This is a genomic window from Cupriavidus sp. 86D6 (assembly GCF_057815095.1).
The window spans coordinates 1-56,771 of the sequence record NZ_JBYPSB010000022.1; the positions used below are offsets into that span (position 1 = coordinate 1).

49 protein-coding genes and 1 tRNA gene (1 of these 50 running past the window's edge) are annotated in these 56,771 nt (G+C 66.5%); 21 read left to right on the plus strand and 29 right to left on the minus strand.

Translation table 11 applies throughout. The annotated features are described in order from the left end of the window. The 5 genes from AC3G88_RS27525 to AC3G88_RS27545 form a co-directional block, all read left to right on the plus strand. Positions 1–1,996: beta strand repeat-containing protein (locus tag AC3G88_RS27525; protein ID WP_488894342.1), on the plus strand; the 1,996-nt coding region annotated here is incomplete at its 5' end. A gap of 426 nt (positions 1,997–2,422) precedes the next feature. Further along, complete coding sequence (locus tag AC3G88_RS27530; protein WP_488894343.1) at positions 2,423–4,102, plus strand: ShlB/FhaC/HecB family hemolysin secretion/activation protein; 1,680 nt, start codon at positions 2,423–2,425, stop codon at positions 4,100–4,102. Between the two features lie 59 nt (positions 4,103–4,161). Next, the gene (locus AC3G88_RS27535) at positions 4,162–6,033 is read left to right on the plus strand and encodes a peptide transporter (protein WP_488894344.1); all 1,872 of its coding nucleotides are present in this window, start codon (positions 4,162–4,164) and stop codon (positions 6,031–6,033) included. Next, entirely contained in the window at positions 6,030–7,826 is a 1,797-nt protein-coding gene (locus AC3G88_RS27540) for a methyltransferase domain-containing protein (RefSeq protein WP_488774190.1), read from the plus strand. Before AC3G88_RS27535 ends, AC3G88_RS27540 begins: the two co-directional genes overlap by 4 nt. 3 nt (positions 7,827–7,829) lie before the next feature. Further along, positions 7,830–8,138: a hypothetical protein gene (locus tag AC3G88_RS27545; protein ID WP_153946832.1), complete on the plus strand. Its 309-nt coding sequence runs from the start codon at positions 7,830–7,832 to the stop codon at positions 8,136–8,138. Positions 8,139–8,266: 128 nt separating this feature from the next. On the opposite strand, the gene AC3G88_RS27550 is transcribed toward AC3G88_RS27545, so the two are convergent. From AC3G88_RS27550 to AC3G88_RS27570, 5 genes are all read right to left on the minus strand, one after another. After that, positions 8,267–8,749 (minus strand): SgcJ/EcaC family oxidoreductase, encoded by a 483-nt coding sequence (locus AC3G88_RS27550; RefSeq protein ID WP_153946833.1) that lies wholly within the window; start codon positions 8,747–8,749, stop codon positions 8,267–8,269. 186 nt (positions 8,750–8,935) lie between these two features. Beyond that, positions 8,936–9,616: a response regulator transcription factor gene (locus AC3G88_RS27555; RefSeq protein WP_488774191.1), complete on the minus strand. Its 681-nt coding sequence runs from the start codon at positions 9,614–9,616 to the stop codon at positions 8,936–8,938. Further along, complete coding sequence (locus tag AC3G88_RS27560) at positions 9,597–11,249, minus strand: sensor histidine kinase (protein WP_488774192.1); 1,653 nt, start codon at positions 11,247–11,249, stop codon at positions 9,597–9,599. The genes AC3G88_RS27555 and AC3G88_RS27560 overlap by 20 nt, the downstream gene beginning before the upstream one ends. Positions 11,250–11,360: 111 nt before the next feature. Continuing rightward, entirely contained in the window at positions 11,361–12,764 is a 1,404-nt protein-coding gene (fumC, locus tag AC3G88_RS27565; protein ID WP_488774193.1) for a class II fumarate hydratase, read from the minus strand. Between the two features lie 195 nt (positions 12,765–12,959). Beyond that, positions 12,960–13,310: a four-helix bundle copper-binding protein gene (locus AC3G88_RS27570; protein ID WP_092597258.1), complete on the minus strand. Its 351-nt coding sequence runs from the start codon at positions 13,308–13,310 to the stop codon at positions 12,960–12,962. A 242-nt stretch (positions 13,311–13,552) separates the two neighbouring features. On the opposite strand from AC3G88_RS27570, the gene AC3G88_RS27575 reads away from it, so the two are divergent. Then, on the plus strand, positions 13,553–13,924 hold the full coding sequence (locus AC3G88_RS27575; protein ID WP_092597255.1) for a hypothetical protein: 372 nt from the start codon (positions 13,553–13,555) through the stop codon (positions 13,922–13,924). A 78-nt stretch (positions 13,925–14,002) separates the two neighbouring features. On the opposite strand, the gene AC3G88_RS27580 is transcribed toward AC3G88_RS27575, so the two are convergent. Then, positions 14,003–15,991: a sensor domain-containing diguanylate cyclase gene (locus tag AC3G88_RS27580; RefSeq protein ID WP_488774194.1), complete on the minus strand. Its 1,989-nt coding sequence runs from the start codon at positions 15,989–15,991 to the stop codon at positions 14,003–14,005. Positions 15,992–16,329: 338 nt separating this feature from the next. Here AC3G88_RS27580 and AC3G88_RS27585 point away from each other — a divergent pair, with 338 nt between their 5' ends. Then, complete coding sequence (locus AC3G88_RS27585; RefSeq protein WP_488774195.1) at positions 16,330–19,173, plus strand: bifunctional diguanylate cyclase/phosphodiesterase; 2,844 nt, start codon at positions 16,330–16,332, stop codon at positions 19,171–19,173. Between the two features lie 108 nt (positions 19,174–19,281). Here AC3G88_RS27585 and AC3G88_RS27590 read toward each other — a convergent pair whose 3' ends face one another. Then, positions 19,282–19,611 (minus strand): PadR family transcriptional regulator, encoded by a 330-nt coding sequence (locus tag AC3G88_RS27590; RefSeq protein ID WP_049816016.1) that lies wholly within the window; start codon positions 19,609–19,611, stop codon positions 19,282–19,284. Positions 19,612–20,149: 538 nt separating this feature from the next. Here AC3G88_RS27590 and AC3G88_RS27595 point away from each other — a divergent pair. Then, positions 20,150–21,061: a DMT family transporter gene (locus AC3G88_RS27595; protein ID WP_488774196.1), complete on the plus strand. Its 912-nt coding sequence runs from the start codon at positions 20,150–20,152 to the stop codon at positions 21,059–21,061. Positions 21,062–21,086: 25 nt separating this feature from the next. Here AC3G88_RS27595 and AC3G88_RS27600 read toward each other — a convergent pair whose 3' ends face one another. From AC3G88_RS27600 to AC3G88_RS27610, 3 genes are all read right to left on the minus strand, one after another. After that, positions 21,087–21,470: a hypothetical protein gene (locus tag AC3G88_RS27600; RefSeq protein WP_488774197.1), complete on the minus strand. Its 384-nt coding sequence runs from the start codon at positions 21,468–21,470 to the stop codon at positions 21,087–21,089. 108 nt (positions 21,471–21,578) lie between these two features. Further along, positions 21,579–22,046, minus strand: a complete 468-nt coding sequence (fur, locus tag AC3G88_RS27605; protein ID WP_488774198.1) for a ferric iron uptake transcriptional regulator — start codon at positions 22,044–22,046, stop codon at positions 21,579–21,581. A 489-nt stretch (positions 22,047–22,535) separates the two neighbouring features. Beyond that, positions 22,536–23,237, minus strand: a complete 702-nt coding sequence (locus AC3G88_RS27610; RefSeq protein WP_488774199.1) for a type II secretion system protein N — start codon at positions 23,235–23,237, stop codon at positions 22,536–22,538. Between the two features lie 155 nt (positions 23,238–23,392). Here AC3G88_RS27610 and AC3G88_RS27615 point away from each other — a divergent pair, with 155 nt between their 5' ends. Continuing rightward, on the plus strand, positions 23,393–24,121 hold the full coding sequence (locus tag AC3G88_RS27615) for a 2OG-Fe(II) oxygenase (protein WP_488774200.1): 729 nt from the start codon (positions 23,393–23,395) through the stop codon (positions 24,119–24,121). A gap of 15 nt (positions 24,122–24,136) precedes the next feature. On the opposite strand, the gene AC3G88_RS27620 is transcribed toward AC3G88_RS27615, so the two are convergent. The 10 genes from AC3G88_RS27620 to fdnG all read right to left on the minus strand — a co-directional run bounded on the left by AC3G88_RS27620 (position 24,137) and on the right by fdnG (position 36,595). After that, positions 24,137–24,847 (minus strand): glycosyltransferase family 2 protein, encoded by a 711-nt coding sequence (locus AC3G88_RS27620; protein ID WP_488774201.1) that lies wholly within the window; start codon positions 24,845–24,847, stop codon positions 24,137–24,139. A 260-nt stretch (positions 24,848–25,107) separates the two neighbouring features. After that, a complete protein-coding gene (gene selD, locus AC3G88_RS27625) occupies positions 25,108–26,175 on the minus strand; it encodes a selenide, water dikinase SelD (protein ID WP_488894345.1) in 1,068 nt (355 codons plus the stop codon). Then, positions 26,175–27,311 (minus strand): transglutaminase-like domain-containing protein, encoded by a 1,137-nt coding sequence (locus AC3G88_RS27630; RefSeq protein WP_488894346.1) that lies wholly within the window; start codon positions 27,309–27,311, stop codon positions 26,175–26,177. Before AC3G88_RS27630 ends, selD begins: the two co-directional genes overlap by 1 nt. Positions 27,312–27,422: 111 nt before the next feature. Then, positions 27,423–27,518 (minus strand) — tRNA-Sec (locus tag AC3G88_RS27635). 9 nt (positions 27,519–27,527) lie between these two features. After that, positions 27,528–29,453, minus strand: coding sequence for a selenocysteine-specific translation elongation factor (gene selB / locus AC3G88_RS27640; protein WP_488894347.1), 1,926 nt, complete (start codon positions 29,451–29,453; stop codon positions 27,528–27,530). Further along, a complete protein-coding gene (gene selA, locus AC3G88_RS27645; RefSeq protein ID WP_488774205.1) occupies positions 29,450–30,889 on the minus strand; it encodes an L-seryl-tRNA(Sec) selenium transferase in 1,440 nt (479 codons plus the stop codon). Before selA ends, selB begins: the two co-directional genes overlap by 4 nt. After that, positions 30,886–31,851, minus strand: a complete 966-nt coding sequence (fdhE, locus tag AC3G88_RS27650) for a formate dehydrogenase accessory protein FdhE (RefSeq protein ID WP_488774206.1) — start codon at positions 31,849–31,851, stop codon at positions 30,886–30,888. The genes selA and fdhE overlap by 4 nt, the downstream gene beginning before the upstream one ends. A 60-nt stretch (positions 31,852–31,911) precedes the next feature. Continuing rightward, entirely contained in the window at positions 31,912–32,556 is a 645-nt protein-coding gene (locus AC3G88_RS27655; RefSeq protein WP_400393667.1) for a formate dehydrogenase subunit gamma, read from the minus strand. Further along, complete coding sequence (fdxH, locus tag AC3G88_RS27660) at positions 32,543–33,517, minus strand: formate dehydrogenase subunit beta (RefSeq protein ID WP_488774207.1); 975 nt, start codon at positions 33,515–33,517, stop codon at positions 32,543–32,545. Before fdxH ends, AC3G88_RS27655 begins: the two co-directional genes overlap by 14 nt. Before the next feature lie 9 nt (positions 33,518–33,526). Continuing rightward, positions 33,527–36,595: a formate dehydrogenase-N subunit alpha gene (gene fdnG / locus AC3G88_RS27665; RefSeq protein ID WP_488774208.1), complete on the minus strand. Its 3,069-nt coding sequence runs from the start codon at positions 36,593–36,595 to the stop codon at positions 33,527–33,529. Between the two features lie 443 nt (positions 36,596–37,038). Here fdnG and AC3G88_RS27670 point away from each other — a divergent pair, with 443 nt between their 5' ends. Beyond that, positions 37,039–38,703 (plus strand): hypothetical protein, encoded by a 1,665-nt coding sequence (locus AC3G88_RS27670; protein WP_488894348.1) that lies wholly within the window; start codon positions 37,039–37,041, stop codon positions 38,701–38,703. A gap of 98 nt (positions 38,704–38,801) precedes the next feature. Here AC3G88_RS27670 and AC3G88_RS27675 read toward each other — a convergent pair whose 3' ends face one another. Continuing rightward, positions 38,802–39,722, minus strand: coding sequence for a metal-dependent hydrolase (locus tag AC3G88_RS27675; protein WP_488774210.1), 921 nt, complete (start codon positions 39,720–39,722; stop codon positions 38,802–38,804). A 336-nt stretch (positions 39,723–40,058) separates the two neighbouring features. On the opposite strand from AC3G88_RS27675, the gene AC3G88_RS27680 reads away from it, so the two are divergent. Next, complete coding sequence (locus tag AC3G88_RS27680) at positions 40,059–40,409, plus strand: mechanosensitive ion channel protein MscS (protein ID WP_400397142.1); 351 nt, start codon at positions 40,059–40,061, stop codon at positions 40,407–40,409. Positions 40,410–40,510: 101 nt separating this feature from the next. Here the strand turns inward: AC3G88_RS27680 and AC3G88_RS27685 are convergent, their stop codons facing one another. Then, positions 40,511–40,738 (minus strand): DUF3079 domain-containing protein, encoded by a 228-nt coding sequence (locus tag AC3G88_RS27685; protein WP_488774211.1) that lies wholly within the window; start codon positions 40,736–40,738, stop codon positions 40,511–40,513. A gap of 367 nt (positions 40,739–41,105) precedes the next feature. Here AC3G88_RS27685 and AC3G88_RS27690 point away from each other — a divergent pair, with 367 nt between their 5' ends. Further along, a complete protein-coding gene (locus AC3G88_RS27690; RefSeq protein WP_488774212.1) occupies positions 41,106–41,345 on the plus strand; it encodes a hypothetical protein in 240 nt (79 codons plus the stop codon). A gap of 98 nt (positions 41,346–41,443) precedes the next feature. On the opposite strand, the gene AC3G88_RS27695 is transcribed toward AC3G88_RS27690, so the two are convergent. Further along, a complete protein-coding gene (locus tag AC3G88_RS27695) occupies positions 41,444–42,337 on the minus strand; it encodes a DMT family transporter (RefSeq protein WP_488774213.1) in 894 nt (297 codons plus the stop codon). Between the two features lie 235 nt (positions 42,338–42,572). Here AC3G88_RS27695 and AC3G88_RS27700 point away from each other — a divergent pair, with 235 nt between their 5' ends. Together AC3G88_RS27700 and AC3G88_RS27705 are read left to right on the plus strand one after the other, a co-directional pair. Then, the gene (locus AC3G88_RS27700; protein WP_488774214.1) at positions 42,573–43,793 is read left to right on the plus strand and encodes a helix-turn-helix domain-containing protein; all 1,221 of its coding nucleotides are present in this window, start codon (positions 42,573–42,575) and stop codon (positions 43,791–43,793) included. A gap of 69 nt (positions 43,794–43,862) precedes the next feature. Next, entirely contained in the window at positions 43,863–44,495 is a 633-nt protein-coding gene (locus AC3G88_RS27705; protein WP_488774215.1) for a Vgb family protein, read from the plus strand. A gap of 69 nt (positions 44,496–44,564) precedes the next feature. On the opposite strand, the gene AC3G88_RS27710 is transcribed toward AC3G88_RS27705, so the two are convergent. Then, positions 44,565–45,476: a bestrophin family protein gene (locus AC3G88_RS27710; RefSeq protein WP_488774230.1), complete on the minus strand. Its 912-nt coding sequence runs from the start codon at positions 45,474–45,476 to the stop codon at positions 44,565–44,567. 72 nt (positions 45,477–45,548) lie between these two features. Then, entirely contained in the window at positions 45,549–46,496 is a 948-nt protein-coding gene (locus AC3G88_RS27715) for an MBL fold metallo-hydrolase (RefSeq protein ID WP_488774231.1), read from the minus strand. A gap of 445 nt (positions 46,497–46,941) precedes the next feature. Here AC3G88_RS27715 and AC3G88_RS27720 point away from each other — a divergent pair, with 445 nt between their 5' ends. Next, a complete protein-coding gene (locus AC3G88_RS27720; RefSeq protein ID WP_153946856.1) occupies positions 46,942–47,499 on the plus strand; it encodes a ferritin-like domain-containing protein in 558 nt (185 codons plus the stop codon). 118 nt (positions 47,500–47,617) lie between these two features. Here AC3G88_RS27720 and AC3G88_RS27725 read toward each other — a convergent pair whose 3' ends face one another. Continuing rightward, the gene (locus AC3G88_RS27725) at positions 47,618–48,604 is read right to left on the minus strand and encodes a DUF1254 domain-containing protein (protein WP_488774232.1); all 987 of its coding nucleotides are present in this window, start codon (positions 48,602–48,604) and stop codon (positions 47,618–47,620) included. A gap of 217 nt (positions 48,605–48,821) precedes the next feature. Then, a complete protein-coding gene (locus tag AC3G88_RS27730) occupies positions 48,822–49,697 on the minus strand; it encodes a LysR family transcriptional regulator (RefSeq protein WP_488774216.1) in 876 nt (291 codons plus the stop codon). A 125-nt stretch (positions 49,698–49,822) separates the two neighbouring features. On the opposite strand from AC3G88_RS27730, the gene AC3G88_RS27735 reads away from it, so the two are divergent. From AC3G88_RS27735 to AC3G88_RS27755, 5 genes are read left to right on the plus strand one after another with little or no spacing between them, the layout of a single operon-like run. Then, positions 49,823–50,830: a tripartite tricarboxylate transporter substrate binding protein gene (locus tag AC3G88_RS27735; protein ID WP_488774217.1), complete on the plus strand. Its 1,008-nt coding sequence runs from the start codon at positions 49,823–49,825 to the stop codon at positions 50,828–50,830. 16 nt (positions 50,831–50,846) lie between these two features. Continuing rightward, positions 50,847–52,088, plus strand: a complete 1,242-nt coding sequence (locus AC3G88_RS27740) for a CaiB/BaiF CoA transferase family protein (protein ID WP_488774218.1) — start codon at positions 50,847–50,849, stop codon at positions 52,086–52,088. Beyond that, on the plus strand, positions 52,088–53,104 hold the full coding sequence (locus tag AC3G88_RS27745) for a cyclase family protein (protein WP_488774233.1): 1,017 nt from the start codon (positions 52,088–52,090) through the stop codon (positions 53,102–53,104). The genes AC3G88_RS27740 and AC3G88_RS27745 overlap by 1 nt, the downstream gene beginning before the upstream one ends. Before the next feature lie 36 nt (positions 53,105–53,140). Continuing rightward, entirely contained in the window at positions 53,141–54,100 is a 960-nt protein-coding gene (locus tag AC3G88_RS27750) for a tripartite tricarboxylate transporter substrate binding protein (RefSeq protein WP_488774219.1), read from the plus strand. A 14-nt stretch (positions 54,101–54,114) separates the two neighbouring features. Further along, positions 54,115–54,981 carry an HpcH/HpaI aldolase/citrate lyase family protein gene (locus tag AC3G88_RS27755; protein ID WP_488774220.1) on the plus strand — a complete coding sequence of 289 codons (867 nt, stop codon included), beginning with the start codon at positions 54,115–54,117 and terminating at the stop codon, positions 54,979–54,981. A 7-nt stretch (positions 54,982–54,988) separates the two neighbouring features. Here AC3G88_RS27755 and AC3G88_RS27760 read toward each other — a convergent pair whose 3' ends face one another. Then, a complete protein-coding gene (locus AC3G88_RS27760; RefSeq protein WP_488774221.1) occupies positions 54,989–55,378 on the minus strand; it encodes a hypothetical protein in 390 nt (129 codons plus the stop codon). A gap of 189 nt (positions 55,379–55,567) precedes the next feature. On the opposite strand from AC3G88_RS27760, the gene AC3G88_RS27765 reads away from it, so the two are divergent. Then, positions 55,568–56,170, plus strand: a complete 603-nt coding sequence (locus tag AC3G88_RS27765; protein ID WP_488774222.1) for a DUF2239 family protein — start codon at positions 55,568–55,570, stop codon at positions 56,168–56,170. Here AC3G88_RS27765 and AC3G88_RS27770 read toward each other — a convergent pair. Then, positions 56,149–56,771: the end of a cytochrome c biogenesis protein DipZ gene (locus AC3G88_RS27770; protein WP_488774223.1), read on the minus strand. 1,192 nt of this gene lie beyond the right edge of the window; only the last 623 of its 1,815 coding nucleotides appear in the window; the start codon falls outside the window, past its right edge; the stop codon is at positions 56,149–56,151. The two genes, AC3G88_RS27765 and AC3G88_RS27770, sit on opposite strands and share 22 nt — an antisense overlap.

The following is a 56,771-nucleotide window of genomic DNA, read 5'->3' on the forward strand; positions in this document are numbered from 1 at the left end:
GGGCAACACCACCAACGGTACCGGTGTAGACAACGGTAACGGCTCGATCACTACCGACGGCAATGGCTCGACCAACGTCTCGGGCAACTCGACCAATGGTACCGGCGTCAACAACGGCAACGGCACCATCAACACCGGTGGCAATGGCTCGACAAATATCTCGGGCAACACCACCAACGGTACCGGTGTAGACAACGGTAACGGCTCGATCACTACCGACGGCAACGGCTCGACCAACGTCTCGGGTAACTCGACCAATGGCACCGGCGTCAACAACGGTAACGGCTCGATCAACACGGGTGGCAACGGCTCGACCAATATCTCGGGCAATACGACGGACGGCACCGGCGTTGACAACGGTAACGGCTCGATCACCACCGACGGCAACGGCTCGACCAACGTCTCGGGTAACTCGACCAATGGCACCGGCGTCAACAACGGCAACGGGACTATCAATACCGGCGGTAACGGTTCGACGAATATTTCGGGGAACACCACCAATGGCACCGGCGTCGATAACGGCAACGGCACCATCAATACTGGCGGTAATGGCTCGACCAATATCTCGGGGAACACCACCAACGGTACCGGCGTTGACAATGGCAACGGCACGATCGACACCCAGGGCAATGGCTCGACCAACGTCTCTGGTAATTCGACCAACGGTACCGGGGTGAACAACGGCAACGGCACCATTAACACCGGCGGCAATGGCTCGACGAACATCTCGGGCAACACCACCAATGGTACCGGTGTAGACAACGGTAACGGCTCGATCACTACCGACGGCAATGGCTCGACCAACGTCTCGGGCAACTCGACCAATGGTACCGGCGTCAACAACGGCAACGGCACCATCAACACTGGTGGTAACGGCTCGACGAATATCTCGGGCAATACCACCAATGGCACCGGCGTTGACAACGGCAACGGCACGATCGACACCCAGGGCAATGGCTCGACCAACGTCTCGGGTAATTCGACCAACGGAACCGGCATCAACAATGGGAACGGTTCCATCAACACCGGAGGCAACGGCTCGACCAATATCTCGGGTAATACTGGCAACGGTACGGGAGTCGATAACGGCAATGGCTCGATTACCACCGACGGTAACGGCTCGACCAACATCTCCGGCAATTCGACCAACGGCACCGGCATCAATAACGGGAACGGAACGATCAATACCGGCGGCAACGGCTCGACCAATATCACGGGTACCACAGGCAACGGTACCGGCGTCGATAACGGCAACGGCACGATCAACACCACCGGTAATGGGTCGACCAATGTCACCGGAAATTCGTCCAACGGTTCTGGCATCGACAACACCAATGGCACGATCAATACCGGGCCAAACGGATCGGTGACCAATATCTCCGGTAACGGGTCCAGCAATGGCAGTTCCAATGGTTCGAACGGCTCCAATGGTTCGAACGGATCGAATGGTTCGAACGGATCGAATGGGTCCAACGGGTCGAATGGCTCGAACGGCAGTTCGGGTGGCGACTCGGGCGGTGGTGGCGGCGGAGCTGGTGCGGCCGTGGCCGGCGCTGCCGGAGCTATCGGCCTGGGTGCGGGTGTCGCGTACTTCTGGAGCGATCTGTTCGGCGCCAACTGGCACCTGGCCTCGCCGCAAGCGATGACAGTCGAGCTGGGTGAAGAGGCTTGGGCCGGCGCCACGCTGGAGGCGGTTGAGGTGGATGCCAGTACCAATGTCGCGAAGGTGAAGATTGCGACCAACTCCGGCCCGCTGGAGCGCAGCCTGGACTTCCGCGATGGGGCCGACGGCGTCAAGCACTACGTGTCCGAAGACCCGCAAACGAAGATGAAGGCGGATCTGTCGGTCAATGCGCAGACGCGTGAGTTCTTCTATACGGAAAGCGGTGTCAAGGACGGCAAGCCGTACGTGGTGAAGTCTCACGGCTGGTTGAAGGCGTCGACCGAGTCAGCCGCGTCGCCGGCCGCGCCTGCCGCTGCCGGCATCGGCGGCTAATCGGAAATCAGCCGGTGCCTCTTGGCGCCGGCTGGGTCCGCCCTCGCCGATTCTTCAGTTCGCGCCAGACGCTCGAATTCGAGCGTTGGCGCATTTCACAATTACGTTATTTGTTCGTCTGGTTTCTTCCATTTTCTGATTCTGTTTTGTCGGAAATTGGAAGAGACCATTTTCATTTCGGTTTTCGAAACTAGCTGCCAAACTCGTGCCAGACGCATCGTGTGATGGCAGTACACGGAATCGCGCGCGCATCGCTGTTTGCACGCGCGATGCGGATGCCGATTCCATTCGTGAAATTCAAAGATTTTGCTATTCGGCGCAGGCGTATGCCGCTCTACCATTTTTACAGAAACAGCGACGCACTGGTTAGCAGTGCGATTCGCAGTTGTAGCAAGCGCAGAAAATTCACTGAGTCCATCCACTTCCATGTCGCGGTACTTCCAGAACATAAAGCGAAAATTCCAGCGTGCCGCCTGTGCATTGCCCGTGGTGATGTTGACGGTCGCCGTTCATGCCGAACCGGCGATGCCAGATACCGCTGCGGTGTCGCGGCAAAAGGTCGTGGAATTCAGCGTGTTTCCCGCAGGTAGCCCCGCCGCAGACGTGGTCCAGCGCGTGCTGCAAAGCGCGGTATCGCGGCTGGGCGCCGTGCCGGCAACGTTGGCCGAAGTGGATCAGTGGTCCGACAGCCTCACCAACGCCCTGCGCCAAGGCGGATTCCCGGTTGGCCAGGTATTGCTGACCGATCAGAACTGGCGCGCAGCCCAGCAAGGCAATCCCCTGGTGTTCACGGCCTTCCCGGGCCGCATCCATGACGTCCAGATCGAGAACCAGTCGCGCGTCAAGGACGAACGACTGCATCGCCTGATCACGAAAGCCCTGTGTGGGAGCGAATCGCTGGACAGCGTGTGTCTGTTGCAGACCAGCCGTCTGGAGCGCGCCACGCAGTTGCTGCAGGACGTGCCCGGCGTCGCGATTGCCGCCGCGCCGCAGTTTTCTCCGGGTGGGGGCCCCGGCGATATCAATGTGCGCTTCAGCATCGCGCAGCGGGGCGATCCGATCACCGGCGATGTCTTTATCGACAACAAGGGTATCGAGTCGACAGGCCTGTACCGTCTCGGCGTCACTGCAGCGGCTAACAATTTCTTTGGTTTGGGCGAGGCCTACGCGCTGACTTTGACCGGCACCGAAAAGAAGATGTGGACCGGGTCGCTGACGGGCAGCGTTCCCATCCTTGACGATGGCTTGCGTGTCACGGGCGGCTTTACCCGCCAGCAATACACGATCAATGCCGTGACGCAGGTCGTAGGCGTAGCCAACACTTTGCAGGCCGGGCTGCAATATCCCATTACGCGTGGCCTCGATGCCAATATCTGGGCCGGTGCGTCATATCTCCATAGCCGCACGAATACTGATTACAAGAACCAGTATGTGGCGCACAGCACGTTGAATGCGCTGCGGCTTTCGCTCCAGGCGAACAATGGCGACCGCGCGCAGCAATTGCGCAGCGATATCTGGAGTGGCGAACTGGCGCTGACGGTCGGCCATCAGAGCAACGACGTGCCTTTCTACAATACCGTCACGCAGGTGGTCGGCGTCTACGGAAAATTCACCACGACCGGCTTCGGAAAATACGGGCTGAATCGCAGTGGCGATCTGTTTCTGACCGGCCAGATCAATGGTCAACTGGCCAGCAAGAACCTGGACCCAAGCGAAAAGCTTGGCGTCGGCGGCCCCAATGCAGTCCGTGCCTATCGCGCCGACGAAGGGTCGTTTGACGATGGCGTGGTGCTGAACGCCGGTCTCTACCAACGCATTCCGGTGGCAGCTGGCCACCAGGTCCAATTCGGCATTTTCTCGGATTTCGCCATCGGCCGCGTCAACCACAACCCCTGGGGCGGCTGGGAATCGACCTATATCGGCATGTCCGACGTCAGCAATCGTCGGATTCTCTCTGGATATGGCCTGGGAATCGACTGGTTGACGCCGATAGGCGCCACGGTTTCCGCATCCGTTTCCAAGGCATACGGATTCTCTTCGACGTCCTGGGTAGACCCTGGCAAGAAACCCTTGCAGTACTGGTTATCGGTGACATGGAGCAAATAAATCCGTGACGCGGCTGGCGTGTGTCCGAAAAACCGGAACGATTGTCCCTCTACAGGAAAATGATCATGACAAAACCTTCGATCTTCAGCATTAACAAGTTCGAATATCTCTGCTATCGCCGCGAACACGAAAAAGCGGGTCGCGAACTGGTGGCCTTGCTGGGTCGCATCGACAACCATTACGGCATCCTGATGGATATCGACGAATGGGCGCAGTCGGGCGAAGCGCGCGACATCATGGACGACCATCTGCTGACGCGGCTGACGTCGGCCATCAGCAGCCTGGCCACCGACCCGGAATTCCGGATTACCGATCACGGCGGCGCGCTGCTGCTGCAATACCAGCGATGGCTGGCGGCGATGTTTGCGGCCAGCCCGTTCCGCAATGCGGATCATGTCTTGCGTACGCTCGGTCTGGATGAGGAGGCGCGCTATTCGCTACAGTTGCGGACATCGGATCTGCGCAAGTTCCAGCTGTTCTATCTGCCGGAGTCGGAGGTCCGGCTCGATTGGGATGCGCTTTGGGAGCACAACAAGGTGGTGACGGCCGGGCTGGCAATGGCGATGATGTCGTCGCGCTTCCTGGCCACGCCTTCGGCCCATTCCAAGCGCGAGCTGCTGCTACGCTGGCTGCCGGAACGCCTGGACCAGATCGACAGCGTCGACATGTTGCCGATGGGCGTGATGCACGATGTCTACATGCATTGCAGCTACGCCGACATCGCGAGCAAGCACGACATCAAGAAGCCCATCAACACCTTGATCCGGCGCAAATTGGCAACGCTTGGGATGTTCGATGTCGAACGCCCCGCCGCCGTGGCGGCCAACGGCAAACCTGTGTTGCTGGTGGTGCTGGAGTGGTTCTCGAAGAACCACTCGATCTACCGCACCCACTCGCAGACCATGGTGGCCATGCGCGACCGCTTCCACCTGGTGGGCATGGGCTACGGCGACCGTGTGGACGATGCGGGCCGGGAGGTTTTCCACGAGTTCATCACGATCGAGGGCAACAGCGTCTGGGACCATGCGCGGCACATTCGCGACACGAGCGAGAAGTACCAGGCGCAGGTGATGTACATGCCCAGCGTCGGCATGTTCCCCATCACCATGGTGCTGGGCTGCCTGCGCGTGGCGCCGCTGCAGATGATGGCGCTGGGCCACCCGGCCACGACCCACGGCCATGCGATGGACTACGTGGTGGTGGAAGAAGACTACGTGGGCGATGAATCGTGTTTCAGCGAAAAATTGCTGAAACTACCATCCGATGGCATGCCTTACCGGCCGCCGGCCGCCATGCTTGAACTTGAGTTGCCGACGAAGACGCCGTCAACGTCCGACGTGGTCAAGATCGCCGTCGCAGGCACCACGATCAAGCTCAATCCCGGCTTCCTTGAAACCTGCGCGACGATTGCACGCAAGTCCAAGGTGCCTGTGCAGTTCCACTTCCTGGTGGGCCAGGCCAGCGGGCTGGTCTTCCCGCAGGTGCGCAACCTGGTGCGGCGCATCGTCGGTGAAGACGCTGTGGTGTACAAGCACCAGAACTATCACAGCTACATGAAGGTGATTGCAGATTGCGACATGTTCTTGAACCCGTTCCCGTTTGGTAACACCAATGGCATTGTCGATACAGTCTGGGCCGGCCTGGTCGGGGTGTGCAAGACTGGGCGGGAAGTCCACGAACATATCGACGAGGGGATGTTCCATCGGCTTGGCTTTCCGGAGTGGACCATCGCCAAAACGAAGGAAGCGTATGTCGATGCGGCGCTGCGCATGATCGAAGACAAGGAAGAGCGTGATGCACTGACCGCGCAGCTGGCAGGCCCACAGGCGATCGAGAAGCTGATCTTCAAGGGCCGGCCGGAGATTCTTGGCGAACGGATCGAGGAAATCTGGAGCCAGAAGCTGCCCGCCGGCGAGGCGCAAGCATCATGAACCCGTCGATCAAGGCGGTCCTGCGCCGGGCGCATGACCCGTGTTTCGTTCAGCACTACTTCGCCGGTGTTGGCCTCGATATCGGCGTTCGCGAATCGGACCTTGCCTCAAGCAGCAGCCTGTTCCCGCGGGTGGTGCGCGTGGTGCCGTGGCACGGCGATGTCGCTGCAGTGCCTGGCGTCGAAGAGCGCGCGTTCGATTTCGTCCATGCCGGCCAATGCCTGCAAAACGTGGCCAATCCGACCAAAACCGTGGCGCGCTGGCTGGACCTGGTGAAGCCGGGTGGCTATCTGGTGCTGACCGTCCCCGATGAGGATCTGGAGGAACAGGGCAAGTGGCCAAGCCAGATCGATCCGTCGCGCCGCGCAAGCTTTACGGTCTGCAAGCCGGCCAGTGCACTGCCGGCGTCGGTCAATATGCTGGATGTGGTGCGGTCGGTCGCTGCGGTGGCAGCCTGCGAACGCATCGCAGTGGTCCGCGATCACCATGTCGACAACAGTGGCACGGAGGGTGCGGCCGGCGGGCCGCTGGCCGAACGGGCGATTGAAGTCGTGCTGCGCAAGCGGCAGGTTCCCACACCCGATGAATTCTTCCTGGTGGCCGGACGCGCCCAGAACGCACAAGCCTGCCTGCGCGAGTGCCTGGGCGCGGTGCGGACCTATCCCTATCGTTTCGACGTCACGCAACGGGCGGCGATGATGCTGCAGCGCTGGCATCTCGATGACGAGGTGGAGGCACTATGGGAGCAGGCTGTCGAACGGCTGCCGGACGAATGGAATCCGAAGCTGTACCAGTTCCTGTTCATGATTTCGCGCGGAAAGATCCATGAGGGATTCGCGCTGCGCGCCGAGCGCGTCCGGAGCTGGCCGTGGCAACGCCGCACCACGGCCGAGCCGCCGAAGCACATCGCGGAATGGACGGGCCAGCCGCTGCTCGGCAAGTCCATCGCGATCTGGAGCGAGTTCGGGCTTGGCGACGAGATCTTCTTCCTCCGTTTTGCGCGGATGCTGCGCGATCAGTCCGGTGCTGCAACCGTGACGGTGGTGTGCCAGAAGCCGCTGGTGGCGCTGTTCGAGGCGTCGGGCGAGGCGGACGCCGTGGTGGCGGTCGATCAGACGGCCACGTTGCCGGCGCATGACTACTGGGTCTATCCGCACGACATCCCAGCCTTCTTGCCGGTGGAGCTCGACGTCCTGCCCGATTCGGTGCCTTACCTGCGGATACCGCCCGGATTGCCGAAGTTCGCCCTCGCGGGCCGGGGCGGCGCGCTCAAGGTCGGCATCGCGTTCAAGGGGGCGCCCAATCACGAGAACGACAGGTTCCGGTCGTTGCCATCGCTCTCGGTGCTCGATCCGCTGTTTGCCCATCGCGACATCGAGTTCTACAGCCTGCAGAAAGGCCAGGGCGCCGACGAGGCCGCCGCCTGGGCGGCGCGCCTGCCCAACTTCCACGATGTCGGCGCCACGTTGCAAAGCATGATGGACACGGCGCGGGCCATTGACGCGCTGGACGTCGTGCTGACAGTGGACACTTCGGTTGCCCACGTTGCCGGCGCGATGGGCAAGCCGGTGTGGCTGCTGCTGCCCGCCTATGCGGACTGGCGCTGGCACCTGGTGCGCGAGGATAGCCCGTGGTATCCCACGATGCGGCTGTTCCGGAATCAGGGTGCGGGTGGCTGGAGCGAGGTGGTGACACGCGTCAACGGCCATCTGCTCGGGCTGGCTGCCGCGCACGCGGAACAGTCCGGCGAACCATCGGGCGAACCTTCGGGCGCGCTGTCTGGTCAGGAGTGAATCATGAAACATCCAGTTGATCGACTGTTCGGCGGCATCTTCCTGGCCGTGATCGTGACGGTGGTGGTGATGGTGCTGCTGGCAACGCTGCCGCTGGAAGATCTGGGCATCGGCCGGATCGCGCATGTGCTGGTCGGCGTGGCGATCGCCGCGTGCATCGTCCTTCCGCGCCCGCTGCTCAAGCGCACGGTGTGGCACGGCCAGGACCCATTTGTGCTGGACGATGAACTCGACAACATGCTGATCGGCCGCGGCATTGGCGTGGTGTGCGGTGCGGCGGCAGGGGTGTTCGTACTGGCGCAGTGGACGTGATCCAGCCAGCGCCGGCGGACGTCGTTGAATCGCCAATTCGCTGCATCAACGATGCGATAGCCAGCCAAAAATCGAAAGGCGCCGGATACACTCCGGCGCCTTTCTTCATTCGTGCAATCGGCCGTCGATCAGTGCTTGCCGGTCGGCTCGGGCATGGCCGACGAATGGTGGTGGGCGATCAGCCATTTTCCGTCCTTCCACTCGTAGACATAGGTGTACCGGGCATGGACCGTCTTGCCGTCGGCGAACCGGAACGTGTAGTTGCCCACGTCCTGCGCCACGTTGCAGCCGATCCGGATGAAGCGGTCGTCGATCGAGCCCTGCGGCTTGCCCTTCAGGAACTTGACGAAGTAGTCCTTGATGCCGGCCGGCGTGTTACGGGCCTGGTTCGACACCGTCGGCAGCAACACGCCATCGGGTGCGTAGTTGGCCACTACCTTGTCCGGGTCACCGGTGCGCAGCGAGTCATTCCAGCGATCGAACAGGCCGGCGATCTGCTGCTCGGTCGCGGGCGCGCACGCCGGGGCGGCGGTTTGCGCGGTGGCGGGCATCGAAGCAAACAGAACGCCTGCGGCGACGGTGATAAGAGAAGCGGCACCCACGTATTTCATCGAAGTTTCCTGTGATCAGAGTCGTCATCGCACCCTGCGGCGCGGCGCCGGTGAGTCGGCACAGGGTTATTCTCGGGCGCCAACGTTAACCGCAGCTGGCGTGTTCGATGAAGCGATGCTGACGAAAAGATGAATGGAAGATGAACAGGGTGTCGCAGTGGTGTTGCAATGTGCTTCACGCTTTGATCAGGGCGTGTCGTCGATCCGGTAGCCCAGCCCGCGCACGGTCTTCAGCAACGGCAACGCGTGACCATCGTCGATCTTGCCGCGCAGGCGGCGCACGTAGACATCGACGATATTGGTCAGCGGGTCTTCGTTGGCGCCCCATACGTTCGACAAGATGCGCTCGCGGCTGAAGACCCGCCCCGGGGCGCTCATCAGCAGCTCCAGGAAGGCCAGCTCCTTGGCTGTCAGCGCGATGGCATTGCCACCGCGCGAGACCTGCATGCGTTCGCGGTCCAGGACCAGGTCGGCCACCTGCAACTGCTGCGCCTTGGGCTGCTGTTCCCGGCCGCGCCGCAGGAGTGCCTCGATGCGTGCCAGCAGTTCCTCGAACGCGAACGGCTTGGTCAGGTAGTCGTCAGCGCCCAGACGCAGGCCTGCCACGCGGTCGCCCACGTCGCTGAGCGAGGTCAGTATCAGGATCGGCACGTGATTGCGTTCGGCACGCAACGTCTGGCACAGCTCCAGGCCGTTGATGCCGGGCAGCATCAGATCGAGCAGCAACAGCGCGGCATCGCCGCGGCGCGCCATGTCCAGGCCCTCGGGGCCGGTGCGGGACAACTGGACGAGGTAGCCCTCGGCGCGCAGGCCGCGCACCAGGAAATCGGCCACGCGGGCGTCGTCTTCAATGACCAGGATGTTCATGGCTTGCGATGGCGTGGACGGTGACGGCGGGTTGGAGGCCGCCGGGGATGTCGATGCATGCACGCGTGCCGTGCGGGTCGACCTGGGCCAGCGTGAGGTTGCCGTGATGGGCCTGGACGATGGCCTGCGCGATCGACAGCCCGATGCCGGTGCCGTCGGCACGATGTGCCCGCGCGCGCCGGCCCCGCACGAAACGCTCGAAGACCAACGCCAGTTCGTCCTCATCGATGCCGATGCCATGGTCTTCCACTTCGATACGCACGCCGGCCGGCACCACGTGACAGCGCAGATACACGGTGCTGCCACGCGGCGAATATCGGATCGCGTTATCTAGCAGGATCACGATGGCCTGGCGCAGCCGGTCGGCATCGGCCATGACCGTGATGCCGCCGGCCGCTTCGGGCCATTGCAGCGCGATGCGCACGTCATGTTCGGCGCCCAGCGCATCGGCAAAGTCGGCGGCGTCCTGCAGCAGCGGCAACAGGGCCACGCGTTGCGGCTGCATCACCAGTTGGTCAGCCTCGGCACGGGCAATCAGTAGCAGATCATTGATATGCCCGGTCAGCTGCTCGGCGGCGCCGACGATCTGCTGCAAGGCATGGCGATATTCCTGCGCCGGCTTCTCGCCGCCCCGCAGCGCGATCTCGGCCTCGCCCCGGATGGCCGTGGTGGGCGTGCGCAGTTCATGCCCCAGGTCGGCAAACAGTTGCCGGCGGCGCTGGTCGATGCGCTGGAGGGTTTCATGCGCGGAACTCAGTTCGGCGGTACGGGCCTGCACGGCGTCTTCCAGACGGCGTCGGGCGGCATCGGCATCGCTACGATGCTGTTGCAGTTCGGCGGCCATGGCGTTGAAGCCCTCGGCCACATGCTCGAATTCGTCGCCCGAACGGATCGGCAGCCGGTAGTCGAGCGCGCCGGCCCGCAGCGCGCCCACGCCTTCCAGCAGCTGGTCCAGCGGGCGCTTGAGCCGGCGCCCGAGTTGCCAGGCCAGCACGATGGCGGCCAGCAGCGTGACGGCCGCCATGCCGAAGGCCTGGGCGCGCACGCGGTCCAGGCCTCGCTCGGTAGCAGCGCGCGCCAACGGCACGGCGGCGCGCTGACGATCAATCGCGCCATATAGCAACTCTCTTAAATCGCGGCCCCGCGCCTTGTCGAAGACGTCGTTCAGCTCCCGCCATACCCCGGCGAAGTCGGCGTCGCGCGGCAAAGGCTGCAGGGCCACCAGCCGCTTTTCCACGGCGACGATGTTGTCGCCGAGCAGATCCGTCATGCTGGCCAGCGCGTTGACTTCGGGCGGGATCGGTACGCCGTCGAGCGCGGAGATCTCGTTCCACAGCACGATGTCGCGCTGCGCAAGTTCCTGCAGCCGGGCGGCGCCGCGCTTCATGGTGTCCAGCAGCCGGTCGCGCACTTCGGGCGCGGCATCGGCATTCATCAGCCGCTGCGATGCCCACACGCGCAACCGCTGCTTGTTGGCGGACAGGTCCAGCAGTTCGGACAGGATGTCGCTGGCCAGCCGGCTGTGTTGAGCGTAGTCATTGACGCGATTGGCGCCCCAGTAGACAAAGCCGGCCTGGATGCAGACCAGCGCCACGAGCAGGGCAAAGGCGATAGAAAGGCGAAAGCGGAACATGGCAGATTCTTGAGTTGCGCGCGGCGTTGCGCCGCGCGGCCGGGGTTTCGCATAGACCGTGCTACGCCGCCGGCCGTTCCGCTTCGCCGTATGACATCTATGGCATCGGCGTCAGACTTCTCTGGTCAGCGCCTTGAAGTCGATCCACTGGTCGAACTGCTCGTTGGTGACGTGGCCCGAATCAATGGCCGCTTCACGCAGCGACAGGTTCTTCTTGACCGCGAGCTTGGCGATCTCGGCAGCCTTGTCGTAGCCGATATGCGGGTTCAGCGCCGTCACCGACATCAGCGACCGTTCCAGCAGTTCCTGGATGCGGGCACGGTCGGGTTCCACGCCTTCCACCATGTGCTCGGCAAAGCTGGCGGCCGCATCGGCCAGCAATGTCACAGACTGCAACAAGCTGTAGATGATGACCGGCTTGTAGGCGTTCAGCTCCAGCGTGCCCAGGCTGTTGGCCAGCGTCACCGTGGTGTGGTTGCCGATCACGCGGCAACAGACCATCGCCAGCGCCTCGGCCTGGGTCGGATTGACCTTGCCGGGCATGATCGACGAACCGGGCTCGTTGGCGGGCAACTGCAACTCGGCAAATCCCGCGCGCGGACCGGAGCCCAGCAGCATGAAGTCGCGGGCAATCTTCAGGAACGACGACGCGGTGGTATTGAGCGCGCCCGACAGGTCGGCCAGCGCATCGTGCGCGGCCTGCAGCGCATAGCGGTTCGGCGCCGGTTCGAACGGCAGGCCGGTGTAGCCGGCCAGCGCCCGCGCGAACGCGGCGGCGAAGCCCTGCGGCGAATTCAGGCCCGTTCCGACGGCCGTGCCGCCCTGCGGCACCGGCATCGCGCGCAGCATGGCCTGCTGCAGGCGCGACTGGGCATCGGCCACCTGCGTCATGTAGCCGGAAAATTCCTGGCCCAGCGTCAGCGGCACCGCATCCTGCAGATGGGTGCGGCCGACCTTGACGATATCGGAGAAGGCTTCCACCTTCTTTGCGAAGGTTTGTTGCAGTTTCTCCAGCGACGGCAACAGCGTCTGCTGGATGGCACGCGTGGCGGCGATATGCATCGCCGTTGGAAAACTGTCGTTCGACGACTGGCTGGCGTTGACGTGGTCGTTCGGATGCACCGGCTTCTTGCTGCCGACCTCGCCGCCCAGCATCTGGATGGCGCGATTCGAGATGACCTCGTTAAGGTTCATGTTGGTCTGCGTGCCGGAACCGGTCTGCCAGACCACCAGCGGGAATTCGTTGGGCCATTTGCCGGCGATCACTTCCTCGGCGGCCTTTTCGATGGCGTCGGCCACGTCGGGCTTCAGTACGCCCAGTTCGCGGTTGGCGCGCGCGGCGCACAGTTTCAGGACCGCGAATGCCTCGATCAGCGCGGGCGGCATTTTCTCACTGCCGATGCGGAAATTCTGACGCGACCTTTCGGTCTGCGCACCCCAGAGATGATCGGCGGGGACGGCAACGTCTCCCAGGCTGTCTTTCTCGATGCGGGTGGCGGTGGACTTCTCGGACATGGACTGACTCCTTCAGGAAAGAGATCTCACAGCTGAATCTGAGCAGACCTAGAGGATAGCCGTCCGGTGGCATATGCGCCGCATGGCCCTGCCGCCGGCGTGTGCTTGTGCGCGCGGCCGGCGGCGGTTGCCTGGCGAAATGCCCGCGTCGATCCGGCGTAACGATCTATGGGGCCGTCAACGCGGGCGACGGGGTCAGGCGGTCATCTTCAGGCACATTTCCATACAGGCGGCACACGCCTTGGCACATTCCTGGCAGTGCCAATGGTCATGGCGCTCGCATTCCTCGGCGCACCACTTGCACACTTCGGCGCAGTCTTCGCACACCAGTGGCGCGAATTCGCTGTTGCGCAGCATGTATGACGCAGCCAGGTTGGCAATGCCTGCGCAATCCATGTCCAGGGCGATGCAGCGGGTCATTTTCTTCGTGTCGGGCTCTTCCAGGCACGCGGCGGCGCATTTCAGGCAAGCCGCCGCGGCGGCATTGCACGCGGCGATGCAGTCGGCGTAACGGTTGAAGTTTTCCTTCACGTTGGGTCGAATCATCGGTGTCCTCCTAAGGGGGTAAGGGGTAGGCAACCGTTATCCACAATAGCAGGCGTACCGCGACCATGCCGGCACGCCGGGCCGGCACGCCCCGTTGATGGCCCTGGCGCCGGACTGTTCTACAATGGCCGCCACTGCATTGTTTCTGTGGCGTTCATGGTCGGCCATGCAAATGGCGGATGACCGACGAAGCGCGCAGAAGGCAGTGATTGACACAATCCGCCAGTGGAAAGGACAGCATCATGGGTGACGCAAAACGGCGGGGTACGCCCGAGGAACGGGCACAACAGGCACGGGCACGCATTGACGCGCTGCGGCCTGCACAGCTGGTCTGCGGATCTTGCAAGACCGCATTCACGAATTTCGATGCCATTCCCGCGCCGGGCCTGCACGGTATCGACGCCGTGTTCGGCGGACAGTGCCCGAACTGCGGCAACGACGTGGTGGTGTTCAAGGGTGAGTCGAAGGCGGTTGCCGAAGCCATGCTGGCCTACGAACGGATGATGGGCGAAAACGCCAAGCTCGGTTACCAGTCGGCGGACGGCCGCCACGTGCCGTTCGACGCCGACGCACCGCTGGCATCGGACGCTTCCGACGAGTCGACCAAACATTGAGGACGCGCCAACCCGGCCACAGTGGCGGCTTTCAGCGCCGAAAGTCGTCAGTGGGCCGCGTCGGCCGCCGCCAGCCGCTCACGCTTGCATTGCCAGCAGCGCCTCGGGGCCGATTTCATAGCGGCCCCGGCCGGCCGCCTTGGCGCGATACAGCAGCACATCGGCCATGCGCATCAGTGCATCCTCGCTAAGCGGCTCGCCCCGGTACAAGGCCACGCCGATGCTGACATCCACGTCGGTCACCACCCCATCGAAATAGAACTGCCGGCCCACCGATTCCAGGATGGCCTCGGCCACGCGCCGCGCCGCCAGTGGGGATTCGATGTCCGCCAGGATTACCGCGAATTCGTCGCCGCCCAGCCGGGCCACGGGGTCCTGGTGGCGCACGCAGCGGCGCAGCCGCAGTGCAAAGGATTGCAACAGCAGGTCGCCAGTGGCGTGGCCGTGGATGTCGTTGACGGCCTTGAAGCGGTCCATGTCCAGGTAGAGCAGCGCCATCAGGCGATCCTCGTTCCGGGAAAGGGCCATGGCATCGCGCAGATGCGCCTCGAACGCGCTGCGATTCTGCAGCTGGGTCAGGTGATCGGTACGCGACAGATGCGATAGCCGCTGGGTCTCCAGCTTGCGCTGCGTGATGTCCAGCACGTGGATATGCACCCCCACCACCTGCCTGCCGTCCTCGCTCCATTCGGGCCGATAGGTGGTTTCCATCCAGTGGTGGCGCGGAAACTCGTACTCGCCCTCGAAACTGACCACGCTGCCCGCCAGCGCCTGCTGCAGGTACGGGCGGGCGCGCAGATAGCGTTCCTCGCCCAGCAGTTCGCGCACGGTCATGCCGCGGATCTGCTCGACGGACAGGCCGAACGCCCGTTCATAGGCCGCGTTGTTGAAAACGTAGTGCTCGTCGTTGTCGATGAACGCCAGTAGCGCGGGCAGGGTATCGGTCACGGCGCGCAACCGGCGTTCGCTGCGCGCCAGCTGCTGCCCGCGCTGCCGCACGTCCTGCATCAGGCGGATAAAGGCACGCGTGACGTCGCCGATTTCGTCGCGCTGGGGCCGCTTCGGCAGGCGCTCGAAGGCGTCCAAGTCGCTGGCGCTGTCGCGCACCACCTGGTGCAGCCGCGACAGCGGCGCCAGCTGCCGGCGCACCGCCAGCCAGATCAGCAGGGCCACCACGGCCAGCACGATGCCCGACATCATCACGAAGCGCCGCTGCAACTGCCGCAGCGGTGCGTAGGCCTCGTGCGCGGGCAGCACGGCCACCAGCTCCCAGCCGGTGGTGGCCATTAGCCGCCGGGCGATCACTGGCCGCGTGGGGGTCAGGAATTCCAGCGGCGCGGCAGTGTCGTCGACACCGCAGGTATTGCCGGCGGCGCTGGCGGGCTGGTGGGCCTGCGCGGGGTCGGGATGTTGGATGTACACCGGCGCCGCGCCGGCCGACACCAGGCAGTAGAAGCCGGTGATCCCCAGCCGGCTGTGGCCGATCTCGACCAGAAAATTCGGATGCCCGAGGTTGAGCCAGCCGGCCACCAGGCCCAGGAACGCGCCCGACGGCGACAGGATCGGCACCGCCAGCAGCGCGCCCATCGAGCCGTCGATACGCGCCCGCAACGGGGCGGCCACGACCACGTTCCGGGTACGCGCGGCTTCGCGGAAGTAGGTGCGGTCGCTGATGTCGGCCGGGGCGGCCCCGCTCATGCTGAGCAGGGTGCCGCTGGCGTCGGCCACCAGCACGGAATCGAATGCCTCGGGCACCGGCACCGTGCGCGTCACCACATCCTTGACCCGGTTGCGCAGCGCGTCGGGCGACATGCCATGCGCGGCCGCCAGCGGCGCGCTCAACTGCGGCGCCAGGTGGGTCAGCATCACGATGCGATCTTCCATGGCCGTGTCCAGCTGGTCGACCGACAGCTTGACGATCGAGTCCTGCTGGTTCTGCAGCACATCCTCGAGGTCGCGGTGTGCGTAGTAGAGCGAACCGAGCACGATGCCGCTGCCCAGCACGGCTGCAAGCACCGTGGTGATCAGCGCAATGCGCGCCTTGAGCGATGGCAAAAATCGGGGCATGGGTCCAAATACGACGCCGGCACGGCAATGCAGGATGTCAGAGGTCAGGGCGGCTCAGGGGCCACGGCGTCCGAAAGGCCTTTCGTCGCGCCTGGATATCCAGTGCAAGGGTACGACAAGGCAGCCGAACGGTATCACGGCACACCCGTTTGGTTCAGCCCGGGCAATCCGGGGTTTGACAATCGCGTGACAGGGGCCCTGCCCCAGCCTGGCGCCGCCCGCACACATGTGTGTGTGACGCCACTGTGCGGGCGCTTGGGGGCAGGTTATAGTGCGGCGATCCATGTTACGTAATGTATGCCCAGGGTCGGCATGATCCTGTCCCGCCCCATTCATTCATGAAATTGCGCCTGCTGTCTCCTGTCGTGCTCTCGCTGCTGGTTACCGCAGGGGGGGCGCTGCTGACGGCGGGAGCCTGGCGCCTGGCCACGGGCCTGGAGCGCCGGGTGGCCGAACAGGATGTGGGCGCCATGCTGGGCCGCACCGCCGATGCGCTGACCGACCGCTTGCAGGAAAACGAACGCCTGCTGCGCGGGGCCGCCGCCCTGATGGCCGCCAATGGCCACACCACGCGGGCGCAGTGGCGCAACTACCTCTATTCGGCGCAACTTGACGAACTGCCAACGGGCACCCAGTCGATCGGTTACGCACCGCTCGTGCCCCAGGCACAGCTGGCCGGCGTCGTGGCCGGGGCCCATGCCGATGGCGTGAGCGACTTCGAGGTCTATCCGCCGGGCGAGCGGGCGCAGTACGCCCCGATTCTGTTCAACGAGCCGCCCAGCGGCCGCAATGCCAGGGCGCTGGGCTTTGACCTGCTCACCGACCCGGCGCGCCGCGCGGCGCTGGAAGCGGCGCGCGACAGCGGCCAGCCCAGGCTGACCGAAGGCTTGGCCCTGATCCGCGAGGTGGAAGCGCAGGCGCCGCAGCGCGGTGCGTTGCTCTATGCGCCGGTGTTCCCGGCGGGGGTACCGTCAGCCACCGCCGCCGAACGGCGCGATGCGCTGTCCGGCGTCGTGTACGTCTCGCTGCGGCTGGGCGACCTGATGCGCGGCGTGAGCGGCGGCGTGTCGGGCGATCTGGTGCTGACGCTGTTCGAAGGACCTTCGGCCGCCGCCGGCGCCTTGCTGTCAGGCGGTGTGCCCGAGGCCGAGCGTCGCGACGACCACCGAAAGCCGATGATCGAGGCCGACCGGCAGATCGAATTCGGCGGCCGCACCTGGACGCTGCGCGCCGCCACGCGGCCCGGCTTCGAAGCCGCGCACGCCGGCCGCTATGGCATGCGCGTGCTGGCGCTGGGCGCGCTGGCCACCTGGCTGATGGCATGGCTGGCGTTCCGGCTGGCACGGGAACGGCGCGATGCCCGCCGGCAGGCCTCGCTGGCCGGACAGGCGGGCAGCGCGGTGGCTGCGGGCCTGCGCGAAAGCCTGGCCCGTGCCGAACAGAGCGCGGCCACCGCCAGTCTGCGCTACGCGCGGCTGATGGATCACGCGCCGTTCTGCGTCATCACGTTCGATGCCTACGGCATGATCACGGGCATCAACCGGGCCGGACAGCGCATGCTCTGGTACGCCGAGGCCGAACTCGTTGGCCGCATGCCCTACGCCAACCTGCACGATGCCGACGAGGTGGCCGCGCACGCGCGCGAACTGTCGGACGAGGTCGGCGAAACGGTCGAGCCGGGGCTGCCGGCGCTGGTGGCCAAGGCCCGGCTGGGCGTGACCGATGGCCGCGACTGGACGTACCTGCGCAAGGGCGGATCGCGGTTGCCCGTGCATCTGACGGTGACGGTGCTGGCCGACGGCAGCACCGAAGGCGGCTTCCTGGTGATCGCCCACGACCTGACCGAACGCCGGCGGGTGGACGAATACATCCGGCATCTGGCCCAGCACGATGCGCTGACCGGCCTGCCCAATCGCACCGAGCTGAACGCACGTACCGAAACGGTGCTGGCCGACGCGCGCCGCCACGGTCATCGCGTGGCGCTGCTGCTGCTGGACCTGGACCACTTCAAGCACATCAACGAAACGCTGGGCCATCCGGTGGGCGACGACGTGCTGCGCACCATCGCCGACCGCATCCGCGGCGCAGTGCGGCCGCGCGACGTGGTGGCCCGCATGGGTGGGGACGAGTTCGCCGTGGTGCTGGGCGGCCTGCGTCACGACAGCGAAGCCGAACTGGCGGCGGCCAAGATCCTGGCGCGGGTGTCGGAAGACCTGCAGATCGCGGGCCAGTCGCTGCGTGTGACGCCGTCGCTGGGCATGGCCGTCTATCCCGACGACGGCGACACGCTGACCAACCTGATGAAGTCGGCCGATTCGGCGATGTACGCCGCCAAGCAGGATGGCCGCGCGCAATTGCGTCGATTTGCCACGGAGATGGCGCAGGCATCGCTGGCCCGCTTCACGATCGAGGCGCTGCTGCGCCGTGCGCTGGCCGAGCAGGAGTTCCGGCTGCGCTACCAGCCGATCGTCGATGTCGCCACGTTAGCCGTGGTGGGCGTGGAAGCCCTGATCGCCTGGGAAACGCCGGAGCGCGGACCGATGCGCCCCGCCGAGTTCATCCCCGTTGCCGAGCAGTGCGGCCTGATCGGCGCGCTGGGCGCGTGGACGCTGGCCACGGCCTGCCGCGAGATCCAGTCGCTGCGGCAAGAGCTGGGGCTCGACATCGACGTGGCCGTCAACATCTCGCCGCTGCAACTGCGGCAGGCGAATTTTCCGGAAACCGTGGTGCAGTGCCTGCAAGCCGCCGACCTGCCGGCGGCCAGCCTGACGATCGAGGTCACCGAAGGCATCCTGGTGGACGGTGGCGAAAAGACGATCGAGACGTTCCGCCGTGTGCGGCAGCTTGGCGTCGGTGTGTCGATCGACGACTTTGGCACCGGCTATTCAGGCTTGGGCTACCTGACGCGCCTGCCGATCAGCAAGCTGAAGATCGACAAGTCCTTTGTCGATGACCTGGCCATGCCGGGGCACGACCGCGCCGTGGCGGCCGCCATCATCGCGCTAGGCCATCAGTTGCACCTGCAGGTGGTGGCGGAGGGTGTCGAGTCGAAGGCGCAGTTCGAATTCCTGCGCGGCGAAGGCTGCGATGCGGTGCAGGGCTTCCTGTTCTGCCAGCCCGTGGGGCTCGATGCGCTGCGCCAGATCCTGCTGGGCGGAAAAGGGTTTGCCGACGCGGCGTGAGCGGCGCGTCATACAAAAACGCACGCAGAAACGGGTACGCTTCGACAAAAAAGAAACCCGGCTCGCGCATGGCGCGCAACGCCGGGTTGTCGGTGAGAGCGGGGGCGCTCAGGTATTCGTGGTGACCACGGCCGGTTCTCCGACCCCCGTGGGATTGTGCAGGCGCCGGTACAGGTCGTCGATGCGCGACCGGCTGCTCGCGAGTTCTTCGCGGCCCTGCTCGGTCAGCAGGTAGACGCGCCCGATGCCATCGCGCAGGACGCTTTCGAGATAGCCTTCCATCTGCAGCGCGCGCAGCAAAGGTCGTACCGTGCCGATGTCCACCTGGAATCCGTATTCCATGAGCATTTCTGCAAGCATGGCCACGGTGGCGGGCACCTCCATGGCGAATTGCATGACGTAGACGCGGGCTAGCAAGCCGAGGAACTGTCGTTTCATGTGGCAGGCAACGCAAAAGCCGGGGTGGCGGTTGACGCGGGAATGCAACGTGAGCGAAGCGCCCCATCCCCTTGCACGCTCCGTAGTCGTTACGATACGTGATTCTCAACGCCAGAAAAAAAGAAGCCGCCAGGGTTGCCTGGCGGCTTGTCGGGAATGCGTCGGAGGGGTCAATTAACTCTGGCGCAGGGCAGATTTTAATGGAACTGAATACGCGATGTCACGCCCTGTGGTAGTGACCCCTACCACCGGGGGGTGATTCCGTAAGGCTTTCGAAAGCGATATTGCGGCGAAGGCGCAACAAACGCCGCTGTTGCCCCATTTTTGGGCGTGAATCGGCCAGTATTTCGCCCCTTCGACCGTGCGCGCGCTAAGGGGCGCATGTCCGCTTCCAGCCAGCCATGCGCGTGGATTTGCGATGAAATGGCCCCCATGGATTTGCGCCCGAATCGCATGAAAGCGCTGTAAAGTGCAGCATTTGTCGCATTATTGCAACGGTTTGCTGTCTTTGAACCCAATCATTGCCTGAATCGAACTGATGAAGCCTGCCGATCTGTTTCGCCTCCTGCTGCTCTCCGCCATCTGGGGCGCCAGCTTCCTGTTCATCCGCATTGCCGCGCCGGTCCTGGGGCCGCTGCCGACGGCGTTCTTCCGGGTGCTGATTGGCGCCATCACGCTGGCGGCCTGTCTGCCCATGCTGGGCCTGAAATGGAACATGCAAGGCAAGTGGCCAGCGGTGGTCATGCTGGGCGTCATCAATTCGGGCATTCCTTTCGTGATGTATTCGGTGGCCGCGTTATGGCTGCCGGCTGGCTATTCGGCCATTTTCAACGCCATGACACCGCTGATGGGGGTGGTGATCGGCGCGCTGTTCTTTGCCGAGAAACTGACGCGCGCCAAGGCGGCGGGCGTGCTGCTGGGCCTGGCCGGCGTGGCGGTGCTGACGCGCACGGGTCCGGTGGTCTTCTCGCACGACGTGTTGCTGGGCGCGCTGGCGTGCCTGGTGGCGACGTCGTGTTACGGGCTGGCCGGATTTCTGACGCGTCGTTGGATCACTGCGCGCGGTGGGCTGGACAGTCGGCTTGTTGCAGGCGGCAGCCTGGTCGGTGCCACGCTGTTCCTGCTGCCTTTCAGCGCGGCGGCGTTGATCCGCGATAACACGCTGCCTGCGGCCGGCCTGGGTGTGTGGGCCGGCATGCTTGGACTGGGCATGTTCTGCACCGCCATTGCCTACGTGCTGTATTTCAGGCTGATCGCCGATCTTGGGCCGGTACGGTCGCTGACCGTCACGTTCCTGATTCCGCCGTTCGGCATCGTGTGGGGCTGGATGTTCCTGGGCGAGACGCTGTCGTGGGCGCACGCGGCCGGCATGCTGCTGATCGGCGGGGCGGTCTGGCTGGTGCTGCGCCCCGCGACGCCGGCGCCTGCGCCGGCCGTGGCGCGGTCATGATGCCACGCGTACCGAGAGCCGGCGCTCAGCGGCGGTAATAGCCGCGATCATCGCCGCGATAGTGGTCCGGGCCCCGGCCATGGTCGTGCCAGGCGTGATACTCGCGGCGGTCGTACCAGCGGCGGCCGTCCCAGTAGCGGTCGTTATGCCAGCCGATCACCATGGCGGGCGCCGGTGCAACGACGACTGGCGGTGCCGGGCGATAGACCACCGGCGGCGGGGGCGGCGGCGCCACATAGACGGGCTGGGGCTGCACATAGACCGGGGCTGGCGCCACGACGACCGGTGCCGGCGCAACGGGCACGCCGACATTCACATCGACATCGACGCGCGCCATGGCGGCAGTGGAAGTGGCCAGCGCGGCGGCGCCGGAAACGAGGAGGGAGAGATACAGGGGGCGCTTGTTCATCGTGATCACCAGTGGGTAAGGTGCTATGGCTCCACTCTACCCATCTGGCGTATTACCGATTGCACGCCTTTGTAACGGCACTTCGTGTTTGTGTAAGAAACGTCGGCGTTACTTCCTGAGGATGCCGGTGGCCGTCTCGACATCCGACCGCTGGCAGGCCGGGCACAGGCCATAGAGCACGAGCATGTGTTCGCGCAGCACAAAGTCGTTCTGCGCGGCTACCTGCTGTTGGCGCGCCTCGATGCCTTCGTCGCTGAATTCCTCCACCACGCCGCAGGCGATACAGATCAGGTGGTCGTGATGGCCGCCCTCGTTGAGTTCGAACACGGCATGGTCGGACTCGAAGCTGTGACGCAGCAGGATATTGGCTTGCACCAGCTGGTTGAGCACGCGGTAGACGGTGGACAGCCCCGCATCGACATCGAGGTCGAGCAGGATCCGGTAGACGTCTTCCGCGCTCAGGTGGCGGCGGTCGCTGTTGCGGAACGCTTCCAGCACGTGCATGCGCGGCGACGTGGCTTTCAGGCCCGCGCGCTTGAGAGGTACGGCTTCGGAGTTCACTGTGGAAATAGTCATGCGGCGGCTCGCGCCCCACTGGGACGCACGGTTAATACTCCAGGCGGTGGATCCACGGCGGAAAGCTGGGGCCGGCGCCCTTGGCCGGCCAACCTTCCGCCAGATCGTGGCGGAAGCAGGCGGGAAGCGTCGGATCGAACACGTTGCATCGCTCCGGACGGCGCGCTGTGCCTGCGTGGCGCGCGGAATAAAAAGGTGGCCTGGCTTGCTGCAGGATGACGCGATCGGGAAAACGGGGTCTGGATGTTTTCCCGATCTTCCTGGAGCTGGCTACTACCAAACGCTCCGTGTGTCGGAGCGGTCCCCACAAAAGACGGTATCGGGCGCCGTATCGATCCATCGCTACCACGCCCAGCAATCTGTTCCTGTCCGCCCCGGCGGTGCCGTGCGTTAGACAGTGGTTGGATAGTAAATGGGAATCGATCTCATTTCAAGGAATATTTTTGTCCATGAAGGTGAGTGGGGTTTGGGTGCCTGGGTCGGCTGGAATCACCCGCCGGGCGGCTGTACGGCCCTGAACGGCTGCCCGGGAATCTGCGGAATCTCCTGCGGGCTGGGCTGGGGCTCCGCCTGCGGTTGTAGCTGGGGTTGGACGTTTTGTTGCGGAGTCTGGGAAGGCTGCCGCGCCGGTGCGTTGGCAGACTGCGGCGGAGGCGACTGGACCGGGGCGGGCATCGGTGTCGCTAACGGGGCAGCCGCGCCAGACGGGGGCGACGCGGGGACATTCCCCGGGCGGCCCGCCGAGGCCGTGCCCGGCAGCGGCAGCGCGATTTCCTGCCGCACGCCATTGCGGTCGATGACGATATTGCGCCCATGGATCTCGGTCAGGCGGATCTCAGAGGACAGCGACGCCCCGGCGCGGACTGCCTTGGGCGGGCCGCCATCGAGCGAAATGATGGCGGCAGATCGGCCAGGGCCATCGAGATCGGCCACGACGCCAATCAGCTGGATGTCTCGCACGCCCGGCTGCGCGCTGCCGCCAAACAGCGTGGCGATGGCGCCGGTCTCCACGGCGTCGGTGCGGGCGATGCGCGCGGACTTGGGTACGGGAATGGTTCGCATCGCGCTGAACGTCAGCACCCAATGGGTGACCAGTGCGCAAAGTGCAACAAATAGCACCACCGAGGCGGCGCGCGGCAGCCATTGGGTGGCGGGATCACCGCTGAATCGACGCCGGATCGAAGAGGGCACGCGCGTACGCCAGAGGCGGCTTCCGTGAAGTTGACGAAGCGTAGCAGTCTCCCGCGGCGTCCAACGTGCCAGCGCGCACATACAAGGCCTGCGGGCACCGGGGCACCACAGACCTCACAGACCTTACAGACCTATCAGGCATCGGGTAATTCGACATGAAGACACGACCTCCATCCGACGCCGTCCGGCATCAAGTCGATGCACTGGACTGGCCGGCCATCCGCCATGACCTGGACGCCTACGGCTGTGCCGTGATTCGGGAACTGGTACCGCCGGCAAGGTGCGACGAACTGGCCGCGCTGTATCGGGACGATGCGCTGTTCCGCTCGCGTATCGACATGCGCCGGCATGGCTTCGGCAGCGGCGAGTACAAATATTTCTCCTATCCGCTGCCGGACGTCGTGGGCGCCTTTCGCGCCGCGCTGTATCCACATCTGGCAATCATCGCGAACCGGTGGAACGCGGCCATGGGCATCGACGTCGATTATCCCGCCGGGCACGGCGATTACCTGGCCCGATGCCACCGTGCCGGCCAGCGGCGCCCCACGCCGCTGCTGCTGCGCTACGAGGCCGGCGATTACAACTGTCTGCATCAGGACCTGTATGGCGACAACGTGTTTCCGTTGCAAGTGGCCATTTTGCTATCGGAGCCGGGCAGGGATTTCACTGGCGGCGAATTCGTGATGACCGAGCAGCGCCCGCGCATGCAGTCCCGCGCCGAGGTGGTGGCGCTGGGCAAGGGCGACGCCGTGGTGTTTGCCGTGCACCAGCGGCCGGTGCAAGGCACGCGGGGGACGTACCGGGTCACGCTGCGTCACGGCGTCAGCCGGCTGCGTAGCGGTCATCGGCAGACACTGGGAATCATTTTCCACGACGCCAACTGATATCAGCGCGGCGGGTCAGAGCAGGTCGATGGCGGCCAGCACCGATGACGCGAGGGCGAAGATCAGCCCTGCCAGCCCCATTCGCTCGTACACGATGCCGAACTTCTCGCGGCGCTTGGCGCCCGGGAACGACGCGCTGAGGCCGCTTTCCTCGATCAGCGACAACGCGACGGGCACGTGGCGGAACGCCTTGGCCTTGAACCGCTTGTAGTACTGCAGGACGAAATCGAGGTCGCTGTAGATGCGCCACTTTTCATCGTAGCGCAGGTCGCAGACGCGGAACGCCATGGCCTGGTGGCAGGCGTGGATCACGCCCGCCTTCAGCCGGTGCAGCGGCGCCGCCGGCTCCAGGCCGCGCGGGCTGATGTTGTCGCCGTAGATCAGCCAGGCGCCCCGGTGCTGGTGGGCGGCCTTCACGATGATGGACAGCGCGTCGGGCCTGGCAAAGCAGTCGCCGGAGTTCATGAACAGCACCCACTCGCCGGTGGCGCGCGAGAGGCCCTTGTTCATGGCCGCGTAGACGCCGTTGTCGGGTTCGCTGACGAATATGTCGATCTCGGCGGCGCGCGACTGCGCCAGTTCCACCGAGCCATCGGTGGAGCCGCCGTCGATGACGAGGTACTGGACCTGGAACGTGTCGGCGTGCTGCATGGCCACACTGTCCATCGTCCGGCCCAGCCCGGCGCGGTTGTTGTAGTTGACGGTGACGACCGAAATCTGGGTCATGGAGTGGCTCCCCGCCTCGGGCGGAGGCGATTGCGCGGGTTGGCGTACGTTTAGACGCTGGCGCCCCTTCCGCGCGGCTGCAACGCGGAAAATCCGGTAGCGTGGCGTGTAGATTTTCACGGAAACGCCTACGCCAACGTGGGGTAGCGCACACAGCGTGCGCGACGTGCGGGAACCTGCGCGTGCGGGGGCCTGCGGGTGATCGCTTCGCGCCAGGGCAGCGCCGCGTCAGCCCCTCACCCCCTCACCCCCTCACCCCATCAGCCCGTCACCGTGACGCGCGGATCGCCTTCGGCCATGGCGCCGATCACCGCGGCGTGCCCGAATCCTTCCTTGCGGAAGATGCCCAGCACCGCGTCGACGGCATCGGGCGCGCAAGAGACCAGCAATCCCCCGCTGGTCTGCGGGTCGGTCAGCAGCGCCTGCTGGACGTGCGACACGCCGGCATCGAGCGTGACGTCGTGGCCGTAGCTGGCCCAGTTGCGCCGCGAAGCCCCCGTGACCGCGCCCCCTTCGGCCAGCGCCGCCACGCCGGGCAGCAGGGGCACGCGGGCCATGTCGATGGTAGCGCCCAGCCCGCTGCCCCGGCAGACTTCCAGCAGGTGGCCGAGCAGGCCAAAGCCGGTCACGTCGGTGATCGCGTGCACCCCGTCGAGTTCGCCCAGCGCCTTGCCGGGCGTGTTGAGCTGCGTGGTGCTGGCGATCATCTGCCGATAGCCGTAGTCGTCCAGCGATTCCTTCTTGATGGCGGCCGAATAGACGCCCACCCCCAGCGGCTTGCCCAGCACCAGCACGTCACCGGCCCGCGCGTCGCGATTGCGGCGGACGCGGTCGGGATGCACCAGGCCCATGACTACCAGCCCATAGATCGGCTCGACCGAGTCGATCGAATGGCCGCCGGCAATCGGAATGCCGGCGGCCGCGCAGATCGATTGGCCGCCTTCCAGAACCTTGCCGATGGTCCCGGGCGACAGCTTGTCGACGGGCATGCCCACCAGCGCCAGCGCCATGATCGGCGTGCCGCCCATCGCGTAGACATCGGAAATGGCATTGGTGGCCGCAATGCGCCCGAAATCGTAGGGGTCGTCCACCACGGGCATGAAGAAGTCCGTGGTGGCCACCAGCGCCTGCGTATCGTTGAGCCGGTACACCGCCGCGTCGTCGCTGGTCTCGATGCCCACCAGCAGCCCCGGCGGCGCCGGAAATTGCCGCGTGTTGCGCAGGATGTCGCCGAGCACGCCCGGCGCGATCTTGCAGCCGCAGCCGCCGCCATGCGCCAGCGATGTCAGGCGGACTTCACCACCCCTGTGTTCGATCGATGCGGTCATCAGGCCACCCTCCGCGACGCGATGCGATAGCCGAATGCCGCCGGGTCCAGGCTGTCCAGCGTACCGGCCACGGTCTTCGCCTGCGGATACATCAGGAAGGGCACCGGCGCCAGGCCGCTGCCGGGCAGACGCACGTCATGGCCGTGGTTGTAGGCTACCCAGTTGCCTTCCCAGGCGCCGAACAGCAGCGCGCGGGCGGCCAGGACCTTGCTGTCCGTCATCGGCAGGCCGCCCGGCACCTCTTCGAGCGCCACCTTGCGGACATCGCCCGGATCGGCCGGAATCCAGCCATAGCCTGCGGCATAAAACTCGGCCCGGCAATGCTGGGCCCTGGAGATGTCGCCAGCCTTGCCGAGCGCGCGGAAGCCGCGCGGGGAATCGTCCACGCGGATACCGTACGCATCGCGCGCCGGAATGCCAGCCGCGCGCGCCAGTGCCACGAACAGGCCGTTGATGTCCGCGCACTTGCCATGCATGATGCCGCCGGTCTTGAGCATCGTCACCACGTCGCCGGTGCCGCAGCCGCGTACGCTGGCGTCGCGGCAGGTATGGTCCACCACCCACTGGTAGATGGCATGCGCGCGGCTCATGTCGTCGGTCAGGCCAGCGGTGATGGCCAGCGCGGTGTCGCGCACGATGCCGTCGGTGGGCATCAGTTGCGTGGGCCGGCGATACTCGGCCAGCGTGGCAGCGGAATCCGCCGCTTGCGCCGACCGCGCCGGATTGCGCGACGGTACCGCGCCAAGATCGACATCGCGGCCGCGCAGCGCCACGGTGCTGGTGAGCCGGGCCGACAGTGGTGCGCCGTGCGTGGCGGTGGGCCAGTCGATGACCAACATGTCCACGCCGTAGCGCCCGGTGCGCGCCGCCCGGGCCCGCGCGCCGGGCGCAATCCATTCGTTCGATACGGTGCGCTGATAGTCGCCAAGGTGCGGGGCGGCGACGGGCAGCCACACCGTGGCCGGCGCCGCGGCGGCCGGCAGGTGCACTTCGGTGGTCAGTTCGTAGACGCGCCAGCCGGCGGAGGCCGGATACGGGTCGGCGGGAGAGGAGGGGGCGCAGAAAGCCGGGCCGACGCCCGCGCCAATGGAAACCGGTACTGCGGCACCCAGCCGCAGGAATGCGCGTCTGTCCATGATGATTCCTCTGGATGAGAAGTTCGAGACTCGAAACATGCCCAACCGCTGCTTATGCATGGTAGGTCATGCGCGTGGCAACAGGGAAATCGGCGGCAAACCGAAGAGGAATGGCGGAAAGCAGCAGGAGTCGAACCTACCTGGGAACGGCTGGCGCCCCCAACCGGGTTTGAAGCCCGGCCGCATCACCGGATACGGATGCCTTCCCTTGCGGATCTATGACGGCGCTGGCCGGGCAGGCGTGGCCAGCGGGCGCCATTCACTATCGGGGCGCAGCATGCGCGCATTGCCCACGCGGCGAGTGTATCCCGCGCGATCAAAGAACTCCAGAACCTGGATCGTGCGCTTGCGGCCCAGCCCCACGGCATCGCGAAACGCAATCACCTCCACGTGGCCCTGCGCCGCGGCCATCGTGCCGAACAGCCGGGCCATGGTTTCGATGGCCGCTTCGGCATAGAACAGGTCGCGCACCACCTGATGCAGCGTGCCCTGGCGCGCCAGCTTGCGCAGCACCTGGCGCACCTGTTCCTCGGGCGCGCCCAGCGCCACCGCATGCTCGCGCACCCAGGGCGGGTCGAAGCCCCCCGCCGCCACGCGCGGCAGCAACTGCGCGGCCAGCGCCTGTTCGGCATCGGTGAAGGTGATGGCGTGGCCCGGCAGGCGCAGCCATCCGCCATGCCGTTCCACGGCATGCTGCTGCAGCAGCGTGTCGAGCAGGGCGGACCACAGCGCGTCGGGAATCGGCGCGCCCGCAAATGCCACCCGGCGCAGCGAACCGGCGCCCAGACCGGGCTCGTCGGGCATGCGCGCATGGAAGGCCGTCACCGTGTCCAGCACGCCGCTGCGCAGCGTATCGAGATAGCGCGACAGGATCAGCGTCTCGCCGATACGCAGCACGGCGGGCGGCATCGTCATGGCGCTGGCCGGCAGGCCTGTCAGGCGTACCAGCCGGGCCTCGGCCACGCCGTGCGGCGCATGGTCCAGCAACGGCAGGATGCCGGCGCCGCCGAGCATTTGCTCCACTGCCAGCAGCCAGGCAAGACGCCCGGGCGCACGACGATGCCGCTCGGGTGCGACGTTGTCGAGCACCACGCCGCCGCCCACGGTCTGCGTGGCCTGCGGATTGCGCAGGATGAAGTGGTCGCCGGCCACCGCGCAGACCGGCGCGGCGAATACAAGCTGGGCCAGCGCCGTGCCGCCTGGCTCCAGGGCTTCGCAGTCGAGCAGCACGGCATTGGCCATGCGATGCGCGGCGCCAAGATGGACGTGCAGCGGCGACCAGTGACCGATCCGCGAACCGGCGCCCGGATGCAGCGTGAGCCGGACGTCGATGCGCGTCACCGGCGCCATCAGGGCCGGATCGACGATCCAGTCGCCGCGATGGATGTCTGCCTTGTCGATGCCGGCCAGGTTCAGCGCGCAACGCTGGCCCGCCAGGCCGGCCTCCGCCGGCCGGTGCTGGGCGTGGATGCTGCGCACGCGGGCGGGCAGGCCCGACGGCGCCACCTGCATCACGTCGCCCACCGCCACCCGGCCGCCGAACACGGTGCCGGTGACGACCGTGCCATGACCGCCCAGCGTGAACACGCGATCCACCGCCAGGCGGAACAGCCCGTCGGCGCCATGGGCCGGCGTATGCTGCGCGGTGTCCTGCAGCCATGTGCGCAGCGCCGCGACGCCGGGATCGGCATCGTCGGTGGCATTGAGCGGGAACACGTCGGCGCCGGCATAGGGGGTGCCGGCCAGCAGCGCCTCGATCTCGCCGCGCACGCTGGCCAGCTGCGTGGCATCGGCCCGGTCGGCCTTGGTCAGTGCCACCACGGCGCGCGGCACGCCCAGTCGCTCGACGATGGCCAGGTGCTCGCGCGTCTGCGGCATGACGCCATCATCGGCGGCCACCACCAGCAGGGCCAGGTCGATGCCGCTGGCCCCGGCGGCCATCGTATGAATCAGGCGTTCGTGGCCGGGCACGTCGATATAGCCGAGCACGTCGCCATCCGGCAGCGGCGTGTAGGCATAGCCAAGCTCGATCGAGATGCCGCGCGCCTTCTCTTCCTTGAGCCGATCGGTATCGACGCCGGTCAGCGCGCGCACCAGCGTGGTCTTGCCGTGATCGATATGTCCGGCCGTGCCGACGATCATGAACGCAGCGCCTCCGCCAGCAGGGGCCACTGCGCCGCGAACGCGGCTTCGTCCCCAGCTTCCAGGCAGCGCAGGTCCAGCCATAGCGCGTCTTCGCTGACGCGGCCGATCACCGGGCGCGGCAGCGCGCGCAGCGCGGCTTCCAGCTGCTGCAGACGCCGGCCGGTACGCTTGCCGGCGTCGCGCGGGCAACTGACCAGCCCGAAGCTGGCCAGTTGCCCGCCGGGCATCGCTCCGCTGCCGATCTGGCTGACCATGGGAACGGCCGCGACCTGCCAGCCATCGCCCAACGGCGCCTGGACCACGGGCCGCAGGCGCTCGGCCATGGCCGCCATCTCGCCGGACGGCCGCGCCAGCAGGCGCAGCGTGGGCAGCGACTGCACCAGCGTGTCCGGATCGCGATACAGCCGCAGCACCGGCTCCAGCGCGGCGAGCGTGAGCTTGCCCACGCGCAGCGCGCGCTTGAGCGGGTTCTTCTTGATCTTCGCGATCAGGTCGGCTCGTCCGACGATCAGGCCGGCCTGGGGGCCGCCCAGCAGCTTGTCGCCGCTAAAGGTGACCAGGTCCGCGCCTGCGGCGATGGTCTCGCGCACCGTGGTCTCGCGCGGCAGGCCCCACTGGGAGAGGTCGGTCAGCGTGCCGCTGCCCAGATCCACCACCACGGGCAGGCCCAGCGGCTGGGCAATGCGCGCCACGTCGGCCACCTCCACGCTGCGCGTGAAGCCCGTGATCTCGTAGTTGCTGCAATGCACCTTCATCAGCAGCGCGGTACGTGCGCCAATGGCGTTGGCGTAGTCGTGCGGATGCGTGCGGTTGGTCGTGCCGATCTCCACCAGCTTGACGCCGGCGCGCTGCATGACATCGGGAATGCGGAAGGCGCCGCCGATTTCCACCAGTTCGCCGCGCGATACCACCACCTCCCGCCGCTGCGCCAGCGTGTTGAGCATCAGCAGCACGGCCGCCGCGTTGTTGTTGACCACCGTGGCGGCCTGCGCGCCGGTCAGTTCGCACAGCAGGTCGGCGACCAGATCGTCGCGGTCGCCACGGCCGCCGGTGTCCAGGTCGAATTCGAGATTGGCCGGCGTGGTCATGGCGCGGACGACCGCCTGCACGGCGCCGTCGGGCAGCAGTGCCCGGCCCAGGTTGGTATGCAGCACGGTGCCCGTCAGGTTGAACACGGCGCGCATGCGCGGCTCGGCGTCGCGTGCCAGTTGCGCGGCCAGGGCCGCGCACAGCGCGTCGTCGCCGATGGCCTGGCGCGCGAGCTGCCCGGCCACGGCCTGGGCGCGCAGCGCGTCGAGCAGGCGGCGCAGGGCGCTGGTGGCCGGTGCCCGGCCGTAGCGGTCCAGCAACGGCTGCAGGCCCGGCAGCCGCAGCACGCGGTCGACCGATGGGATGTCTGCGGGGCGGGCGGGCATCGACACGGTGTCGTTCATCCGCGCGCCTCCGGCATCGCCACGCCGCCGTCACCGTCTTCGTCATCGGCCAGCCATAGCAGCGGGTTGCCGTTGGCGCGGCCGAAGCCCGCTTCGCCCATCATCACGTCGAGCGCCAGAGAGGCCAGGTCGTCGGCCAGCGGCTCGACCATCGGGTCCTTCTCCATGTAGGCGATCTTGCGGTAGTGATGGCATTGCCCGCAGGTCTCGGCCTTGAGCGCGTCGCCCTGGCCTTCGACGGCGTAGTAGCTGATGCCCTCGGTGGTTTCGCAATGGCTGCACTTGACGCGCACCATGTGCCATTCGGTGGCGCACAGGCCGCAGTGCAGATAGCGCAGCCCCTGGTAGCGCCCGCCGATGCGCACGATGCTGGCCACCGGCGGCGTGCCGCAGACCGGGCAGACCGTGTGGACGTCCAGCATCGGCAGGTCCTGCTCGCGCAGTTGGCTGGCCAGCACGGTGCGGTCCAGTTGCAGGGCCGCCATCAGCAGCGGCGCGGTGGCGGTGTCGATGGGGCTGTCGGCCGCATGGCGCAGCCCCAGCAGCCCCTGCACGGCGTTGGCCAGCGCATCGGCCGGCATCGCACGCAGGGTTGCCAGCGGGGCCGCGAGTTCAGGGCAGGTGGTGGCCAGCCGGTCGAACAGCGCGGCGGCCGCATGGGGCGCGCCGGCGTCCTGCGCGGGCAGCAGCGGCATGCAGTGCTCGCCAGCACGGTCGATGGCTGCGGGGGTGAGGGCCGCGAAACCGGGAGACCCGGCGAGCGACTGCGCCACCACATGCTGCGCGTCGGCCACGGCGGCCATCAGCAGCAGGTAGGGGCCGATCGGGTTGCCGGGCGCCAGCTGGCGCAGCCGCTGGGCCCGCGCGGCAAACACCTCCGCGCGATCGGGCAGCCGCACACGCGCGATGGCGATGTGGTCGATCGATTCGATTTCCGCCGGCTCCAGAATGCGCTGCACCATCCGTCGTCATCCTCTGGCAGTCCGGCGTGTCTGGCGTATCGGCTTCCCGCCACCGGCCCGCTATTTGTCGCCCGGCCGGAAGGTCTCCCGGAACCAGGTGCGATGATGTTTCCACGCCCAGCCGGGCGTGACCGTTCCGCGCGTCATGGCCTGCACGGAACCCTTGACCCATACGGCTGCATAGATGTGGACAATGATGCCGCAAATCAGCGCGAAGGCGCAAACGGCATGCACGACCGACGCCACCCGCAGGGCCCAGATCGGGAAGAACGCCGAGAAGTAGGTGCGCCAGATGACGATGCCGCTCAGCAGCAACAGCACCAGGCAGCCCACCATCAGGAAGAACAGCAGCTTCTGGCCGGCGTTGTAGCGGCCCACGTCGGGCAGGTTTTCCTCGTGGTTGGTCAGGACGTCGCGTCCGTGGCGCAGCCATTCGCGGTCGCTCCATGTCAGCAGGTTGTGGTGCCAGAACTTCACGGCCAGGATCAGGAAGGCCAGGAACATCACCACGCCCAGGAACGGGTGCAGGATGCGCGTCCAGGTGCCACCGCCGAACAGCGCGCTCATCCAGAACATCGACGGATGGAACAATGCCAGTCCGGACAGCGCCAGCAGCACGAACGTGAGCGCGACGATCCAGTGGTTGGTGCGTTCGCCCGCGGTGTAGCGGCGGATGGTTGCCTCGCGGCGCTTATCGATTCTCATCGCGGACCTCCTCGGGGGGCACCACTTCATCGGGCGTGCCGCGCGGCCGGGGGTTGTCGCGGCCCCAGCGCACGATCTCGTCCTCGGCCGCCGCTTCATCCTCGGGGCCGGTCTCGTTCGGGCCCACGCGGATGTAGTGGAAGAAGCCGGCCAGCGCCGCGATGGCCATGCCGGCCACCGCCAGCGGCTTGGCCAGGCCCTTCCACAGGCTCACCAGCGGGCTGATATGCGGATCGTCGGGCAGGCCGTGGTACAGGCTCGGCTGGTCGGCATGGTGCAGTACGTACATCACGTGGGTGCCCGACACGCCGGCCGGGTTGTACAGGCCGGCCTTCTCGAAGCCGCGCGACTTCAGGTCGACGATGCGTTCCTCGGCATGCTGGATCATGTCGGTCTTGGTGCCGAACACGATGGCGCCGGTCGGGCAGGTCTTCACGCAGGCCGGCTCCTGGCCCACGGCCACGCGGTCGGAGCACAGCGTGCACTTGTAGGCCTTGTGGTCCTGCTTGGAGATGCGCGGGATGTTGAACGGGCAGCCCGTGATGCAATAGCCGCAGCCAATGCAGTTTTCCTCGTGGAAGTCGACGATGCCGTTCGCGTACTGCACGATGGCGCCCGGCGCCGGGCAGGCCTTCAGGCAGCCCGGGTCCTCGCAGTGCATGCAGCCGTCCTTGCGGATCAGCCATTCGAGATTGCCGTTCGGGTTCTCGTACTCGGCAAACCGCATAAGCGTCCACGTATGCTCGTCCAGGTCGGCCGGATTGTCATAGACGCCCACGTTGGTGCCCACATCGCCGCGCAGGTCGTTCCACTCCATGCACGCCGCCTGGCAGGCCTTGCAGCCGATGCACTTGGTGGTGTCGATCAGCTTGGCCACGCTGCCCGTCACGGGCTCGCGCACGCTGGGCGACGGCGTGGTGGTGGCCGACCGGCGCACGATATCCAGGGACTGTAGTGCCATGTCGGTCTCCTATGCCCGTTCGACCTTGACCATGAACGACTTGAACTCGGGCGTCTGGGTGTTGCCGTCGCCGACGAACGGCGTCAGCGTGTTGGCCAGGAAGCCCGGCTTGGTCAGCCCGGTAAAGCCCCAGTGCAGCGGTATGCCAACCATGTGCACGGTCTTGCCATCGATCCTGAACGGCTTGATGCGCTTGGTCACCAGCGCCACGGCGCGGATGTAGCCGCGCATCGACGTCACCTTGACGCGGTCGCCGGCCTTGACGCCCACCTGTTTGGCCAGTTCCTCGCCAATTTCCACGAACTGTTCGGGCTGCAGGATGGCGTTGATGCGCGCGTGCTTGGTCCAGTAGTGGAAGTGCTCGGTCAGGCGATACGTGGTGGCGATGACCGGATAGGCATCGGGCTTGCCGAACTGCGCCCAGTCGTCCTTGAACACGCGCGCCGCCGGGTTGCTGATGACCTTGGAGTCCTTGCCATTGAGCGGGTTGTAGCCAAGCGGGTTCTCGAACGGCTCGTAGTGCTCGGGGAACGGCCCCTCCACCATGGTCTGCCGCGCAAAGAACCGCGCCACGCCTTCGGCCTGCATGATGAACGGGCCCATGCCGTTGGCCGGGTCTTCGTCGAGCTTGAAGTCGGGCGTGTCGAAACCGGTCCAGCTCTTGCCGTTCCACGCGATCAGCTTGCGCGCCGGATTGAACGGCTTGCCGCTCACGTCGCACGACGCGCGGTTGTACAGCACGCGGCGGTTGGCCGGCCAGGCCCACGACCAGTTCAGGTTCTGGCCGATGCCGGTGGGGTCGCTGTTGTCGCGCTTGGCCATCTGGTTGCCGGCCTGCGTCCACGACCCGCAGTAGATCCAGCAGCCGCTCATGGTGCTGCCGTCGGCCTGCAGCTCGCCAAAGCTGTTGAGCTGCTCGCCGGCCTTGCGCACCACCTTGGTCGGGTCCTTCGGGTCCACCAGGTCGGTCAGGGCCCTGCCCGAATACTCCTTGGCCAGTTCCTCGGGCGAAGGCGAGTGCGGCACCGCATAGGGCCACCAGAGGTTGACGATCGGATCGGGATACTTGCCGCCTTCCTTCTGGTACATGGCGCGGATGCGCAGCCACAGCGCCGCCATGATCTCGATGTCGCTGCGCGCCTCGCCCGGCGGATCGGCGCCCTGCCAGTGCCATTGCAGCCAGCGCGACGAATTGACCAGCGCGCCGTTTTCCTCGGCAAAGCAGGTGGTGGGCAGGCGGAACACCTCGGTCTGGATCGACTTCGAATCGACGTTGTTCGATTCGCCGTAATTTCGCCAGAATTCGCTGGTCTCGGTGGCCAGCGGGTCCATCACCACCATGAACTTGAGCTGGCTCAGGCCCTTGAGCAGCTTGGCCTTGTTGGGCGCCGCCGCCAGCGGGTTGAAGCCCTGCAGGATGTAGCCGTTGATGCGCCCGGCGTTCATCATCTCGAACACCTGCAGCATGTCGTATGGCTTGTCGAGCTTGGGCAGGTAGTCGAATGCCCAGTTGTTGTCCCTGGTGGCCGCCGGCCCCCACCAGGCCTTCATCAGGCTCACGTGGAACTTGCCGTAGTTCTGCCAGTAGCTGAGCTGGTTGGGCCGCAGCGGCTTGAACGAGCGGGCCTCGATGTACTTGCCGTAGTCCGTCTCGGAGTCTGACGGCAGCGTCAGGTACCCGGGCAGCAGGTTGGTCATCAGGCCCAGGTCGGTCAGGCCCTGGATGTTCGAGTGCCCGCGCAGCGCGTTCATGCCGCCGCCGGCAATGCCGATATTGCCCAGCAGCAGCTGCACCATGGCGCCGGTGCGGATCATCTGCGAGCCGATCGAGTGCTGCGTCCAGCCCAGCGCGTACATGATCGTCATGGCGCGGTCGGGCGTGGCCGTCGAGGCCATCATCTCGCAGACCTTCAGGAACCTGTCCTGCGGCGTGCCGCAGACGCGTTCCACCATCTCCGGCGTATAGCGCGCGTAGTGGGCCTTCAGCAACTGGTAGACGCAACGCGGGTGGGCCAGCGTGGGGTCGGTCTTCACGAACCCGTCGTCGCCCATTTCCCAGTCCCAGGTTTCCTTGAGGTAGTGGCGCTTCTCGGCGTCGTAGCCCGAGAAGATGCCGTCCTTGAACTGGTAATCCTCGCGGACGATGAACGACATGTCCGTGTAGTTCTTCACGTACTCGTGCTGGATCTTGTCGTTTTCCAGCAGCCAGCGGATCACGCCGCCCAGGAACACGATGTCGGTGCCGGTGCGGATCTGCACGTAGTAGTCCGCCACCGACGCCGACCGCGTGAAGCGCGGGTCCACCACGATCAGCCGCGCCTTGTTGTGCGCCTTGGCCTCGGTGACCCACTTGAATCCGCACGGGTGTGCCTCGGCGGCATTGCCGCCCATGATCAGGATGACGTCCGCGTTCTTGATGTCGACCCAATGGTTCGTCATCGCGCCACGGCCAAACGTCGGGGCAAGACCTGCCACCGTCGGGCCGTGTCAGACACGAGCCTGGTTGTCGAATCCCAGCATGCCAAGACTGCGGATAGTCTTGTGCGTGATGTAACCCACCTCGTTGCTGCTGGCGGACGCCGCCAGCATCGCGGTACTGAGCCAGCGGTTGACCGTGGCGCCCTGCTCGTTCTTCTCGATGAAGTTGGCGTCGCGGTCCTGCTTCATCAGCTTGGCGATGCGGTCCAGCGCGTCGTCCCACGTCATGCGCTGCCACTTGTCAGAGCCCGGCGCGCGGTACTCGGGGTATTGCAGGCGGTTGGGACTATGGATGAAGTCGATCAGGCCGGCCCCCTTGGGGCACAGCGTGCCGCGGTTCACCGGGTGATCGGGGTCGCCTTCGATATGGATGATGCTGGCCTTCGCGTTCTTGGCATTGTCGCCAAGGCTGTACATCAGCAGCCCACACGCCACCGAGCAATAGGGACATGTATTGCGGGTCTCGGTGGTGCGCGCCAGCTTGTAGGCCCGCACCTCCGCCAGCGCCACGTCGGGCGCGAACCCGATCAGCGCCAGGCTTGACCCCGCCAGCGACGCTCCCGTGAACTTCAGGAACTGTCGGCGGTTCATCGTAACCATGGGTACACCTCCTGGGACCGGACCGCCGTCCGGTCATGGACGTTCTGCGAGGACAAGACGAGTATAGGCAATAGTGGCGTTTTCGCTATGTGCGGTGCGGGATTGTGACGGGAAGGGCTATCTTCCGCGTCACATATGGCTTTACGCGTGGGCGCTACGGGGGCCATGGCCCACGGCCGTTCGAAATCGGCTCATGCAGCGCGCACTGCATCAAAAATGTAACAACTATGTATGCCAAATATTACAAATTCGTCACCTGTCAATGCCCCTGATGTGGGTTATGCGGCGCAAGTCGAGTCGGACACACTCCACGCCGCCTGGTAATGCGGTTGCATAAAGCCTGCGTGTGATGTATTAGGCGCGCCAGTCGGTCCGGGGCAGCCCAGGCCGGAAGAACCTGGCACGTGGCGCGTCGAAATCAACCAAAGAAAGAGACAACAGGGATGAAATCGAGACTTCTTTTGACGGGTCTGGCCGCTGTCGTGCTGACGGCGTGCGGGGGTGGAGGGGATGGCGGCAACGGCGGCAACGGCGGCACAGCGACGCCTGCGGCCACCACGACCAAAATCAGTGGTACGGCAGCGACCGGTGCCGCCATGGCCAACGTGACGGTAACCGCCAAGTGCGCATCCGGCGGCGGCAGCGCGGTGACCGCTTCCGACGGCACGTTCACGATCAATATCGACAATGCCACCCGCCCCTGCGTGCTGAGCGCGACGGCGGCGGACGGCACGGTCCTTCATTCGGTCGTGGAAGCGGGTTCGGGAACCAGCGTCACGGCAAATGTCTCGCCGTTCACGGAATTGCTGACTGCTGCGCTCGCTCAGGGCAGTACCGACAAGTTTTTCAGCCAGTTCGATGCCGCCGCCCAGGCGCGCCTGACGGCGTCCAGCCTGTCGACGGCGACCGATACGGTGCGCCTGACGCTGACTGGCGTGGTTGACCTGGCTGGCGTGGACCCGCTCAAGGGGGCCTTGGTTGCCGCCAACAACGGCAAGCCTGGCAACGCCATGGACCAGTTGCTCGACCAATTGCGTGATCGGCTTGCCACGTCCCGGGCAACGGTGGCGGACCTGGCGACCGCCATCGGCAGCAATGCGGGCTCCGAGGCCATCGGCACGATCCTGAAGACCGCTTCGGCAACATGCGCCGGGCTGCGGACCGGCGACTACGTGTTGCTGGCCCCAGGGGGTACGGTCGGTGCATTGTCGATCGATGCCAAGGCGCTGACGCTGACGCCCAAAGCCATGACAAACGTGCCGGCAAACGTCGTGGCCCCGCTGGCGACGGTTGCTTCGCTGGCAATGTCGCCGGCTTCCGGCGAAGCATGCCGCTTCGATGTCGATAACAACGCCTTCAGCATGCTGGTGTCGTCGGCGGGCATTGCCCTGGCGATGCCGAGCGCAGGGACGGTCTCCGCGCCCAATGGTGCGCCGGCCGTGATCGTCCCAGTTCAGCAGTTGTCCCTGGCAGAACTTGCAGGCAACTGGAACGCCTTCGCAATGGTTGGTGCGGGTGGCGCCAGCTTTACGACAGCGCGTGCGACCTTCACGCTGGATGCCAATGGCAAGATGACGGCCGGTTCGACCTGCAACGACGACAATGCGTGCGCGGCCTGGACTGGCAATGAACTGTCTACCGTTACGAAACAGCCGGGAGGCTACTTCCTGATTACCGATGTGACGGGCACCAGCGTAGGCGTGGCATTCAAGGGGACTGACGGCCAGGTGACGGCGGTAATCAGCCAGCAGACCGGGCTGATGATCGCCACCAAGCAGGTTTCACGCGACCTGCCGGTAGTGGGTGCGACCAATGCCTACTGGGACTATGTCACCTTCGGCGACATGTCGAGCCAGTTCACGAAGGCATCGACCCGCATCACCTCGGTCGACACCGTGAATGGCACGTACACCCGTACCCGTATCGAAGACAATCGTCTGGACATGTGGCGGCAGAACTATCCGCTGACCGGCTTGCGCTATCGCGCTCGCAGCGTGGGTGCCGACGAGGCGGTCCAGCTGACGCTGGGCAACACCGGCATCGGTGTGAATCTTGGTCTGCACGTGACGAAACCGTATTTCGACATCTCCGTGAACCGGCCGAAGTGATGGCCTGACAACGGCCTGACGGCCCAATGCCTGAAACGAAAAAACCCGCTTTCGCAGCGGGTTTTTTCTTTCTTCAGCTGCGGTCGGACACCCCCCCATCAAAAATCCACCTTCTGCCCCGGTTCCGGCACGATCACCGCCGTGGCGGCCGATGTACCGAGCGCCGTCTTCAGTTCGGCGGGCGTGCCGCGCAGCATCGGGCTGGTGCCGTAGTGCATGGGGATCGCGTACCTGGGCCGGATGAAGTCGCGCAGCGCGATGGCGGCGTCCTGCGGGCCCATCGTGAAGTGGCCGCCGATCGGGATCAGCACCAGGTCGGGCTTGTAGCGGTCGGCCACCATCATCATGTCGCCGTAGAGCCCCGTATCGCCCATGTGCCAGATCTTGAAGCCGTTCTCCATCTCGATGATGTAGCCCACGGGCTCGCCGCCGTAATGGGTTTCGTCCTTGCCGGTGGCGGGATTCTTCCAGACCAGTTCCGACGAATGCTCGGCGTGCACGGCCGTGATTTTCGGACCGTTGTCGCCCAGCGGTGCGATGGTGCCGCTCTTGCCGAAGCGCATGGCCTGGGTGGCCGGCAATTGTCCCAGCGTAACCAGCTGCTGGCTCAGGCCGCCGGCATTCCACAGCGGTGCGTTGGTGAGCTTTGCCAGCGCGACGGCATCGCCCAGGTGGTCGCCATGCGCGTGCGTGACCAGGATCAGGTCGACCTTGCCCAGCGCGGTCAACTGCTTGTATTCGGCGGGCGTCTTCGGATTGCCGGTCAGCCATGGGTCGACGACGATGACCTTGCCGCCCGGCGTTGTGATGCGCATGGCCGACTGGCCCAGCCACAGGACTTCGGTCTTGCCCGCGGCCACTGGCGCCGTGGCCGTGGCCGCGGCGGCCGGCTGTGCCGGCACGGGTGGAGGCGAAACACTGGTGGCGCAGGCGCCGAGCAGCCCGATGGCGCCAGCCAGCAGCAGGCGTGGCGCACAGGATGGCAGGCGCGAAAGCCCCGGAAGGCGGCGTGTGATCATGGTCGTCCCTGGTTGAATTTGTCTCGACATTGCCAAAACCGCACCGCTTCAGGGGGGGATTCGCGCAGGCACTGAGGCGTTGCGAGGTGGAGTATTTGCATGCGCCGATGCGCTGTCAACCGGCGTTTCCCAGCAGGGCCGGGCCGGACGCCGCAGGAAGTTGTAACGCCAAATTCAAGAAACGGCGATCCGTGCGCGCGGGCAGGCCGTCCGGCGGGCAGCGATGTCTCCCTGCGCTTACATCTGCTCACGACGGCGTAACCCACTGTAATCATCGGGCGTCCATCATGCATTCCGTAGAGAGGGCCAAGGTTGGCCCGACTGAAGGACTGAAAGATGCGCAAGTCGATTCGTTACACCGGTATCGCTGTCCTGAGTGCCGCCATGCTGGTCGCCGGGACCGCCTCGGCCCACGACCGCTATCACCGTGGCGGTGGCGGATCTTCGGCAGGTGCCGCCATTGCGGTGGCGGCCGTGGCAGGCCTGGCGCTGGGCGCGCTGGTGGCCAGCAGCCAGCCGGTCTACGCCGCGCCGGCGCCGGTCTACGCGCCGCCGCAGCCGGTGGCCTATGCCGCGCCGGCCGTGCCGCCGGGCTACTGCTATAGCAACTACCAGGGTGGCTACGTGCCGTGCGGCCGTCCGGCGCCGGTGCAGTACGCCCCGCCGCAGCAGTACTACGGCTATTGAGGCAGGCAGTACAGGCAAAACCGTCGCCGTGGGCCGGATCGACGCCGGCCCTCGTCGGCCGGCGCTGCCCGAGGGGTATCTGAAGCGGCAGGACTGCGGCCTCAGGTCGAACCTTTGGCGGGGGCAGGGGCAGCCGATGGCGCGGGCGCATGCTCGACGTCGATGCCCCAGTCGCCGTGTTCGTACCAGTCGGCGCCCAGCAGTTCCATCGGATGCTGCGTCCGGCTCGACCCGTTGCCGCAGCCCATGGCATCGACCGCGCAGTACTTGTCGCAGCCCCAGCAGATGCGCTCGGGATGTTTCGGATGAATCGGAAATTTCTTGGCCATGGCGAATAGGCGGACGTGCGGGGTAATGGCGCACGCCGACGCCATCCGATCGTAGTCCGTTCATCACGAGAATTTGGCGATATGGCTATTCGCTTTGCGCTGCATCAAACGCAGATCCACGACGTGGAATCAGCCCACGGCCGCCTCTCTGAAGTAAGCAGCCCATGCACAGCCGCCGTCCCGGGCAATGCTTACAACCGTGAGTAGCCGCTGCCATCCGGCGGTGCCTTGCCTGACTGCAGGATGACGAAATGTCTGTCGTCGTGCGCACCCGGACACTGGAACGGCGTTTGCGTGACAGGCGGGGGAGTCCCCTTGTGCTTCCGCCCGGGCTGGGGGGGTGACTAACGGTTCGATGGAGGAAACCATGCGGAAGACGACAACGACGGCAGCAGCACTGGCCCTGGTGATGATGATGCTCGGCGGCTGTACGGCAGCTGGCAGTGGTACGGGCTCCGGCTCGGTGGCAGGCTCCGGCGCCGTGACCCCGACCGATTCGGGCTCGCGCAGCGGCCATTACGGCGGCGGCTATGGCTCGGCCCCCAGCGGCAGCTCGAGCGGCAGCACCAGCGGCAGCGGCGCCACTTCGGGCAGCTCTTCGCGCTGAGCCCGAACCGGTTGGCGCACAGGCAGTAAAGGGCGGGCCCGCGTGGCCCGCTTTTGCATGGCTTCCGCCCTGGGCCGCCGCCCTGGGCCGCGAGATCTCTAGCGCCGGCGCATTACAAGATATAGCCCCGCCGCCGCGATGGCCATGCCGGGCCAGGCCATCGGCGCCAGCGATTCGCCAAGCAGGACGAACGCGATGACCGCCGTGGCCGGGGGCACCAGGAAGAACAGCGCCGACACGCGCGACGCCTCGCCATGCCGGATCATCGCCAGCAGCAGCGAGATCGCCACCAGCGAGTTGCCGACGACCAGGTACGCCAGCGACCCGAACAGGCCTGGCGTCCATTGCACGTGCATCGGTTCCAGCCACCAGGCCAGCGGGGCGGTGACCAGCAACGCCACGGTGTACTGCACGGTGTTGGCCAGTACCGGATGCACAGGCGCGCCGAAGCGTTTTTCCCATAGCGTGCCGCTGGTCATTGCCAGCAGCGCCAGCAGCGCGAAAGTGAGGCCCAGCGGCGACGTCATCTGCACCGGGGACCTGGCCGTGATGACCATCACGGCACCGGCCACCCCGAGCGCCAGCCCCGCCCACCGCACGCGGTCCACGCGCTCGCCGGCGATGGCTGGCGCCAGCAGCCCGATCAGGATCGGCTGTTGCGACGTGACCAGCGCCACCGCGCCCGCCGACATGCCGAGCTTGAGGCTTAGATAGGTGCACGCAAAATAGCCGGCCTGGATCAGCAGGCCAATCATCGCCAGATGCAGCCAGGGCGCCAGGCCGCGCGGCATCGGTGGGCGCAGCCACAGGCAGGGGCCGATCAGCAGCGCCACCACGCAGGCGTAGCGCAGCGCTAGGAATGTCAGCGGATCGGCATACTGCAGGCCCAGCTTCAGAAAGACGAAGCCGCAGGACCACAGCAGCAGGAACAGGGCGGGCGCGACGCGCAGCCAGAGCGGGGTGGCCGGCGCCTGCAACGTGCGTTCTGGCATGGACGAGGGGCCCGGACGGCGGCCATGGCGGGGATCAGGCGCAACGATAACATCGGACGCCTGCTGCATTGCCGCACTGCCGGGGATGCGCCCGCGCGCCACGGCCGCGTATGCGCCATGTCGCCGCAATGATGGTCGAGGCGGGTGTCGTCAGGTGCCCATCATCGGCGAGGGTCGTGTGCTAGATTAGGCGCCGGCTCCCGGCATGGGGAGTAACCGGTGTGGCGGGATTCCCATGGACTCACTGATCACGGCGGCGGCGCGCGCGCTGGCGGCCGGCGACCCGCTTGGCGCGCTGAACCGCATCGCCCTGCGCGATGACGCCTCCGCGCTGGCCCTGCGCGGCATTGCCATGTCGCAGCTGGGCGATTTCACGCGTGCCCGCGCGCTGTTGCGCGGCGCGGCGCGCGCCTTTGGCCCCCGGGAACATATCGCGCGGGCCCGCTGCACCGTGGCCGAAGCCGAGATCGCGCTGGTCTCGCGCGACCTTGGCTGGCCCGCCAGGGCGCTGGATACTGCCTGGCGCGTGCTCGACACCCATGGCGACACGCTCAACGCCGCGCATGCGCGCTACCTGATCGCGCGGCATCACCTGCTTACCGGCCAGCTCGACGATGCCGAGCAGACCATCGCCACGATCGATCCCGCACCGTTGCCGCCCGCCCTGCGCGCAGCGCACGAACTGGTGGCGGCCGGCATCGCCATGCGTCGCGTGTCGTTCACGCCTGCGCGCGATGCCTTGCAGCGTGCCGGCATCGCGGCGCGGCAGGCCGGCATTCCCGCGCTGATGGCGGAAGTCGATGGCGCCCTGGACACGCTGCGCGCGCCGGTGGCACGTCTGCTGGCGCGGGGCACGGAACAGCCATTGCGGCTCGATGCGGTGGAAGCCTGGTTTGCGTCCGGTGCCCTGATCGTCGATGCCTGCCGCATGGCCGTGCGGCAGCGCTGCGCCGTCGTGCCGCTGGCGCGGCGGCCGGTGCTGTTTGCGCTGGCCCGCGCGCTGGCGCAGGCGTGGCCCGGCGACGTGCCGCGCGACGCGCTGATCGCCACGGCCTTCCGCATGCGACACCCCGACGACACGCACCGCGCACGCCTGCGCGTGGAAATCGGACGGCTGCGCAAGGCCCTGGGCGAACTGGCGCGCATTCACGCGACGCCGCAAGGGTTTGCGCTGCTACCGCCTGCGGGGGTCGAGATCGTGGTGATGACGCATCCTGTCGAGCAAGCCCACGCGGCGGTGCTGGCGTGTCTGGCCGATGGCGAATCGTGGTCGAGTTCGGCACTGGCGCTGGCACTGGGCACCAGCCAGCGCACGGTGCAGCGGGCGCTCGACGTGCTGGCCGGGGCGGGCAAGGTCCAGCCTGTGGGCGGCGGCCGCACGCGCCGCTGGATGACGCCGCCGATGGCCGGATTCGCGACGGCCTTGTTACTCCCGCCGCCGCTGCCCGGCGCGTAGCATGGTTTCCAGATCCACCACGCAGGCGCGCAGCCATGCGCCGCTTGCAAACGTCCAAAGGAAATCATCATGAAGCGTATTGCCGCAGAGATTGTCCAGGAGTACGGTCCCTTCCCGGGTGTCGATCATGTCCACGGCCTGACGTACGACGGCAAGCAGGTCTGGTTCGCCGTGGGCGACCGGCTGCTGGCGCTCGACCCCGCCACCGGCAAGGCCGGGCACGCGATCAGCGTGCCCGCGCATGCCGGCACGGCGTTCGATGGCCGGTATCTGTTCCAGATTGCCGAGCGCCGCATCCAGAAGATCGATCCGCAGACCGGGGCGGTGGTGGCAACGATTCCGGCGCCGGGAAACGGCAATGACTCGGGGCTGGCCTGGGCCGAAGGGTCGCTCTGGGTGGGCCAGTATCGTGACCGCAAGATCCACGAGATCGATCCCGGCACCGGCGCGATTCGCCGCACCATCGAATCGAGCCGCTTTGTTACCGGCGTGACGTGGGTCGATGGCCAGCTCTGGCACGGCACGTGGGAGAACGACCAGAGCGAACTGCGCCATGTGGATCCGCAATCTGGCAAGGTGCTCGAAGCGGTGGAGATGCCGGCCGGCATGGCCGTGTCGGGTCTGGAGTCGGATGGCGGTGACCGCTTCTATTGCGGTGGCGGCGACAGCGGCAAGGTGCGCGCGGTGAAGCGGCCGAGGTAAGCACCTAACCCCCAACGCCTCTCCCGCCCTGCGGGAGGGGATAGCCAGTCGGGATCGGTGCCGGGGGCGTCAGACCTGAATGAAGTCGTGCGGCGACGGCGCGGCGCTTTTGGGCGTCTCGCCAATCATTTCCAGCACCGTGGATTCGATCATGTAGGACATCGCGGTCAGGGCCAGGTCGTTGGGTTCCTCGCCGAACGGTTCCTCGATCTCTGCGCTCAAGGCTTCGAGCGCGAAGAACGTATAGGCGATGAAGCAGACGATGACCGGCGTCATCAGGCCGATCGAGTCGAGCAGCCCGAACGGCAGCAGCACGCAATAGAGATAGATGCAGCGGTGGATGATGACCGAGTACGTGAACGGAATCGGCGTGCCGGCCAGCCGTTCGCAGCCGCCCAGCGCGGTGCTGAGCTGGTTCAGCGACATCTCCATCGGCTGGGCCAGCGCCGGCGCCAGCTGGCCCGCGCGGAGCCGCTCGCCAACCCATTCGCCAGCCATCAGCAGCACGATTGCCGGCTTGAACTTCGCCGCCTTCAGCCGCGCGGCATCGGCCTCGTCGAGGAACGGGGCCACGTCCGGCCAGGCGTCGGTGCCGCGCAACTGGTGGCGCAAGGCGTGCACGAAGGCGCAGAGCCGGTACGCCAGCCGCCGCGCGTCGTGCTGGTCGGCCACCAGCGTCAGCGCCTGGCGGGTCAGCGAGCGCGATTCGTTGAGCACGCTGCCCCATAGCGTGCGGCCTTCCCAGAAGCGCGCGTAGCTGGTGCTGTTGCGAAAGCCCAGGAAGATGGCCAGCGTCAGGCCGATCAGCGAGAACGGCACGAAATTCAGCGACACTTTCCATTCGCCGATCCGCCCGTGAAAGAACGTGATGACCGCGGCGAACAACGTGATAGTGACGAGCTGCGGGGCAATCCTGGGCAGGACCGACCCCCGCAGCACGAACAGCATCCTGAACCAGTGAAGCGGCGGGCGGGTAATCATCGGCGTGCGGACATCGGGGCAAAGGTGCCATGTTCGCACGCCGGCGCGCCGGCCGACAGAGGGGTGTGGCGTTCAGCGATCGCTGCGGATCGGCCCGAATTCCACGGGTACCCAGGTATAGCCGACCTGATCGCGCCGCACATGCCCCAGCCCCGGGAACGGCAGGTGCGCGCCCCCCACCCACAGCTTGTCCTTTGCCGCATCGGCCAGCACGCGCTGGCGCGTCAGCACGGCCTGGTGGCTGTCCACGTCGAACTCGATGGCGATGTTCGGGCGGCGGAACTGCGTGGCGTGGCTGTGGACGATATCGCCCCACAGCAGCAGGTTTTCCTTGCCCGCTGCGAACAGATAGCCGGTATGGCCCGGCGTGTGGCCGCGCGTGGGCACGGCCCGCACGCCGGGGATCGGTTCCTCGCCGGCGATGGCGTTGAAGGTGCGGAAATGGTTGGCGGCCTGGTACGGCGCCACGGCATCGCGCGCCATGCCGAACAACGGCCGGGCGCCTTCGGGGGCGCTGACCGCCGCCGATTCGCTGAGCCAGTAGTCGGCATCGGCCTTGTCGGCGTAGACCGTGGCGTTCGGGAACACGGGCTTGCCGTCGGCCGTCAGGCCGCAGGCGTGGTCGCCATGCAGGTGGGTCAGCAGCACCGTGTCCACCTGTTCCGGGGTGTAGCCGGACGCACGCAGGTTCTGCACGATGCCGCCCAGCGTCGGGCCGAAGCAGGCGGCCGCGCCGGTATCCACCAGCACCAGGTGCGTGCCGGTGTTGACCAGATAGGCATTGACGGCCGTCTGCATGCCGGGTGTCGATGCCACGAACATGCGCGCCAGCAGGCTCTGTACCTCGCGCGCGCTGGTGTACTTCAGCACCTTGGGGTCCAGATCGATATAGCCGTCGTAGAGCGCGGTGACTTCAAGCTGTCCCACCATCATGCGGTAGTAGCCCGGCACCTGCGTCTTCTGCTGGGCGGGCGGGGCGGCATGGGCGTCGCTGGCCGCCAGCGGCAGCGCCGTGGCCATCACGGCGGCCACGGCGGTGGCGGTAGCGGCAGCCGACAGGCGGGACAGCAGCGAAGACAGCGGGGAAGGGGACATGCGGGCGCGGGGCAGGCGGCGCGATTCCATCGTAGTTCTCCGAGTGAACGAGGTTTGGCATCCGCAATGTGTTGCAGATGTACGCAAATCGTCACACTACGCGGATTGCCGGGCAGCGGCAAGTTGGGCCTTGCGGTAGTGGGGGTAAGCCTTTTGGCTGACGACGGGCGGGGGCGGCTACGTGGGATGGCAACGGGAGTTTGCAAGCGCCGGTGCCCGGCCTTTGTAAAAAACACACGGGCGGCAGGCTGCAGGACCCCAGCCGTATCAGGGCTGGGCGGAATGGCACCGATTTTGCCTCAGCAGTAAAAGCCGCCCCCGCACGCAGCGGGGCGCGGGACCATTCGAACGATGACGAAGGAGTCCCCTCATGTCTGACAAGCAACCGTTCCTGACGGACATCAAGACCATTCGCGAGCGTGCCCGCCAACACATCGACGACGGCGCGGTGACCGCTGGGTACGATGCGGAACGCGACACCGTGATCAAGCTGCTGAACGAGGCGCTGGCCACGGAGATCGTGTGCACGCTGCGTTATCGCCGCCATTACTTCATGGCCAAGGGGCCGAATTCGAAGAGCGTGGCGGAAGAATTCCTGGCGCACTCCAACGAAGAGCAGGGCCATGCCGACCAGATCGCCGAGCGCATCGTGCAACTGGGCGGGGAGCCCGACCTGTCGCCCGATGGGCTGGCGTCGCGCAGCCACGCCGAATATGTGGAAGGCACGTCACTCACCGACATGATCAAGGAAAACCTGGTGGCCGAACGGATCGCCATCGACACCTATCGCGAGATCGTGCAGTACATCGGCCAGAAAGACCCCACGTCGCGCCGGCTGATGGAGAGCATCCTGGCCGTCGAGGAAGAACACGCGGACGAGATGCTTGATTTGCTGTCGTCGCATCCCGAAGACGACAGCAAACACTAGGCACTGGCCGGCGGCGCCTTGGCGGGCGCCGATGCCGGCGGGAATGCCCATAGAAAAGGGGGCGTGTCTGCACGCCCCCTCTTGCCTTGTTGCGTGGCCGCCAGCCGGCCGCCAGGGTTCAGTTCACCGGCTGCGGCGCCGGGAACTGGTACCGGCCGCTGAGCACATCATGGCGCGGACGGTACATCCGCACCGTGTAGTTCCATCCGTCCACGATAGGCAGGCAGTTGGCCGTATTGGCCTCGCAGCCGCCGAACTGGATCGTGATGCCGCCGTCCGCATCCCGCTTTGCCGTGAGGTTGTTCAGCGTATAGGCGCCGGCCGGGTTCTTCTCGAAGTAGCCCTTGGCGTTGTAGACGCTGACCGACCAGAAGCCATCCACCGGCACGTCCTTCACATGCAGCCGGTAGACGGTCTTGCCGTCGTTCTTCGGCGGCGTCACATTCAGGTAGGTGGCGTCCTTGTCGGGATTGCCGCCCCAGCCCGCGGCCGTGCCGAGCAGGTGCCGGACGGGATCGACCTCGCCCTTCTTGCCGAAGGCGCCCTTGAAGTCGGGCAGGGTGGACTGCAGCACCAGGATGGCGTCGCGCACCTTCTTCTGGCTGGCGGCGTCCCAGTCCGGCAACTGCAGCGTGCCCGGCGCCTTCTGGCTGACCTGGATGGCGTCCTGCAGCGCGTGGACCTGTTTGATGTCGTCGGGGCTGGCGGGGTCCACCAGGGTGCGGATGCCCACCACCACGTAGCGCGTGCCCACGTTCTCGCGCGTCAGCACATGCTTGCCAGCGCCGTAGTACACGGCCGGCACGTAGTGGTCTTCGTTGATGACCTGCATCGACATGAACCGCTTGCCCGGATTGGGCATGGTGATGGTCACCGGGCCTGCGTCGAGGTCAAACACGCCGGACGAATAGAGCGTGTCGCGGTTCAGGCGGATCACGGTCTGGTGGTCGATCGACGCGGGTTCGCGCCGGTGCAGCAGCTTGCCCACGCCGCCCTGCTTTGCCAGGCCGGCCAGGTACATGTCCGATTCGGCGCGCACGAAGTTGTCGGCGGTGACCGGCACCGGGGTGCCTTCGACGCCGGGTTTGTCCTGCGCATGGGCCATGCCGGCACCTGCAACGGCCGCCACCGCGATGGCGTTGACCACTTTGACGATCTGCGTCTTTTCCACGGGCTCACCTTTGTCAAGGAAGCGTGGCCGGAGGGCCACATCGCGGGCCAGTATGCCGCAAGGCAACCCCTGTGGAAGCACCTTGCGAAATGAGTCAGATCGCGCGTCGAAACCGTTTAACTGACCCGGAGGCGGCCTGGCGCGCCCGCGCTCAGACCTTTCCGGCCGCGGCGCTACGCAGGGTGTCGAGCAGTGCGGCGATGACGCGGTCCTCGGCCGGCGCCACGCGTGACACGAACGAGATCTGCCGCGAAGGTGGCGTGTCGCCCAGCGTCATGACGCGCACCGGAAATGCCTCAAGCAGATAAGGGTCGGGCTGAGGCAGCACGGACACGCCCAGCCCGCGCGACGCCATGGCCACGATGGCCGGAATCGACAGCAGCTCGATGCGCGAGCGCGCGTCGGGCGCCGTGCGGCGCACGAAATCCGCGGCCACCGACCCGGCAATGGTCGATGTATCGAAGCGGATCCACTCGTAGGCCTTCAGCAGCGCCTTCGCGGTGCGGCCCGCCGAATCCAGAGGTGCCACCAGCACGCACGGTTCGCGGAACAGCGGTGCCCAGCGCACCCGGGCCGAGGCGCCCGATTCCGGCTGGGCCACCACGGCGGCGTCGATGGTGCCAGAGCGCAGCGCGTCCACGAGCGCGGTGGAGCGGCCGCGTTCCAGCCGCACGTCCAGGTTGGGATAACGCTCGCGCACCAGCGCCGTGAACGGCGGCAGCAGCGTCACCTGCATCGGTTCGATGATGCCCAGCGTGACCTTGCCCTCCACCACGGGCGCGGAGCGGCGGCGCAGCGACTCCATTGCATGCATCGCGCCGTCCAGCGTGGCGCTGACCTCCAGCGCGAACGGCGTGGGCCGCACCTGCAAGGCAGAGCGGTCGAACAGCGGCTGGCCGAAGTAGGTCTCCAGCTGTTTCATCTGCAGGCTGACCGCGCTGGGCGACAGGCTCATCTCGGCCGCCGCGCCGGCGAAGCTGCCGCAGCGCAGGACCGCCGCCAGCGTCTGGAAGCACTCGACCTTCATGAGTTTTTCTCACCGATAGGTTTAAAAACGTCACTTTATCTCAATCGACGGCATGGCTACGATGCTTGGCAGACGGCGCCGATCGACAGGTGCCGCACCGCACAATATCTGGAGACAACGCCGTGATGCCGCACCGTCCGCGCCTGCGCACCCTTGCCGCCGCTTTTTCCACCGCATCCACCGTCGCCCTGGGCATGGCCGGCGCCGCGCTTGCCCCGGCCGCCGCGCAGGCGGCCGAGCCGGTGGTGCCGAAGACGATCCGCATGGTGGTGCCGTTCCCGCCCAGCGGCAGCAACGACGTGTTTGCGCGCCTGGTCAGCGAGAAGCTGTCGAAGAAGCTCGGCATCACGGCCATCGTCGACAACAAGCCGGGCGCGGGCGGCGCCATCGGGGCCGAATTCGTGGCGCGCTCCGCGCCCGACGGTGCGACGCTGCTGGTGACGTCGTCCACGTTGACCGCCAATGCCGCCGTGCAGCCGAAGACCAGCTACGACGTGAACAGGAGCTTCGCGCCCGTGGCGATGCTGGCCAGCGGCCCGATGGTGCTGGCCGTGTCCGACAAGTCGCCATACAAGACCGTGGCCGACCTGATTGCCGCCGCGAAGAAGGAAAAGGGTGCGATCAACTACGGGTCGGCCGGTATCGGATCGATCAACCAGATGTCCAGCGAACTGCTGGCCGGCGACGCCGGTATCGAGTTTACGCACGTGCCGTACAAGGGCATCTCGAATGCGCTGACCGACCTGATTGCCGGGCAGGTGCAGTTCGTGATCGCCAGCTTCCCGTCGGTGGCCACGCAGGTCAAGGGCGGCAAGGTGCGCGCGCTGGCCGTGACGTCGCCGGCGCGCTCGCGCTTTGCGCCGCAGTGGCCGTCGGTGGCCGAGACCGTGCCGAACTATGCCGCCGAACTCTGGTGGGGCGTGTTCGCGCCGGCTGGCACGCCGCAGCCGCTGGTGGACAAGCTCAACGCAGAGATCCGCGACATCATCGCCACGCCCGAAATGCGCGAAATCTTCTCGCGCGAAGGGGCCGAGCCATCCGCGATGACCGCGCCCCAGTTCGCCGAGCATATCCGCCGCGACAGCGCGCGCTGGAAGCAGGTGGCCAAGGCCCGCAACATCACCGCCGAATAATTCACAGAGTCTTCCCATGTTCAGGCAGCAAGCCTTGGCGCCCGACGCCACCGGACCGCTCGACGGCATCCGCATCCTCGATCTCTCCCGCCTGGTGGCGGGCAACACGCTGACGATGGCGCTGGCCGACCTGGGCGCCGATGTGCTGAAGGTGGAACCGGCCAGCGGCGACACGCTGCGCGACTGGAAGGTCAAGGATGTGTCCACCGCCTGGAAGGCCTACTGCCGCAACAAGCGCAGCCTGTGCCTGAACTTCCGGGCCGAAGGCGCCATCGGCGTGATTCTGGATCTCGTGTCTCACGCCGACGTGTTCGTCGAAAGCTTCAAGCCGGGCACGCTCGAAACCATGGGCCTGGGCCCCGACGTGCTGATGGCGCGCAACCCCAGGCTGGTGATCGTGCGCGTATCGGGTTGGGGCCAGGACGGCCCGTATTCGCATCGTCCCGGCTTCGGCACGCTGGTCGAAGGCATGTCGGGGTTTGCGTCGATGAACGGCTTTGCCGATCGCGAGCCGGTGCTGCCGCCGATCTACCTGGGCGACATGACCGCCGGCCTGTACGGCGCCATCGGCGTGCTCAGCGCCGTGCGCAACGTGGAAGTGCGCGGCGGCGTGGGCCAGGTGATCGACCTGCCGCTGCTCGACCCGATCTTCGCCATCCTGGGCGCGCAGGCGGCCAACTACCGGCTGACCGGCAAGGTCAAGCCGCGCACCGGCAGCCGGTCCACCAACAGCGCGCCGCGCAATGCCTACCAGACCGCCGATGGCAAATGGGTGTGCCTGTCGGCGTCCACGCAGGCCATGACCGAACGGCTGTTCCGCGCCATCGGCCGGCCGGCGCTGATTACCGATCCGCGTTTCGCCACCAATGCCGAACGCGTGAAGCACGCCGCGCTGCTGGACGGCATCATCGGCGAATTCCTGGGCACGATGACCCAGCCCGATTGCGTGGCGTTCTTCGACAAGGCCGGCGTGACGATTGGGCCGATCTACGACATCTCCGACATCGAGCACGACCCGCACTTCCATGCACGCGACATCGTGGTGGAGATTCCCGACGCCGAGATGGGCCAGATTCCGGTTCACAACATCTCGCCGCGCCTGGGCGGCACGCCGGGCGCCTTCCGGCGCGCGGCACCGGCGCTGGGCGAGCATTCGGTCGAAGCCCTGCGCGCGGCCGGGCTGGATGACGCCCGTATCGCCGCACTGCAGGCGGCCGGCGTGGTGATCGATGCCGGCGACGCCGGCAAGGACCAATGATGGCGGCGAACCCGCGCTGGAAGCAGCGTCCGCAAGGATCCAACTGGGGCGACTTCGGTCCCGACGACCAGCTTGGCCGGCTCAACCTGATCGGCCCCGCGCAGGTGCTGGCCGCCGTGCGCGAAGTGCGCCAGGGGCTGACGTTCTCGCTGAGCCTGCCGCTCGACGTGCCGCGTGCCGGCGTGCTGAATCCGCGCCGGCGCCCGCCCGTGCTGCATCCCTCCGAGAAGGACGGCCAGCGCGTGTTCAATCGCCCGATGGCGGGCGATGTGCCGGGCGCCACCGACGTGATCAGCGACGACCACGTCACGCTGTCGCCGCAATATTCCACGCAGTGGGACGCGCTGGGCCATGTGAACTGCCTGTTCGATGCCGATGGCGACGGCCAGGCCGAAACGGTGGGGTACAACGGCTACTCGGTGGGCAGCGGCAGCGCGGCCGATGGCACGTTCATCGGCGCGCAGGCGCTGTCGGTGGCCCCGATGGCGGCGCGCGGCATCCAGGGGCGCGGCACGCTGGTGGACCTGCACCGGCATTTCGGCCCGGCGCGGCGCGCGGTGGGCTATGACGACCTGATGCGCGTGATCGAGGCGGATGGCGTGGACGTGCAGCGCGGCGACATCCTCTGCGTGCATACCGGGCTGGCCGACATGGCGCTGCAACTCTCCGCGGCCGACGATCATGCGGGGCTGCGGCATGCCTGCGCGGTGCTGGACGGCACCGACGCACGGCTGCTGCGCTGGATCGACGAAGCGGGCATCGCCGCCATCGCCGCCGACAACCACGCGGTGGAGGAGCGCCGCCACGCACTGCCGCCCGGCACCACCGGGCCGCTGCTGCCGCTGCACGAACTCTGCCTGGTCAAGCTGGGCATCCCGCTGGGCGAGATGTGGCACCTGACGCCACTGGCCGCATGGCTGCACCAGGCGGGGCGGGCCTCGTTCCTGCTGACCGCCCCGCCGATGCACCTGCCGCGCGCGGTGGGATCGCCGGCCAACCCGATGGCCACGGTCTGACGACCGCACGACTTCACGACATCAGGAGACCCATCCATGCATTCGACCTGCCGCAAACTGCTGGTCGCAGTGGCCGCCTGCGCGCCGCTGCTGGCCGCCGCAGCCTATCCCGACCGCCCGATCCGCATGATCGTGCCGTACTCCGCCGGTGGCGGCGCCGACAACACCGCGCGTGTGATCGCGCAGCGCATGAGCGCGTCGATGGGTCAGCAGGTGGTGATCGACAACCGCCCCGGCGCGGCCGGCGTGATCGGCGAGGAAGCGGTGGCCAAGGCCACGCCCGACGGCTACACGGTGCTGTACGACGCATCGGCGTTCGCGGTGAATCCGAGCCTGCGCAGGATGTCGTTCGATCCGCTCAAGGATCTGGTGCCGATCTCGCTGGTGGCCACGGCGGCCAACATCCTCGTGGTACCGCCCAACGCGCCGTACCGGACGGTCAAGGAATTCATCGCCTATGCCAAGGCCAACCCCGGCAAGCTGACGTTCGCGTCGGCCGGCTCGGGCAGCGGGTCGCACCTGGCCGGCGAACTGCTCAACGCCAAGGCCGGCATCGACCTGTTGCACGTGCCGTACAAGGGTGGTGCGCCGGCACTGACCGACGTGATGGGCAACCAGGTGTCGGCGTACTTCGGCAACGTGGCATCCACGCTCAACTATGCGAAAGGCGGCAAGCTCAAGGCGCTGGCGGTGACGTCGCTCAAGCGCAACCCGGGGCTGCCCGATGTGCCGACGCTGGCCGAAAGCGGCCTGCCCGATTTCGAGGTGCTGGAGTGGAATGGCGTGTGGGTGCCCAGGGGCACGCCCCCAGAGGTGGTGGCGCGGCTGGCGAAGGAAGTGCAGGGCGCCGTGGCCGACCCGCAAGTGCAGGACAAGTTGCGCCAGATGGGGCTGGAGCCGGTGGGCAACTCGCCGCAGCAGTTCGGCAAGTTCGTGCAGGGCGAGGCCGTGCGCTGGGGGGCGCTGGTCAAGCAGCGCAGCATCCGGGCGGAATGAAGATGAGGGCGATCATGCGCAGCAAACTGTTTGTACCGGGATCGCGCCCGGAGCTGTTCGACAAGGCGCTGGCCAGCGCGGCCGACGCGCTGTCGTTCGACCTGGAAGACGCCGTGGCCGAGCCGCGCAAGGCCGAGGCCCGCGCCACGCTGCAGGACCTGCTGGCGTCGGGCCGCACGGCCGCATCGGGCAAGACGCTGATCGTGCGCGTGAACGCGCCGGACACCGCCCACTTCGCGCCGGATATTGCCGCCGTGGTACGCAACGGGCTGCATCTGGTCAACGTGCCCAAGGTGGAAGACGTCGAGCAGGTGCACCTGGCGGCCAAGGCGGTGGCGCTGGCCGAGGCCGCCAACGGCGTGACCACGCCGGTGAAGCTGCTGCTCAATATCGAATCGCCGCGCGGGCTGCGCCGCGCGCATGAACTGGCCGCCGCCGATCCGCGCGTGGCGGGCCTGCAGCTGGGCTATGCCGACCTGTTCGAGCCGGCAGGCATCCATCGGCGCGAAACACTGGCCGTGGCGCAGACCATGTATCAGATGCGCATGGCCGCCGCCGAAGCCGGCGTGTTTGCCTATGACGCGGCCTTCGCGGACGTCAAGGATGCCGATGGCTACCGTGCCGAGGCCGAACTGGCGCGCCGGCTCGGGTATCTGGGCAAGAGCTGCATCCATCCGAGCCAGATCGCGCTGGCCAACGAAGTCTTCCAGCCGACCGCCGCCGAAATCGACGCCGCGCAGCGGATCGTGGCTGCCGCCGACGAGGCCGACGCGAGCGGCGTGGGCGCCTATCTGGTCGACGGCAAGATGGTGGACCGGCCGTTCGTGGAGCGCGCCCGCGCCGTGCTGGCCCAGGCGCGGACCATGGGCTGGGCCGGCTGAAGCGCGCTTACCGCGCCGGGGTGCCCGGCTGGCAGTTCTTGATGTAGCCCGTCACGCGCCCCTGGCTCAGCATCGGCCGAAAGTCTCCGGCGCTGCGGATTTCTACGTCGGTGCCCTGGCGGGCGGCGCGCAGGTTGATGAGGTACGAGTAGCCGGCGTCGGCCCGGTGGCCGTAGCCCACGCGCACGTCGACCTTGCCCGGTTCGGGATAGGCCAGCACGTTCGCGTCGTCGCCGAGCTTCTGCTTCAGGCAGACGACGATGTCGCCCACGCTGGCGTCGGAATGGAACGGCTTGCCGTCCTGCGATTCAAGGTATTCCACAGAGCTGCCGCTGGCGCAGGCCGCCAGCAGCGGGCTGACGATCGCCGCGATCAGCAGTGGCCGGATTCCGATCATTGAAGGTTTCATAAGAAGTGGTCTGGAAAATCTGCCCCGCGATGCTGCCATGCGCGGCGCCCCGGGTCAAAACGCCACGCGTTGGCCCCCCCATCCTTCCCGCAAGAAAAATATTACCCGGATGTAATTGACTGCCTGGATATTATCCGGGTAATATCGACTCCCATCACAACGGCGTCGGGAGACCCCATGGAAGACAACGAATCTTGTACCGCCTTTGCTGGCGAGCGGCGGCTGGCGTCCGGCAAGCCGGTGGACGTGGCGCTGGCCGTGGCGGCCGCCCTGCGTGCCGATCCGCATCAATCGATTCTGGCGTTTGGCGATACCACGGGCCGGCAGCTGGATTTCGACCTGCGCGGCAGCGATGCCGACATTGCCGCACGGCTGGCGCCGCCGGCTGCCGATGACGGCCCGGCCAGGAAGGGCGCGGGGCGGCCGAAGCTGGGGGTCGTGGCGCGTGAGGTCACGCTGCTGCCGCGCCATTGGGAATGGCTGGGCGAGCAGCCGGGCGGGGCGTCGGTGACGCTGCGCAAGCTGGTGGACGCCGCGCGCAAGGGCCAGGGGGCCGACGCCGGTTTGGCCGCCGGCCGTGCCAAGGCCGCGGCGGACCGGTTCATGTCGACGATGCTCGGCAACCAGCCCGGCTACGAGGAGGCATCCCGCGCGCTGTACGGCGGCGACCGGGACCGCTTCGTGGCGCTGTCCCAGGCGTGGCCCGCCGACCTGCGCGACCACGCCCGCAAGCTGGCCGCGCCGGCCTTCGGCGACGATCAGCCGAACGTGAACGCGTAGGCCTGGGCACCCGGGTCGAGGAAGCGGATCTCGAACGTGTGTTCGCCCACTTCGCCGGCCTGGCGCACCAGCTGGTAGAGCCGCGTGGCGGTGATCGCCCCGTTGCCGTTGGCGTCGATATCGGCGCCATGGCTGTCGCCCGGCGCCTTGCCGTCGATGGTCACCACGAAGCGCACGGCGCGTCCGTTGGCGGCGGGCCCCAGCACCAGGTGCAGGTCGCGGGCCTGGAAGCGGTAGCGGATGCTGCCGTCGGCGCGTTCCACGGTGGCGAATTCCGGTCCGACCGTCCATTGGCCGGCCAGCCCCCACTGGTTCAGGCGCAGCTTGCCGTCCACGGCGTAATTGCGCGGTGCATCCGCACGGATGCCGCCCGGCGAAGCGAAGTTCGACGCCTGGTTGTAGCCCACATAGGTCTCGCCGGAGCGGACGTTGCGCAGGTCGGGCGCGGCCTGCGCGCCCGTGGCATCGGGCACCACCACATCGCGCGACGCAGACGGCTGGCCGGCCTCGGCCAGCAGGGTCTGGATCACGCGCTCGGATTGGGCGTAGTCGCCTTCGCCGAACTGGTGGTGGCGGATAGTGCCGCGCGCATCGACAAAAT

What these genes read in the sequence shown, in the direction of transcription:
- AC3G88_RS27530 (WP_488894343.1), top strand. Translation starts at nt 2,423, where the DNA reads ATGTCGCGGTACTTCCAGAACATAAAGCGAAAATTCCAGCGTGCCGCC.
- AC3G88_RS27535 (WP_488894344.1), top strand. Translation starts at nt 4,162, where the DNA reads ATGATCATGACAAAACCTTCGATCTTCAGCATTAACAAGTTCGAATAT.
- AC3G88_RS27540 (WP_488774190.1), top strand. Translation starts at nt 6,030, where the DNA reads ATGAACCCGTCGATCAAGGCGGTCCTGCGCCGGGCGCATGACCCGTGT.
- AC3G88_RS27545 (WP_153946832.1), top strand. Translation starts at nt 7,830, where the DNA reads ATGAAACATCCAGTTGATCGACTGTTCGGCGGCATCTTCCTGGCCGTG.
- AC3G88_RS27550 (WP_153946833.1), bottom strand. Translation starts at nt 8,749, where the DNA reads ATGAAATACGTGGGTGCCGCTTCTCTTATCACCGTCGCCGCAGGCGTT.
- AC3G88_RS27555 (WP_488774191.1), bottom strand. Translation starts at nt 9,616, where the DNA reads ATGAACATCCTGGTCATTGAAGACGACGCCCGCGTGGCCGATTTCCTG.
- AC3G88_RS27560 (WP_488774192.1), bottom strand. Translation starts at nt 11,249, where the DNA reads ATGTTCCGCTTTCGCCTTTCTATCGCCTTTGCCCTGCTCGTGGCGCTG.
- fumC (WP_488774193.1), bottom strand. Translation starts at nt 12,764, where the DNA reads ATGTCCGAGAAGTCCACCGCCACCCGCATCGAGAAAGACAGCCTGGGA.
- AC3G88_RS27570 (WP_092597258.1), bottom strand. Translation starts at nt 13,310, where the DNA reads ATGATTCGACCCAACGTGAAGGAAAACTTCAACCGTTACGCCGACTGC.
- AC3G88_RS27575 (WP_092597255.1), top strand. Translation starts at nt 13,553, where the DNA reads ATGGGTGACGCAAAACGGCGGGGTACGCCCGAGGAACGGGCACAACAG.
- AC3G88_RS27580 (WP_488774194.1), bottom strand. Translation starts at nt 15,991, where the DNA reads ATGCCCCGATTTTTGCCATCGCTCAAGGCGCGCATTGCGCTGATCACC.
- AC3G88_RS27585 (WP_488774195.1), top strand. Translation starts at nt 16,330, where the DNA reads ATGAAATTGCGCCTGCTGTCTCCTGTCGTGCTCTCGCTGCTGGTTACC.
- AC3G88_RS27590 (WP_049816016.1), bottom strand. Translation starts at nt 19,611, where the DNA reads ATGAAACGACAGTTCCTCGGCTTGCTAGCCCGCGTCTACGTCATGCAA.
- AC3G88_RS27595 (WP_488774196.1), top strand. Translation starts at nt 20,150, where the DNA reads ATGAAGCCTGCCGATCTGTTTCGCCTCCTGCTGCTCTCCGCCATCTGG.
- AC3G88_RS27600 (WP_488774197.1), bottom strand. Translation starts at nt 21,470, where the DNA reads ATGAACAAGCGCCCCCTGTATCTCTCCCTCCTCGTTTCCGGCGCCGCC.
- fur (WP_488774198.1), bottom strand. Translation starts at nt 22,046, where the DNA reads ATGACTATTTCCACAGTGAACTCCGAAGCCGTACCTCTCAAGCGCGCG.
- AC3G88_RS27615 (WP_488774200.1), top strand. Translation starts at nt 23,393, where the DNA reads ATGAAGACACGACCTCCATCCGACGCCGTCCGGCATCAAGTCGATGCA.
- AC3G88_RS27620 (WP_488774201.1), bottom strand. Translation starts at nt 24,847, where the DNA reads ATGACCCAGATTTCGGTCGTCACCGTCAACTACAACAACCGCGCCGGG.
- selD (WP_488894345.1), bottom strand. Translation starts at nt 26,175, where the DNA reads ATGACCGCATCGATCGAACACAGGGGTGGTGAAGTCCGCCTGACATCG.
- AC3G88_RS27630 (WP_488894346.1), bottom strand. Translation starts at nt 27,311, where the DNA reads ATGGACAGACGCGCATTCCTGCGGCTGGGTGCCGCAGTACCGGTTTCC.
- selB (WP_488894347.1), bottom strand. Translation starts at nt 29,453, where the DNA reads ATGATCGTCGGCACGGCCGGACATATCGATCACGGCAAGACCACGCTG.
- selA (WP_488774205.1), bottom strand. Translation starts at nt 30,889, where the DNA reads ATGAACGACACCGTGTCGATGCCCGCCCGCCCCGCAGACATCCCATCG.
- fdhE (WP_488774206.1), bottom strand. Translation starts at nt 31,851, where the DNA reads ATGGTGCAGCGCATTCTGGAGCCGGCGGAAATCGAATCGATCGACCAC.
- AC3G88_RS27655 (WP_400393667.1), bottom strand. Translation starts at nt 32,556, where the DNA reads ATGAGAATCGATAAGCGCCGCGAGGCAACCATCCGCCGCTACACCGCG.
- fdxH (WP_488774207.1), bottom strand. Translation starts at nt 33,517, where the DNA reads ATGGCACTACAGTCCCTGGATATCGTGCGCCGGTCGGCCACCACCACG.
- AC3G88_RS27670 (WP_488894348.1), top strand. Translation starts at nt 37,039, where the DNA reads ATGAAATCGAGACTTCTTTTGACGGGTCTGGCCGCTGTCGTGCTGACG.
- AC3G88_RS27675 (WP_488774210.1), bottom strand. Translation starts at nt 39,722, where the DNA reads ATGATCACACGCCGCCTTCCGGGGCTTTCGCGCCTGCCATCCTGTGCG.
- AC3G88_RS27680 (WP_400397142.1), top strand. Translation starts at nt 40,059, where the DNA reads ATGCGCAAGTCGATTCGTTACACCGGTATCGCTGTCCTGAGTGCCGCC.
- AC3G88_RS27685 (WP_488774211.1), bottom strand. Translation starts at nt 40,738, where the DNA reads ATGGCCAAGAAATTTCCGATTCATCCGAAACATCCCGAGCGCATCTGC.
- AC3G88_RS27690 (WP_488774212.1), top strand. Translation starts at nt 41,106, where the DNA reads ATGCGGAAGACGACAACGACGGCAGCAGCACTGGCCCTGGTGATGATG.
- AC3G88_RS27695 (WP_488774213.1), bottom strand. Translation starts at nt 42,337, where the DNA reads ATGCCAGAACGCACGTTGCAGGCGCCGGCCACCCCGCTCTGGCTGCGC.
- AC3G88_RS27700 (WP_488774214.1), top strand. Translation starts at nt 42,573, where the DNA reads ATGGACTCACTGATCACGGCGGCGGCGCGCGCGCTGGCGGCCGGCGAC.
- AC3G88_RS27705 (WP_488774215.1), top strand. Translation starts at nt 43,863, where the DNA reads ATGAAGCGTATTGCCGCAGAGATTGTCCAGGAGTACGGTCCCTTCCCG.
- AC3G88_RS27710 (WP_488774230.1), bottom strand. Translation starts at nt 45,476, where the DNA reads ATGATTACCCGCCCGCCGCTTCACTGGTTCAGGATGCTGTTCGTGCTG.
- AC3G88_RS27715 (WP_488774231.1), bottom strand. Translation starts at nt 46,496, where the DNA reads ATGGCCACGGCGCTGCCGCTGGCGGCCAGCGACGCCCATGCCGCCCCG.
- AC3G88_RS27720 (WP_153946856.1), top strand. Translation starts at nt 46,942, where the DNA reads ATGTCTGACAAGCAACCGTTCCTGACGGACATCAAGACCATTCGCGAG.
- AC3G88_RS27725 (WP_488774232.1), bottom strand. Translation starts at nt 48,604, where the DNA reads ATGGCCCATGCGCAGGACAAACCCGGCGTCGAAGGCACCCCGGTGCCG.
- AC3G88_RS27730 (WP_488774216.1), bottom strand. Translation starts at nt 49,697, where the DNA reads ATGAAGGTCGAGTGCTTCCAGACGCTGGCGGCGGTCCTGCGCTGCGGC.
- AC3G88_RS27735 (WP_488774217.1), top strand. Translation starts at nt 49,823, where the DNA reads ATGCCGCACCGTCCGCGCCTGCGCACCCTTGCCGCCGCTTTTTCCACC.
- AC3G88_RS27740 (WP_488774218.1), top strand. Translation starts at nt 50,847, where the DNA reads ATGTTCAGGCAGCAAGCCTTGGCGCCCGACGCCACCGGACCGCTCGAC.
- AC3G88_RS27745 (WP_488774233.1), top strand. Translation starts at nt 52,088, where the DNA reads ATGGCGGCGAACCCGCGCTGGAAGCAGCGTCCGCAAGGATCCAACTGG.
- AC3G88_RS27750 (WP_488774219.1), top strand. Translation starts at nt 53,141, where the DNA reads ATGCATTCGACCTGCCGCAAACTGCTGGTCGCAGTGGCCGCCTGCGCG.
- AC3G88_RS27755 (WP_488774220.1), top strand. Translation starts at nt 54,115, where the DNA reads ATGCGCAGCAAACTGTTTGTACCGGGATCGCGCCCGGAGCTGTTCGAC.
- AC3G88_RS27760 (WP_488774221.1), bottom strand. Translation starts at nt 55,378, where the DNA reads ATGATCGGAATCCGGCCACTGCTGATCGCGGCGATCGTCAGCCCGCTG.
- AC3G88_RS27765 (WP_488774222.1), top strand. Translation starts at nt 55,568, where the DNA reads ATGGAAGACAACGAATCTTGTACCGCCTTTGCTGGCGAGCGGCGGCTG.